A 57,671-nucleotide genomic window follows, 5' to 3' on the forward strand; every position below is an offset into this window, starting at 1 on the left:
TGAATTGACGCCCGCCGATAATCTCGGCGGGCGTTTTCGCTATTTGGCCGTATAGCCGCCATCGACCAGATGATACGATCCGGTGATGAAGCTGGCGTGATCCGACAGCAGGAACAACGTCAGCGCCGCTACTTCCTCGGGCTGGCCCAGACGGTTCAGCGCATGTTGGCTGCCCAGAAATGTCCTCGTGGCGTCGTCGGAATTCGCATCAAGCAGCGGCGTTTGGATGAAACCGGGCCCGACCGAGTTGACGCGGATATTGTCAACCGCGTGTTCCAGCGCGGCCGATTTGGTCAGCCCGACAACGCCATGTTTGGCCGCGACATAAGCCGATGAATTGGCAATTCCGACCGCGCCCATGACAGAAGCGATGTTCACAATCGCCCCGCCGCCGGCAGCTTTAATCGCGGGAATGGCGAACCGCATCCCCAAGAACACGCCGATCAGGTTGACATCGATCACCGACCGCCAGCTATCCACGGGATACGCGCCCACGGGGGCCGAGGCGCCACCGATGCCCGCGTTGTTGACGAAATGGTGCAGCGCACCGGTTTGGGCGACCGCAAATTCGACGGCGCGCTGCGCGTCATCCGCATTTGCGACGTTTCCTGCAAAGCCAAAGGCCTTACCGCCCGCGGCTACAATCTCGGCCGCGGCTTTATCTGCTGCGTCTTGCTTCAGGTCGGCGACAATCACCGTTCCGCCCGCAGATGCATAATCAGCCGCAATGGCCTTGCCGATACCCGACGCCGCGCCGGTAACGATGCCGGTTTTCCCGTTGAACGTGATTTCCATATCCATTCCCCTCATGTCGGGATCAAATCATGGCGGTATGCTATGGAATACGGATGTCGCTGTCTTTAGCGAAACGTGCACAGTAGCTGTGCAGGGCGGCAAATAAAAAAAGCGGCGGGAAAGTCCCGCCGCGTCAATATCTTAGTAGTCGCCGCGTTTCGGCCGATCAAAGCCGCCCGGGCGGGCGCTGCGCGGCGCGGGCTTGGCACCCTTTGCCCCGAAAGTCTTGCCTGCCGCCTTAAAGGGCGGCTTGGCGCCGGGTTTCCCGGCCGGTTTTGCACCCGTGCGCGCCTTATAGGGACGGACGGCATCGGGGTCGTAGCGCGGGGCATCGGCGCGGTCTTTACGACCAGCCTTGTCCGCTTCGCTCCAACGGGCCTTGATGCGGGTCTTGGGTGCAGCGCCTTCGACAGCTTCGGGGGCAGCAGCGCGCGGGGCGCTCGGCTTTTGGTCGCGCGGGGCATAATCTTCGCGCGGCGGGCGGGCCGATGTAAACTCGCTGCGGCGGGGCGCAGCAGGTTTGCGCGCGGGGCGCGGCGCGGGCGTGCCGCGACCTTCGGGAATATCGCCCTCGTGACGGGTCATGATCAGGCCGGGGGCCAATTCCATGGTGTCGCCAAAGCGCGGGGCAGCCGCGACGGCAATCTGCACGAAGCTGTCGTTTTCACGAATGCGGATCGCGCCGATGTCGTCACGCGTGATTGCGCCACCGTCGCAGATTTTGGGCAGCAGCCAGCGGGCTTCGGCACGATCGACATGGCCTGCCGACAGGCGGAACCATTGCGATGCACCAAATTCGCTGCGCGCGCGCGGCTCGGACGGGGCGCGCGGGGCAGCGACTTCCGACAGCTCCTCGGGGGTCGGGCGCGACGAACGCCACAGACGCACGAAAGCCGCCGCCAAATGATCGGCGCCAAAGCGGTCGAGCAGCGTGGCCGCGATACCGCTTTCCTCGCCAGCGGGGGCGTTCAGTATAGCATCGTCGAACATGCGCTGGTCATCGCGTGCGGCCACATCGTCGGCACCCGGGGCCTTGCCCCACTCGGCCTCGACATTCGCGGCGCGCAGGATGCGCTGTGCTTTCTTGTAGTCGGCGGGGGTGACGATCAGCGCCGAAACACCCTTGGACCCTGCCCGACCCGTCCGGCCCGAGCGGTGCAGCAGCGTTTCAGGGTTGGTCGGCAGATCGGCGTGGATCACCAGTTCCAGTCCGGGCAAGTCGATACCACGCGCAGCCACATCGGTCGCGATGCAGACTTGGGCGCGGCCGTCGCGCAGCGCCTGAAGCGCATGGCTACGTTCAGCCTGCGACAGCTCGCCCGACAAGGCGACGACCTTGAAACCGCGATTACCCATGCGGGCCAGCAGGTGGTTCACGTTCGCGCGGGTTTTACAGAAAATGATCGCACGTTGCGCTTCGTGGAAGCGCAGCAGGTTGAAAATGGCATTGTCGCGGTCGCGCACGGTGACCGACAGGGCTTGGTAGCTGATGTCGACGTGCTGACGCGCCTCGCCGCCTGCAACCAGACGCAGGGCATCTTTTTGGAAATCGCGCGCCAACGCCGCAATGCCCGAGGGCACGGTGGCGGAAAACAGCAGCGTGCGGCGGTCTTCGGGGGCGGCGTTCAGGATATATTCCAGATCTTCGCGGAAGCCGAGGTCGAGCATCTCGTCAGCTTCGTCCAGCACAGCCACGCGCAGACCCGTCAGATCCAACGAGCCACGGTCGATGTGGTCGCGCAGACGGCCGGGGGTGCCAACGACGATGTGGGCGCCCCGCTCCAACGCGCGACGCTCGGTCCGGTAGTCCATACCGCCGACGCAGGTGGCGATCACCGCACCCGCTTGGCCGTACAGCCATTCTAGTTCGCGCGCGACTTGCAGCGCCAACTCGCGCGTGGGGGCGATGGCCAGCGCCAAAGGCTGCGGCGCGTAGGACAGCTTGTCGCTGTCGCCCAGAATGTCGCGCGCCATACCAAGGCCGAAGGCCACGGTCTTGCCCGAACCGGTCTGCGCCGACACCAACAGGTCGCGGCCAGTGGTTTCGGGGGCAATTGCGGCGGTTTGCACGGCGGTCAGGCTTGCATAGCCTTTTTCGGCAAGCGCTGCTGCCAGCGGTGCCGGGATGTTCATGTCAGTCATTGTATCTGCTTATATTGAAGGGCTGCGCCAAATCGGGCCTCCCTCTCTGCGATACTATGCACATGCGGCGTATCTGCGGAAAACCGGGCCAGAAAGGGGCGCATACAAGGTTCGCGCGATAAGGCCAAGCGGTAATCCTGAAAAATTACGAGGCCCGCCGATTTTACGGGCCTCGCTGCAGCATTATTGCAGCGTGTCCAACTGCTCGAGGACGTAGTTCATGGCCGCGAAGGTCGTGGGATAGACATGGAACCGCGACATCGAGACGAACCTGTCGGCCTGCGCTGCGGGCACGAAATCGCGGTAGCCCGGCGCGATTTCGTCCAACTGCGCCATCAAACTCTCGCGCGTTTCGCCGCGGTCGGTGATGTGGGTCATGAAGATGTAGTCGGTGTCCAACCGCCCGACGATCTCGGGCGAGAAGTTGGCATCCTGCCGCCCTTCAGGCACCTCGTCCATAATCGCGCCGTGGGTAAAGCCCAGATCCTCAAGGACGGTCGACTGAGCGCCGTAGTTGCGGAACACGCGGATCTCGCCCGATTCCATGTTGGGCATGATGGCGATGTAGCTGGGCGCACGGCCATCGATGGTGAAACGGCCTTTCGTTTCGGCGATGCGCGCATCGTAAGCGGCCTTCAGTTCGTTGAAGCGGTCGCCCTCGCCCAGCCAATCGGCGAATTCGGCGTAGTTTTCCATTGGCGGGCGGCCATTCATCGGCTCGAACATGATGGTCGGGGCGATTTGGGCCAACTGGTCGCGGTATTCCAGCGTATCGCCGACGTTCGTGATGATCAGGTCGGGCTTCAGGGTCGCGATGCGCTCCATATCCAGATCGCCATGCACCGACGCCAGTTCGATCTGGTCGAACCCAAGGCCGTAAAGCTCGCGCGCCGAGCGGATGAAGTAGTTGCCGTCGTTATCGAGCCGCCCGCTAGAGCCGATCAGATTGGCCCCCAATTCGTGCGCCATGACGGTCGTCGTCCAGTCGTGCAGCGAGACGATGCGCTGCGGCGCGACCGGATAGGTCACCTCGTATCCGCTGTGGTCGGTGATTGTGCGCATCTCTTGCGCATAGGCGGGCATGGCGCAAAGCGCGGCAAGGCCAGCCAAAAGGGTGGATTTCATAAAGTTTACTCCTGTCTAGCGGAACGTCGTTGCCCCAGCCGTGCGGCAAGGATGAAAGAAAGCACCCCCACGACCGAGACCATGATCCCGGCCGAGACGATGATGGGCGAGAAAAGCGTACGGCCCAACGTGTCGGCCCACAGCAAGATCAGCCCACCCGCCAGCATTGCGGTGACCAGAACTTCGCCAGGCCGGTCGCCCACCAGGCCGCGCGCGATGTAGGACGACATCAGGCCCACAAATGCCACCGGCCCGCACGTCGCCACGACCGGCGCGGCAGCCGCGGCCGCCAGCACCACGAACAGCGCATAGGCAGGCCCCACGCGCAGGCCCAAGCTTTCAGCCGTTTGCGGGCCCAGCAGCAACGGCGCCAGCCAGCGGCTGACCAGCAGCACGCAAGGGATCATCGCGGCGCACCAGATGGCCATGAAACGCAAATCCCCCGCGTCGACCGAGGCCAGCGTCCCGCGCGACCACACCAGCAAGCGCGAGAACTGCATGGCCGAGCCTGAAACGAGGATGACCTCGACCACCGCGCCCAGCACGATGTTGACCGACAACCCCACCAGAATGATGCCGCCGCTTTGCAGCATCCGCCGCCCGAGGCCCAGCACCAGCAGCGCAACCCCCAGCGCCCCCACCAGCGCCACACCGCCAAGCGCCCCGACCGCGACGGCAGGCATCAGGAAGCTGGTAACCATCACCGCGACCGTCGCCCCGTCGGACAGCCCCAGAATACCCGGGTCAGCCAACCCGTTGCGCGAAACGACCTGCAGCAGATACCCAGACACCGCCAACATCGCCCCCGCCAGCACGGCCGCCAAAATGCGCGGCAGGCGGAACAGCGCGACGCTGCGCGCCTCGTCCGACCACTGATCTGCGGGGGTCGTCAGCGCAGCCCAGACATCGCCCAGCTGCGTCTGCATCGCGCCCATGTTCAGCGCGGCAAACATGCTGACCAACAGTGCGGCCACCAACAGCGGCAGCGCCACCAGAAAGCGCCGACTAAACGGCAGGCTAATGTTTGCGCCAAGGCGTAGAACGACGGTTTTGCTCATATCCGGCCTCCGCGCCGCGCCGCCGCCAGCACCAAGACCAGAAAGATCGTGCCCCCTGCCAGCCCCATAATCGTGCCCACATTCATCACACGCGGGGCCAGCGCGACCCGTGCCAGAATGTCGGCCGCTGTCAGCACTGCCGCCCCCCCAATCAGGTTGAGCCATAGCGCAAGGCGCCCCGTATCACCCACAAAGATCCGCACGATATGCGGCACGACCAGCCCGACGAAGCCGATCGGCCCCACCACGGTCACCGCGCTGACGGCCAGCACAATCGCGATCAGCAACGTCACGGCATAAACCGCGCGCACGTTTACCCCCATCACTGCGGCCTGATCATCGCCCAGCATCAGCACATCAACCGCCCGCGCGGCGAATGCCGCTGCTACAATGGCAACCACCCCCAACGGCGCCATTGGGATCAGCGCGACATAGTCGAAGTTGCCGATATTGCCGATCAGCCAACCAATCAGCGTGGTAAAGCGATCTGCGTCCAACGACACGACAAAGGTCGTCAGCGACGAAAACAGCGTCCCTATCATCGCGCCGGCCAACACCAGCGTCAGGCGACGGTCGCCCTGCCCGCGCAACAGATTGCTCAGGCCGAATGTCATCGCCAGCGCCGCAACGCCGCCCAGCAGCGCGGGCAAGAATTGCCACGCCCCGCCAAGCCAACCCAGATAAACCGACAGCACAACGAAATTTGTCGCCCCCGCGCTGATCCCCAGCGTCGAGGGGGACACCAGCCCGTTCTGCATGATTTTCTGCAGTAGATACCCCGACACAGCCAATGCGCCGCCCGCATAAAGCGCAACTACCAAACGGGTCAGGCGTTGTTTGATAACAACGACATGGCTGTAATTTTTGGGGTCATAGGCAAAAAACGCATCGGCAATCGTGCTGAAATCCATCGCGGCCGCGCCCAGCCACAGGTGCAGCGCGCACAGCGCAGCCAGAACTGCCGCCGCACCACAAAGGACCACCACCCGCATCATTCGGCCCATGTCAATCAAGCCGCATCGCGCTGCGTGGCACGTGGAAAACCGCGCCATGCGCGTGCACGGCTTGGGTGCGAACCCCAAAAACCTCGGCGACCAACCTCTCGTCCAGCACGGCGGCGGGCGCACCTTGCGCAACCAGCCGCCCCTGCGACAGCACCGCAACCTCGTCCGCATAGAGAGAGGCCTGTGTGAAATCGTGCAAAACCGCCACTACCGTCCGGCCCGCGCGCGCCAGTGCACGCGCTTTGTCCAAGATCCCGTATTGAAAGCGCAGGTCGAGGTATGTCGTCGGCTCGTCCAACAGCAAAACGCCGGTATCTTGCGCCAATGTCATCGCCATGCGGCAGCGCTGCAACTGCCCGCCCGACAGTGCGGCGGCGGGGCGGTCGGCCAGATCCTGCACGTCCATCGCCACCAGCGCAGCCTCGATCGCCGCATCGTCCTGCGCCGAGGCGCGCGAGAGGACGGTCTGATGCGCAAAGCGCCCCATTCCTACCAGCTCGCGCACACTCAGGTTGCCCGGAACCTGCCCCGATTGCGTCAGCAGCGCGACCTGCCGCGACAGCGCCTTGCGGGTGAACTGGGCCAGCGGCTGCCCATCCAGTACCACCTGCCCAGCTGCGGGTTTGATCAGCCCCGCCATCATCCGCAGGCTGGTGCTTTTGCCGCAGCCGTTCGGCCCGACGATGGCCAAAAACCGCCCCTGCGTGGCCGCCAGCGACAGATCAGACAGGATCTGATGCGATCCGATACGGTAGCCGACGTTCTGCAACGCCAGCGATGATGCGGAAATCATAGATCCGAAATCCGGTTTGCTGGTTTCATCTGTTGCGTTCACTACCACAGCTAAATCTTATAACAATAGTCAGGAATTGATTTTACCATATTTTTATTGCGAAGCGTGAAGTGATGATTGCAAATACGTCGCAAACACTACATTCAGCTAAAATGAGTATCCCAGACCGCCTTTCAGACAGAATTGCCGCCCTCGGCCCACTTTCACCCACGCTGGCGCGCGCGGTGGCCTATTTCGACCTGAACCGGGTCGCGGTGATCTCAGCCTCGGCGATCGATCTGGCCAACGCGATTGGCACATCTGATGCCACTGTCATTCGCGCCGCTCGTGTGTTGGGGTACGGGGGGCTGAGCGCGCTAAAGCGCGCGCTGGCCGCTGAAATGGCCGCCCGCAGCCCCGCACAAGACCTGCAGACAACACTAGACACACCGCGCGACAGCCTGTCCTGCGCCATGCGCGACGGGATTCTGGCGGGCCTTGGGTATATCGAGAGGTTGGCAGCCCCGCAGGCCGCTGCCGCCATGACGGCCATCGCCAGCCAGTTACATCACGCCAACCGTATCGCGCTGTTCGGCATGGGCCCAACCGCCGCGCTGGTTGACTATGCCGCCCAGCGCCTGACACGCGGCGGGCGTCGGGTCATCACGCTGACTGCCAGCGGCGCAGGCCTTGCCGATCAACTGCTGGCGATGCGGGCTGGTGACGGTGTGCTGGCCTTTTCGCACGGCGCGCCCTACCGCGAGGTTGATGTCGCCCTGTCGGAGGCCGCGCGGCTGGGCTGCCCCACCTTTTTGGCCACCGACAACGCGCAATCGCAGCTGATCCCCCGCGTGCAAGGTCACATCGTGATCGCCCGTCGCGGCAGCCACCGCGTGGCACTGAACACCGCAATTCTGGCCTTTATCGAGGCACTTGATATCGGTCTTGCAACTTTGGGACAGCAAGCCTCGATCGCGCAGTTGCAGCGGTTGGAGGGGTTGCGCCATGCGCTGGCGCGCGCTGACGGCCTTCCCCCGAGCAGAAAAGACAAGCCCTAGCGCCGCTTTTGCGCCGGCGCGGACTTTCTGCTATGGGGCTGCAAACGCGCCAGCCGCAGGATCACGCATGCAGAACACTCGCTTTACGGGCTGGCAGGCCCGCCCCTCACGCAGCATCGTCATCGACACGCCGACGCTGGACCGCAACCTCGCACACATGCAGGCGGCGGCAGGATCAGCCGCGGTCTGGCCGCACATCAAAACCCATAAATCGCCCGAAATTGCGCGCCGCCAGCGCGCCGCTGGCGCCACGGGCCTGACATGCGCCCTGCCCGAGGAAGCGCTGGCCATGCTACACGCAGGGCTTGGCCCCGTCACGCTGGCCCGCCCCGAGGTTGACCCCAACCAGCTGCGCGCGCTGATGCCCCACGCCCAGCGCGGCGCGGTGCGGTTCACTATCGATCACCCAGCGCATATCGCGGCCATCGCGGCTATCGCCAGCGGCCCCGTGGATCTGCTGGTGAAAATCGACGTCGGCCTGCACCGCATGGGCATCGCGCCTACGATAGCGGCGTTGCAGGCGTTGGTTGCCGCGATCCCATCGCCGCTGCGCTACGCCGGGATTCTGTCGCACGCGGGGCACAGCTACGGCGGGGCCAGCCTTGATGCCATCCGCCAGATCGGCGCGGCCGAGGTCGAGGTGATGCGCAACTTGGCCGCCGCCGTTCCCGCGCAAGGCGAGATGGTTGTTTCTATCGGCGCGACCCCGACCCTGCTGGCGGGGCAAGACCTGCACAGCATCACCGAAATTCGCCCAGGCAACTACGCGCTGCTGGATATGACAGCGGTCGGCCTTGGCGTGGCGACGCGCGACGATATTGCCATGGCGGTGGTCGCCACGGTCATCGGCGTCGGCGCGGGGCGCGTTGTGATTGATACGGGGTCGAAGGTGCTATCGTCCGACCGCGGGGCCCATGGCACATCCGCCGTCACCGGCTATGGCGAGGTTTGGCTGGATGGCGCGACGGCACCCCTAACGTTGCAGCGCCTTTCCGAAGAACACGGCGTTGCAGACAGCCACCCCGATGTGGCATGCGATATCGGGCAAAAAGCGCTGGTGCTGCCGAACCACGCCTGCCCCGTGATGAATTTGGGCGGCGCCTTTACGCTGCTCCCCGCGGGCCAGACGCATTTGGCCCGCCCCACCAGTCCCGAAATTGCGCGCCAGCGCATGATGAATGGCCGATGACATGACGCAATCCGATCTTCTTTTGAACCCCCGCGACGAGGTGGCGATGCGCAAGCGCCTGTTGCAGGTGTCGCTGGGGCGCCTGCCCGCCGACCGCATCTTGCGCGTCGGCCGCTTGTTCGAGGCGGGCACTGCCACGTGGATGGAGGACGCCGAGATTGTGATTTCCGGCCGTCGCATCGCCTTTGTCGGCCCGCGCGGCAGCTATACCGGCACTGCTGCCGAAGTGATCGAGCGGCCCGACCTAGCCGCCGTCCCCGGCTTTGGTGAAGTGCACAAGCATATCGAATCCAGCCACCTGACCCCCGAATACGAAGCTGCGCTGACCATTCCCCGGGGCTGCACCTGGACGTGCGAGGCCAGCCACGAATATTCGAACGTGAACGGGGCCAAGAACTTGGAGTTCTGGCTGACCGCGCGCGCTGCCGGATCGCCGCTGAAAATCTTTCCGCTGCCGGGGTCAGCTGTGCCCCCCACCGCGTGGGAATATGGCGGCGGCTATTTTGGCAAAGACGAACAGGCGGGCTTTATGGCGAACCCGATGGTCGCCGGTCTGGACGAGGTGATGGACTGGCCCGCCGTTTGCAATGCCGACAACCCCAGCCACGACCGTCTTTGGGGCATGATCGAGGCCACCATTGCCGCGCGTGGCGTGGTCGAGGGGCATGCGGCAGGCATCAAAGACATTGCCAATATCAACGCTTTTGCGGCAGCGGGCCTTGCGTCCGACCACGAAAGCTGGACGGCCGAGGAAGCGTGGGACAAAATCACCCGCGGCCTGTTTCTGGAAATCCGCGTCCATTCCATGCCCGAGATCGTCAACGGCTTGCTAGAGCGCGGGCTGACCGACTGGTCGCAGGTGGCCTTCGCCACCGACGACCGCTCGGCATCTGATACGTTGAAGTTAGGGGGCACCGACCACAACGTGCGCACCGCCATCCGCGCGGGGCTGTCGCCCGAAAAGGCAATCCAGTGCGTGACGATCAACCCCGCCCGCCACATGCGCCTGCAGGCGCATGTCGGCCTGATCGCTGCCGGTCGCTATGCCGATATCGTGCTGCTGTCCGATGTCGCCGACCTGCAAATCGCCGAGGTTTGGGCCGACGGCCTGCCCGCATCCAAGGGCACCGAATATATCGGCACGCTGCCCGCCATCGATTGGCCCGCATGGGCGCGCACTTCGGTGCATATCAACCGCGAAATCACCGCCGCCGATTTCGCGCTGCACCATGATGGCGATGTGGCGAATGTGGCGCTACTGCGCCCCTTCCACTGGGCGCCCGACTTTATCCGCGACCAGCTGCCCGTGGTGGATGGCGAAGTGCAGCGCGATACCGCGCGCAACATCACCAAATTCGCCATTATCGACCGCCACACGGGCGCTGCACGCGTGGCCAAGATGTTCTGGCTGGGCACCGGCCCTGCCACGCCCGACACAGCTGTCGGCTGCACGGTTGCGCATGACCAGCACAATTTGTGGATCGTCGGCTCGTCCGACGCGGCGATGGCCATGGTCGCCAACCGTATGCGTGAAACGCAAGGCGGCTGGGTGCTGGCCTCGGGTGGGGAAATCCGCGCCGAAGTCCATTATGAAATCGGCGGGCTGATGACCCACCGCCCCGCCGAGGCCCTGCACGCTGATATGGAGGCCTTTTACGTCGAAGCCAACAAGATCGACTGGATGTACGAGCCGACCTACAGCCCGCGCTGGTACCCCGGCTTCCCCGAGCGGTTGCAGTTCGCCACCCTTACCTGCGCGCCGTGGGCTTGGGCATTGGTCGCGCCATCGGATGAGATCCCGCAGGGATTTGTGAATGTCCAGACGGGCGAGACGCACAAAGTCGTCTGGTAAACGAAAACGCCGGGGTCATCTCCCGGCGTTTTTTATGCGGCGCGCTTGACGCCCAGAAGGCGCCCCACCACCACGGCGGGAACGCAGCAGGCCAGACTGAACAACGCCCCCATCTTTGCCGCATCCTGCATCGGCCCCGCCGGAAACGCGACCGAGGCCACGAATAGCGCCACCGTAAACCCGATGGCAGCAACAACGCCCACTACCGGCAAATCGGCCATGCGCATCCCGTCCGGCAATCCCAGACGCAGCACGCGCGCCGCGAACCAGCCAAACAGCGTGATCCCCAACGGCTTGCCCAGCAGCAGGCTGAACAGCACTGTCCATGTCAGGGCTGAAATCGCGCCGAATTCCACCCCCGCGTTCACCAGACCGAACAGGAGCAAGATGATCTGCACTGGAACCTTCAGCGCGTGTTCGATGGTATTGAGCAGGTCGGTGTTATAGCGCTCGACCTCGGCAAAGACGCCGAAATCCTGACCTGCGTGCGGGATCGTGACCACGATCGGCAGCAGGCCCAGCGCAGGATGCAGGCCAGCGCGGTAGAACGCGTACCAGCTGATCATGCCCGCAATCAAATACGGCCAGAACGTCAGGTGCTTGCGCACCCATGTGGTCGCAGCGCGCGCCGTGTCACGGTCCGTCCGGCGGGGCAGCCAGTTTGCCAGTAAATAGACCGCAACCGCCGCAAGCACCGAGAGCAACAGCCAGGCCGGCGCAATCTCGCCCGAGGGGTAGAAGATCGCCAAAATCGCTAGCCCGCCCGCATCGTCGGCAATCGCCAGCAGCAGCAAGAACCCGATCGCCGGGTGCCGTGCGCCAAATACAATACGACCGACCAAATACGAAAACGCGATATCGGTCGCCGTGGGTACCGCCCAACCACCCGCCACCGCAGGCAAAATGCCCAGTGCAGCCGACAGGCCCAAATAGACCGCAACCGGCCCTAGCATACCGCCCAGCGTCGCAATCAGCGGGGTCAGCGCCTTGCGCCCGCGCAGCGCCCCGTTTGGCATGACGACGGCTTCCCAGACCTCTTTCGCGGCCATGGCAAAGAACAGCGCCATCAGCACGTCGTTAATCAGGAAATGCAGCGTCAGCACGCGCACGGCCACGCCGCTGTGCATTTCCAACACACCGATGGGCGCGCCGACCCACAGCGGTGTTTCCACAAAATGATGGTAACCCAGCGGGGCCAGATTGGCCCATAGCAGCGCGATCACTGCGCCCCCGACCAGCAGCAGCGAATACTGGGCTATGAAATTCCAAATACGATACATCGCCGTTCTCTCATGGTTCGGCTGCCACCTAACACCCGCGCCCGCGCGATCGAAAGCAATAATCCACCACCTGCCGTGAAAGTCACACGCGGTTGTGAACTTGCACCGCGACCGGCGCGCCGCCATGATGCGCGCACCAATGAATGGGAAATTGGGCAGCCATCCGGCCGCCGTCAGAGGATTGAATGGAAGAACAATTATTCACCCGACATCGCTTCGAGATCCGCCGCAGGACCCTGAGCGTGTTGGAAAAGACGCGGTTGACGCCGAACATGATCCGCTTCGTGATGGGCGGCGCCGATCTGGAGGGTTTTGAAAGCCCTGCCCCCGACGATCACATCAAGCTGGTCTTCCCCGTCGCGGGCGAAGAAAAACCCGTGATGCGTGAATATACCCCGCGCGCCTATGACGCCGCCGCGCAAACGCTGGTGCTGGATTTTGCCGTCCATGATGCCGGCCCTGCCACGCAATGGGCGATTGATGCAAACGTCGGTGACACACTGACCATCGCCGGCCCGCGCGGATCGGCCGTTCTGTCGCCGGTGTTTGACTGGTATCTGCTGATCGGCGATGAAACTGCCTTGCCCGCCATGGGACGCTGGGTCGAAGAAATGGCTGCGGGCACGCAGGTCATTACCTTGGGGCTGGTAACCGATGCCGCCGAGGAACAGCAGTTCACCAGCAAAGCCGCCCTCGACGCCCGCTGGCTGCACCGCCCCGATGCGACCGATGCCGCGCCCGTGCTGGACGCCGTGGCCGCCATCGATCTACCCGCTGGGCGCGGCTTCATCTGGATGGCCGCCGAAGCCAAGGTTGCCCGTGCGCTGCGCGACCATTTCCAACACGACCGCCAGCACCCGCTGACCGATATGAAGGCCGCAGGATACTGGACGCAGGGCCAAGCCGACACCAGCGACAAGGCGATGTAAGGCATTTGCATCACGCCTTGTGATCCCCTAGTGAAAGTGCGGCAAGCCAGTCCAGCCAGCCGCATGTTCAATGTCAGGGCGGCCCCGCGCCGCCGCTAGGAAATCGCTATGTATATCGCAATGAACCGCTTCATCGTGCAGCTGGAAAACGCCGAAGGCTTCGAGGCCATGTGGCTGGGCCGCGAAAGCACGCTGGACCAACTGCCCGGCTTTATCGAATTCCACATGCTGAAGGGCCCCGAGGCCGACGACGGCACGCGGCTTTACGCCTCGCATACCGTTTGGGCCAGCGAGGAAGACTTAAAGAATTGGACACGCAGCGACCACTTCCGCGCCGCCCACGCCCGTCGCGGCGAAGGCGATGCCCCGCGCGTGCCTGTCGTCACCTCCAAATTCGAGGGCTTCAACGCCATCCAGCATATTAAAGCCAAGGCCTGATCCATGCAGGCGAAATGGCGGGATGCAAGCGGCGCGGCGATCAGCCACGCCGCAATTATGGCGCGCGCCGCGCGCGCTGATGCCGTTCTACTGGGCGAGCGTCACGACAGGCCCGACCACCATCTGTGGCAGGCTTATGTCGTTGCGGGACTGGCCGCGCATCGCCCTGTGGTCGTCGGGTTCGAGATGTTCCCTGCGCGGCTGAATGCCGTGTTGGCTGAATGGGTTAATGGCGAGCTAGACGAAGCCGCTTTTCTGGAAAAGGCGGAATGGGGCACAGTCTGGGGGTTCGACGCCGACCTTTACATGCCGATCTTCCGGCTGTGTCGGGCGCTGGGCCTGCCGATGGCCGGCCTGAACGTGCCGCGCGCCCTTGTGCGGGCTGTGGGTGAAAGCGGGTGGGACGGGATCGAGCCTGCCGACCGCGCAGGGCTGACACCGGCCGCCCCCTCGCCCATGGCGTATCGGCAGTTCATCTTTGACCTGACGGGCGGCGGGCGACCCGATCGCAAGGCCCAAAGCGCCGCCGACCCCGCATTCGACCGCTTCATCCGCGCGCAAGAGGTTTGGGATCGCGCCTTCGCCACGCATATCGTGCAGGCCAAGGCCGACCACCCCGATGCTTTGGTCGTCGGGATCATCGGCATGGGCCATTTGCAGTTCGGCGGTGGTGTCGGCTTTCAACTGGGCACACTGGGGCTACAGGACAGCCTAGCATTGCTGCCTGTGGCCGAGGGCGATGCGATGCCCGCCCCCGGTGCGGCAGACGGCGTCTGCCTGTTGCCGCGCCTACCCCCGCAGGGATAGCTCGCGCGTGATGTCCAACGCCTCGGGCGGGCGGTGCGCCACGCACAGCACCATCGCCCGGGGCAGTTCCTGCCGCAGCAGCGCTAGCATCTGGCCCTCGGCGGCGGGGTCGAGTGCGGATGTCGCCTCGTCCATCAGCAAGATGTCGGGACGCAGCAAAAGCGCGCGCGCGATGGCAATGCGCTGCTGTTCGCCCTGCGACAGCCCTGCAACCGAAGTTGCTCCATCCATTTCGCGCAGACCCAGACCCACCTTTTGCAAGGCAGCCTGCAGCGTGGATAACGGGAAGGTCGCGGGGTCGTGCGGATAGGTCAGCGTTGCGGCCAACCCCTCGGGGCTAAGATAGCCGCCCTGCGGCAGAAACAGCAGGTTTGCATACGGCAGGCGAATATCACCCACGCCATAGGGCCACAGGCCCGAAATTGCCGCCAGCAGCGTCGACTTTCCCTGCCCTGACGGGCCCGAAATCCAGACACGCTCGCCCATCGCCACGGTGAAATCGGGCACAGGCCGCAGCGCGACGCCCGTTGGCGTGTAAAGCTGCGCCGCCGCGACGTGCAGCTGATCGCCGCCGGTCTGATGCGCGATGGCCCGGGGCACGTCGCGCATAGGGCTGGGCACGGCAGTCGCGGCGAACAACCCGTCGAGGCGTTCGGTCACAGCGACCAATTCGGCCAGATCGCGATAGCGGAAGATGAACCAGCTAAGGGTCGTCGTCACGTTCATGAACGCGTTTGCCATCGCCATCAGCCCGCCCAGCGTCACGTTACCCGCGAAATAGGCCGGCAGCGCCAAGAAGGTCGGAATACGCAGCACCGTTTGCTGGTAGGGCCGTGTGAAGAGCCCCAAGATCAGCTGCTGGTTAATCACGCCCCGCCAGTTCTGCCGGATGGCATCGAACAAGTCGGACATGCGGCGCTGCTCGGCGGTCTCGCCGCGCGCACGGGCGACAGCATCGGCGTTTTCGCGCAGCTGCACCAACGCGTGGCGGAAGTCAGCCTCGCGGCGTTCTTGCACGAAGTAGCGCGATTTCAGGCGCTTGCCCAGCAGATGCGTCAGGGCCGTCGACAGGGCCACATAGATGAACGCCGCCCAAACCATATAGCGCGGGATCGATACATCAACCCCCAGCAGCGTGAAGCTGAGCGCGAAACTGGACAGGCCCCACAGCACCGCGACATAGGAAAACAGCGACACGACGGAGGATATGAACCCCAGCGTCAGCCCCAGAATCTTGTCGATAAATGTCCGGCAATCCTCGGCCACGCGCTGGTCGGGGTTTTCGACGGGGTGTTCGGTAAAGCCCGCGCGCAGGTGCCAATAGGCCTGCGTGCTGATCCAACCCGCAAGGGCGCGGTCGGTCAGGCGCTTGCGCCACTGCATCAGCAGCGTGTCTTGCAGCCATGTCGACGCCAGATGGGCGCTGGCAGACAGGGCCACAAGGCAAAAGAAGATGCCGATCTGCCGCGTCGCCTCGGGGGCGTTCATCTGCTCGAGCGCGTCGTAGAATTCGCGGCTCCAGGCGATCATGCGGACGCTGAACCAGACGCCCACGAATTGCAGCCCAAGGATGACGGCGTAAAGCACAAGGCCGCGCCAACCGGCGCGACCTTGGATGGCGATTTTCATCAATCGCCAAATACGTTGTAAAATCAATCTCATGTCAGAAGGTATAGTTGATCGCGAGGGTCATGTTGCGCCCTGCCCCTGTTTGCAGCTCCAGCGGGACGGTGTTGGCGGTCGCGGCAGTGGTGGTCAAGCCGTAGCTGGCCGCGCCGATGCCGTAATACTTTTCGTCAAACACGTTGTTGACGGCCATGTTCAGCACCGTACCGGGCGCCAGTTCCCAGCTGGCCCCCAAATCCAGCAGTTGGTAGCTGGGCGGGGTGAAGTTGGCATATGACGAGGGCGTCACCTCGCCCGCGAAGGTGGCATCGGCGCGCAGGGTCAGGCCGTAGGCGGGCAGCTCATAGGTTGCGCCCAAAACGGCGGTCAGCGGCGGCACGACGAAGCGCGTGGGCGCAGCACCAGCCGATGCGCGCTGTTCGCCCCGCATCCATGCCAGCGATCCTGTCAGCGCCAGCGCATTGGTGACTTCCCATGCGCCTTCGGCCTCGACACCCCACGTCGAAACTTGCGTGATGTTGCGGTAGGAAATGTCGTTGGTGCCGGGGATAAACCAGAAGCTTTCGATGAAATTATCGTAGTCGGCCTTAAACGCATTTACCGACCAGAAGCCGCGCCCGTACACGCCGCGCACACCGATTTCGATGCTTTTGACTTCCTCGGGCACCAGCCACGGGGCCGGCACAAGGTCGAACGACCCCTGGGTGGACGACGTGTAAAGCTGCTGGAACGTCGGCATCTTGAAGCCTTCGCCGTAATGCGCCCATACCGAGTATGTCTGATCGAAATGCCACGTCGCGCTGAGGGATTTGAGGAGTTCCTCGGCTGTGCGCACCTCGGTCGGGTTGTCGGGGTGGCTGACGACCGCGCTGTTCAGCGAGGGGTCCATCCGGTAGGTCGCGTAGCGCAGCCCGCCCGTTACCTCTAGCTGGCCGTCGAACAGGGTGATCTGGTCTTGCAGATACAGGTCGCGGCGCGTCGTGGTGCCATCGGTGAAGTTGAACCCGCTGGGGCGGCTGTCGACAGTCGTGCCCTGTGTCACGTTTTCAACGCGGCGGCGGCGGTCGTAGCTGGTATCGGCGCGGTCACCATCAAAGCCATAGGTCAGCACATGGCTGCTGCCGCCCACTACAAAGCGCGATGTCGCCTGAATATCCAGTTCGAGGAAATCCTCGGAATAATCCAGATAATCGGTGGTGTTGACGGTATCGCCTGCCGTGTTGCGGGTGACGGCCAGGGCCTCTTGTTTATAGCCGTTGGGCGTCCAGGACAGGCTGGTCTTCAGCGTATCGATGGCACCGCCAAAGGTCGCGTCATGCGTGATGCCATAATGCGTGCGGGTGATGTCGCGCGTGCGCGGGTTTTCGATCAGGTATCCTGTGGTCGATGGGCCCAGCGTGGTGCGCAGGTCGACCTCGGACAGGCGATCCATGCGGTCGTAGGTAAAGCTGAGGCGTTGGGCCGGGGTCAGATCCCAGTCCAGCTTGATCAGGGTGCGGTCGGTGGTGCGATCCAGCGGGTTGAATTCGCCGCAGGAAATGCCGCCATAGGCCACAGGGCGCGAACAGCCCCAGATCCCACCATCGGGGTCGGCGTTTGACAGCGTCATTTCATGGTCAACCGTGCGCGAGCGGGCAAACAGCATCGAAACAGTGTCGCTAAAGCGCTGCGCGAAGGCCAATGAGACATCCGTCGAATCCGTCACTTCGCTGTATCCGATGGTTGCCTCGCCGCCGCGCGTCGCGCCGGGGGCGATCAGATCATCGGGCGTGATGGTGCGCATCGCGACAACGCCGCCCAGCGCATCGGCCCCCCACAGAACCGACGCTGGCCCGCGCACGACATCGACCTGACGGGTAAAGTTGAAGTCCAGATAGTCGCGCGAGCCATCCATGATACGCTCGGCCACGCGGCTGCCGTCGACCTGCATCTGCACGCGGTTCCCCTCGACCCCGCGAATGCGCACGCCGGTCGCGCCCCCGAACGGGTCGGCAGTCGACACTTGGCGCGACGCAGTAACACCCGGCATGGTGCGGACCAGATCCTCGAGCGACTGGATGTTTTTTTCCTGAATCTCCGCGCCATCCACCACCGAGACATGCCCCGCCACATCGGTCAGCGCGCGGCCGATACGGTCTAGCATGATGGTGATGGGCTGCAGCACGCGGCTGGCAGTTTCGCTTGTGGCAGTTTCGCTGGTGGCAACCTGTTGGGCGGTGGCGGCAAGCGGCATCGACGCGGCGGCTGTGCTGGCAAGCAGCAGCGCGCGCATACCCTGGGATAGGCGCATGGCAAACTCCGATAAAAAGATGGGTTGGGGCTGGCGTCATGCGCTGGCGCGGATCGCGGGTGCATTTTGACCGCGCGAAATCGCGGTGGGGATGCAATTTCCTACGATTTAAGTCAAGATATACTGCATATAATTGCGCCGTTTTCGGCAGCGGCGCAACACGCGGCCTAGCCCCAAAAGGCGGTGACGCTGCATTCGCTGCGTGCCAACCCTTGGGTTTCACGCAGCCACAGACGCGCGGCATCAGCATCATCCGCCACGCACCCGACGTAGACGAAGCGATCGGCGGGCGGAATATCCAGCTGTTGCAGCGTGCGCAGCAATGCACCCTCGGCGCGGTCGATCCAGTGCATTTCGACCCCCGCTGGCACGTCGAACTGCTGCCTGTCACGCGGATCGGCCAGTGCGATGACGATATGGCCCTGTGCATCCGCCGGCAGCCGCGCGGCGTAGCGCGCAATGGCGGGCAGCGCGGTTTCGTCGCCCAGCAGTGCAACCCAGCGCGGCAGATCGCGCTTCATCAGCGTCGGGCCCATCAGGCCGATGCGATCCCCCTGCACGGCCCGTTCAGTCCACGCGGAAACGCGGCCACCGTCATGCCGGTAGACATCGAAATCCATCCAGCCCGCAGCAACGTCCAGATCGCGCACGGTGTAGACGGGGCGATGCAGCGCGGCGTCGCCCTCGGGCCAGTGGGTGCGCCCCGACGCATCGATGATCGGCCATTCGTGCACCGATCCGCCGACGGCGACATCGGGCGCAAGGGCGGAAATCACTAGCCGGAAGTGCAGCCCCGCATCCGCATAGCGGGCGACATCCTCGAATTGCAGGCGGACGCGACAAAAATTCGGGCTGATTTGGCGGATATGGGCGACAGTGGCGATGGTCAGGTTGGGCGGCATCGCGCCGGTGTCGACATGCGCCCAGTCCAGCTGCGGGACAGGATCAAGCCGGTCCATCCGGTTCATAACCATCTGTTGCAGCAGATATAACTGGCGGTGGCTGGGGGCGGCCAGGGTTAAGTCGACCCCACTTTCGGCCTGCGCCATGTCGATCCGACCGGCGGATAGGTGCAGCGATAGGCCGTTGCCCCGCGCCTCGGCTGGCACATCCAGCAGTTCGGCGAAGGCGGTAAAACTGTCGCGGATGGCCGCAGGCGCGGCGCTATGGATTTTGGCGGTGATGGTCTGCATCGGTAGCCTCTGTTTGGGGAACGAGGCTGGCACCCGGCGACGGTCGGGGCTGGCGGATATGCACCTACCAACCATAACCGCCGCGCAGGTGCAATCACGGCTTTAGGGCACCAAAAGATCCTTGGCGAATTTACCGCGTGTCATGATGGCAGGCAGCCGCGCCCCATCAGCGGCCAGCAGGTCGATCTGCTGCAACGGGTCGCCATCGACCACGATCATATCGGCGATATACCCTGCCTTGATCTGGCCGACCTCGTGATCGATGCCGCACAGGCGCGCGCCGATCATTGTGGCAGACTGGATAATCTCGGCCGGTGTCAGAACTTTGGCGAGGATCTCAAACTCGGTGCAGTGGTACTTGCGCAAGCTGCCCAGCAGGTCCGACCCGAAGGCCATCGGCAGGCCCGCGTCGCGCATGATCCGCAGGCTATCAAGGCCAGCGGTGCGGACGATGTCGATCTTGGCGAATTCCGCTGCGCCAAGGCCCAGCGCCTCGCCTTCCCACGCCAGCGCATCGTAAGCCACCAGCGTCGGCACGGCGATGCAGCCGCGCGCGGCGGCCAGCGCGGCGGTCTCGGCTGAAATCAGGTTGCAGTGTTCCAGCGAATGGACGCCCAATTCGACACAGCGGCGGATGGCCTTGTCGGTATAGACATGCGCCGAGACGTATAGGCCCGCGTTGTCGGCCTCCTCGACCATGGCGCGGATTTCGTCGGCGGAATACTGGATCGAATGGATCGGATCATTGGGCGAAGACACGCCCCCGTTCGCCATGACCTTGATGAAACGCGCGCCTTCTTTGATCATGGTGCGGCAAACGGCGCGCACATTATCAACGCCGTCCACAATAACCCCCATCGAGCCGAGGCGATCCGACATCATGCCGGGGCGGTCATCAGTGCGGGGGCGCAAATCGGCGTGGCCGCCGGTGGTCGTCAGGCCCTTACCGCAGATCACCAGACGGGGGCCGTCCAGCACCCCCTCCTCGACCGCGCGCACAAGGCCATGGTCGGCACCGCCCAGATCGCGCAGCGTGGTAAAGCCTCGCGCCAGCGCCTGCTGCATCACGCGGGCTGCCCGCAGCGCCGCCAGCGACGACGGGGCCGTCATGTTCGACCACAGATCAAGGCTTTCGGCGACGACGTGAACGTGGCAGTCGATCAGCCCTGGCATCAGCACGCGCCCGCCCAGATCAATCACGCGCGCGTCGGCGGGTGCATCAAGCGACGGCCCCACGGCCAAAATCCGGTCGCCTTCAACCAGCACATCTACGCCGGTCAGCAGCGTGCTGGCCGCCACGTCCATCACGCGGCCATTGGTGAACAAAACGGATGTCATTCCAGATCCTTAAACGTTGTGGCACGCCATCTGGCGGCCGGGGGCGCGTTCGGTCAGCGCAGGCTCGATCTGGCGGCACACATCGGTCGCCAGCGGGCAGCGGGTGTGGAACGCGCACCCAGCCGGCTTTTTCGTGGCCGAGGGGATGTCGTCGCTGCTGGCGCTGAACGTATGGCGCGCGCGCGGATCAAGCGAGGGGGCCGATCGCATCAGCAGCTGCGTATAGGGGTGGCCCGGATTTGCAAAGATCTGACCTTTGGGCGCGATTTCGACGATCTTGCCCAGATACATCACCGCGACGCGGTCCGAGATATGCTCGACTACGCCCAGATCGTGGCTGATGAACAGGAACGCCACCCCCAGATCGCGGCGCAGATCGGCCAGCAGGTTCAAGATTTGCGCCTGCACCGACACATCCAGCGCCGAAACCGGCTCGTCGCAGACGATAATATCGGGTTGCAGCGCCAGCGCGCGGGCGATGCCGATACGTTGGCGCTGCCCCCCCGAAAACTGGTGCGCAAAGTTATCAGCCTGATCAGGCCGCAGACCGACACGGGCCATCAGATCAGCGACGCGGGCCTCGCGCTCGGCCGGGTTGCCGACGCTGTGGATGTCCAGCGGCGCGCGGATGATGTCGCGCACCCGCTGGCGTGGGTTCAGCGACGAGAACGGGTCTTGAAAGACGATCTGCATCCGCTTGCGGTAATCGCGCAGCGTCTTACGGTTGAAATTGGCAATGGACTGGCCATCGAAGCTGACGCCGCCGCCTGTCGGGCGCACCAACCCCATCAGCGCAAGGCCGGTCGTCGACTTGCCGCACCCAGATTCCCCCACAAGGCTAAGGGTTTCGCCCCTGTTCAGGGTAAAAGACACCCCATCGACAGCCTTCACCGCGCCGACCTGCCGCTGCAGGACACCCGCGCGAATGGGGAAATGGACTTTCAGGTCGTCAACCTGCAACAGGGCCTCAGGCATCGGGTTGCTCCCAGCAGGCGGCGCGGTGACCGGCTTGTTTCATGACAAAGGGCGGGCGCTGCGTATGGCAGCGCGCGGTGGCAATCGGGCAGCGCGGGGCAAAGGCGCAGCCTGCGGGCAGGTTCCACAGGGCGGGAACGGTGCCGGGAATATCGGTCAGCCGCTCGCCCCCGCCCCCTTCGCGGGGGATCGCGCCCATCAGGCCGCGGGTATAGGGGTGCAGCGGGGCGTCGAACAGCTCGTAGACCGTTGCTTCCTCGACAGGGCTGCCCGCATACATGACGATGACCTTGTCGGCCACTTCAGATACCACGCCAAGGTCATGGGTGATCAGCACCAGCGCGGTGCCCATTCGCTTTTGTAAATCACTGATCAGTCCCAGAATTTGCGCCTGCACGGTCACATCCAGCGCGGTTGTCGGCTCGTCCGCGACCAGCACGGCGGGGTCGCAGGCCAGCGCCAGCGCGATCATAGCCCGCTGGCGCATCCCGCCAGACAATTCGTGCGGGTATTGTTTGGCGCGGCGCGGCGGATCTGGCATTTGCACTAGCTGCAAAACCTCGATCGCGCGGGCCCACGCGGCGGCCTTGCTACCCTTGCGGTGCTGACGTACGCTTTCGGCGATCTGCTCGCCAATCGTCAGCACCGGGTTCAGGGCGGTCAGCGGCTCTTGAAAGATCATGGCGATCTTTTCACCGCGTGCGTTTTCAACCGCGCGCTGGCCCATCTGCAGGAAATCCTCACCGCCCAGCGCGATGACCCCCTCGGTCACCCGCGCCCCTTGCGGCAACAGGCGCATCAAAGAATAGGCGGTCATCGATTTGCCACAGCCGGATTCGCCGACGATGCAAAGTGTCTCGCCGCGCGCGACGTTGAAGTTCATGTCGCGCACGACGGTGAACGGGCCGCTTTCGGCCTGAATTTCAATCTTCAGGCCTTCGACGTGCAGGGCTGCGGGTATGGCTGTGGCGTGCTGCATGGAATCTTTCCGGCTTGCTAAAGGGGCTTAGTCGGTCGCGCCGTCAAGGTTGCCGACCATCCAGCCATAATCCCCGCTGTGCACCAGATTGCGCGTCAGGTGCTGCATGATCATGATGCCGCGGGTGAACGGGGCGGTGACTTCGTCCAGCACCTCGAACGTATAGGGATGGATGATACGGAACAGCGGCGCGCCGCCGGCGATTTCCTCGCCATTGGCGGGCGACAGCGGCTCGATCCAGCCGCCGGTGGTCGCGCGGATACCCTGAATTTCGTTCACCACAACCTGCTTGGGGTTCGGGCGCACGTCACCCGCAATGGTCCCCAAATGGCGCAGCATGTTCATCACGCCGTCAACCGTGCGCGTCACATAGGGCGTCTGGTCAACGATACCGCCGCCCAGCTCGACCACGACCGAGGGAATACCGCGCTTTTCAATGGTCACAGCCTTGGTCGTGCCTGCAAAGACCGTGCCCTGCTTGTCTACGACGGGGCGATACAGAACCTTTGCGCCAAAGGCACGCGACAGATCCTCGGCGTTGTTAATGTAGACGTAATCGACCGTCGGGCGGTCGGTGCCCGAGTGCAGGTCGATGGACACGTCGATCACGTCAAAGAATTCGCGCGTCAGCGCGGCGGCCAGTTGCTGGCTGTACGTGCCGGTCAGGCTGCCCGGGAACTGCCGGTTCAGGTCGACCTGATCGATGGGCGAGAAGCGCGCATTCACGGCCAGCGCCGTCGGGTTGGCGACGGGCAGCAGCAGGATACGACCCTTCAGAGGCATATCGCGCAGCAGGCGGAACAGCTCGAGTATCACTTGGCTGCCGGTGTTTTCATTGCCGTGAATCGCGGCCGAGATGCCGATCGTGGGGCCGTCGACCTCGCCCACCAGTTCGGTCATCTGGATGACCGCATCGGTGCCGTCGGCATTGGTGGTGAATTTGGGTGTCAGACGGTTGATAGCCTTGACCATTGGTCTTTTCCTTATTTTCTTTATTTGCTGCCGGATTTGCCACGCGACAGCGCGCGCGGGTCGAGGATGTCACGCAGACCGTCCCCCAGCAGGTTGAACCCCAGCACGGTGATCATGATCGCCGCACCCGAAACGATAGACAGCCACGGCGCATCACGGATGAATCGCGTCCCGTAGGACAGCGTCCAGCCCCATGTCGGCGTCGGCGGCGGCAGGCCGAAACCCAGAAAGCTGAGCGCCGATTCCGAGATGATCGCCGTTCCCAGCCCTAGCGAGGCCAGCACGATGATCGGCCCCATGGCGTTTGGCAAAATCTCGCGGAAGATGATGCGCGTCGGCCCTGCCCCCAGCGCCTTGGCGGCTTGGACGTAGTTTTGTTCGCGCAAGACCAGCGTCGTGGCGCGCACGACACGGGCGTATTCCGTCCACGCGACGACGATGATGGCGAATGCCACGTTCATCAGCCCCGGCCCCAGCACCGCTACGATGGCCAGCGCCAGAACAATGGCCGGAAAGCCCAGGAACACGTCGGTAATACGCATCAAAAGGCTATCCACCCAGCCGCCAAAGTAGCCCGCGACCAAGCCCACAACCGTGCCAATGATGGCCGAGATCGTGACCGAGATGAACGCAATCGCCAATGAGACCCGCGCCCCGTAAACCATGCGCGACCACAGATCCCGCCCGAAATTGTCGGTGCCCAGCCAATGGGCAGCCGTGGGCAGTGAAAAGCGGTTGCGCATGTCCATTTGCTCGACCCCGTGGGTCGAAACCAGCGGCGCGAATATCGCACAGAGGCTAACGGCCAGCACGATCAGTAGACCGACGACCAGCGACATGTTGCGGAAGGCCTTGGGCAAGCGAAAAGAAGGTGTTTTCATCGGCTTATCCCAGTCGAATGCGCGGGTCGACCGCAGCGTATAGAAGGTCGACGACCAGATTGACCAAGGCGAAGATCAGCGCGAACGTCAGCACCAGCCCTTGGATCAGCGGCAGGTCGCGTTGCGAAATGGCGGTGATCGTCAACTGCCCCAGACCCGGCCAAGCAAAGATGGACTCCGTCAGAACCGCCCCGCCCAGCAGCGCACCAAAGCGCAGGCCGATGACTGAAAGCACCGGCAGCAAGGCGTTGCGCAGCGCGTGGCGGATGATGACGCGGCCAACACGCAGGCCTTTGGAATAGGCGGTGCGGACGAAGTCCTCGCGCAGCACCTCTAGCATGGAGGCCCGCACGAGGCGCGAGATGATCGCGGCCGAATTGGCGGCCAGCGCCAGCGCAGGCAGTGCGATATGGCGCAGCGAATCCGCCAGAACCGAGGGGTCCCCCCGCAGCAGCGCCATCAGCCCATCGACCATAGGCGCCCCGCGCCCGATGGCCGGCAACCAACCCAGCTGCACTGCAAAGGCGAGCATCAGCAGCAGACCCATCCAGTAAACGGGCATCGACACGCCGATCTGGGCGAACAACATCGCAAGGGTGTCGATGATCGACCCCTGCCAGATCGCCGCCATCACGCCCAGCGTGATCCCCAGCAAACTGGCCATGATCAGCGCGACCACCGCCAGTTCGACCGTCGCGCCCAGACGATCATAGATGATCGTGGCCACTGGCGCGCTTTGGAAAATCGAGGTGCCCATATCGCCATGCAGCAGGGCCCAAGTATAGTCCCACAGGCGGATATACCACGGGTTGTTCAGCCCCAGCCGGTCGCGCAGCAGCGCGATGGCGTCGGGCGTTGCATCCTGCCCCAGCAGGACAGCCGCAGGGTCACCGGGGATCAAAAGTAAAAGGCCGAAGGTGACAATGACGATCCCGATCGCCATGGGCACCAGCAGCAAGATGCGGCGGGCAATATAAGCTAGCATGGGACCGTCTTACGTGATGATGATCTGGTCGATGGCGCGGGGGTAATGGGTCAGGCTGTCGGGGCCGTCTGCGCCGACCAGCACTGTATCGGCGATGCGATAGCCCGCGAATTCCGGTATGGTGATCGAGGGTTCGCTGGAACAGATCATGCCGGTTTCCAGCACGGTCGGATCCCCCTCTTCGACCCATGGCGGTTCGTGGAACATCACGCCCATCCCGTGGCCCGAACGGTGCAGCAGGTGCTGCCCTTTGCCCAAGTCGCGGATGTGTTGCAGCGCGGCGTGGTCGGCGGCGGCGCAGGTGTTACCCGCCCGCAGGCCGGATGTGGCAATGGCTTGCGCGTCGAAGGCCCAGGAATAATGTTCGGCCTGCGCTGCGGTCGGCTCGCCGATAAAGAACGTCCGCTCGCTTTCGGCGGCGCGCCCGCCCACACGGCAGCCCAGCGACAAGATGATGCTTTCGCCGCGCGCGACAGGGTTATGGGTCGGCATCGCGTGCGGAAAGGCCGAGCGCGTGCCTGAATACACCAACCCCGAGGCCAGCCCCGTGACCAGCATGACATCTTCATGTTCTGCATGCATCATGGCGATTGCCGTGCGCGAGACATGGGATTCGATCTCGATTTCGCTGGGCAGCGCGCGACCTGCGCGCAACGCGTCACGGATCAGCTCGACACCCGCCTCGACCATCGCGTCAGACAGACGCGCAGCCTCGCGGTGCAGGACGATTTCTTCGGGGTATTTGATCATGCGGGCGCGCACGACCAGATCGGTTGCGACGACCTGCGCGGGTGCGAAAGCGGCGGCCACTTGCGCCGCACGCCCGACCGACATGCCAAGGCTGTGGGCCACCATGCCACCCTGCATCGGCAGCGCGCGCGACAGCACATCCAGCGGGCGGTCAACGCCCGGAAATTCAAAATAAACAACCGGTTCTGCCGCGATCTTCTGATGCGCGGCGTGCGTCACCTCTAGCTGCGGCAACAGCAGCAGCGCGCGGTCGGCGGTCAGCGCGAAGATGACGGGACGCTCGGTCGGGTAGTGCGAAAAGCCGGTCGTGTAGATCACGTCATCGGCGGAATCGAGCAACAGCAGGTCGATGCCTGCAACCGCCATGCGACGGCGCAGGTCGGCGTGGACGCGGTCGTAGAACGCGATATCAAGGGTCTGGCGAAAGGTCATGCAAGCCTCGCTGGCGGATGGGTTCCGGCGGTGACCCGCCGGAACGACGTAGGTGAAGGGCCCTATTCGGGGATGCCCAGCAGCCCACGCAGCGTGCCGCGCGGCGACACTTCGGGCGTGACGGGCAAGTCCTTGGCGTAGAACATCTGGTAGCCTTGGTCGGATACGATGTAATACGGCAGCTCCTCGGCCAAGATCGTCGCGGCGGCTTGGTAGGCCTCGGTCCGGCCCGCTTGGTCCAGCGTTTCGCGGCCAGCTTGCAGCAGCGCATCAACCTCGGGGTTGGAATAGCCGCCCCAGTTGGTCGGGCCGCCGGTAGTCAGCTGGGCATACAGCAGACGGTCGGGGTCGACGATGTTCAGCCAGCCCAGCAGCGCGATGTCGTGCTGCCCTTGCTGGACATAGTTGGTCGAGAACGAAGGCCAGTCGCTGATTTGCGCGGTCACCTTCACGCCAGCCTGTTCAAACATGGCCTGCAGGAATTCGACCGTCTGGACGCGGTTCGGGTCTTCCGAGTGGGTCGAGAGCGTGATCTCGAGCGGGGCGCCGTCTTTATCGAGGTAGCCGTCGCCATTCGTGTCCGACCAACCCAGTTCGTTGAATAGCGCGATGGCGCCCTCCATGTCGAACGTCGGCTGCTGGATCGTATCACTATAGGCCCACGACGACGGCAGAATGATCGAGCTGGCGATCTCGTCCGCGCCCTCGTAGATCGCATCTACGATGGTCGCTTGGTCGATCAGCATGGCAAAAGCTTGGCGCATACGGGGGTCGGACAGCGCGGGTTTTGTGGTGTTGAAGTTCAGGTAAGTCACACCCAGACTCGCCATGATGGCGTTGCCGAAACGATCGTCAGCGGCCAAACGGCGGATGTCCTGCGGCGAGAGCGGCGATTGGATCACATCCAGATCGCCCGCCTCGAACGCTTGGGCGCGGGCCGAGTTATCGCCGATCACCTTCAACGTCACATCGGTGACAGCCGGTGCACCCGCCCAGTAGTTTTCGTTGGCGGTCAGCGTGATCTCGCTGCCGCGCGACCAGTTGACCAGCTTCATCGGGCCGGCGCCGACGGGGTTCAGGGCCAGATCTTGCCCCGCCTCGACCAGCGCCTTGGGCACGATGCCGGTGTCAAGATAACTCAGCAGCGGCGCATAGGGGGCCGACAGCGTGAATTTGACCGTGACCGGATCGACAGCCTCGATCGCCGCGATCGGCGCATAAAGCGCGCGGCTGGGCGAGCCGAAGTCGGGGTTCGTCAGCGTTTCGAACGTGAAGACCACGTCATCAGCCGTCAGCGGGCTGCCATCCGAAAAGGTCAGGCCGTCGCGCAGGGTGAAGATGATCGTGGTCGGATCGGGGCTTTCCCAGCTGGCGGCGAGGTCGGGGACAGGTTCCAGCCCCGGCGTCAGGTGGACAAGGCCCGCATAGATCAGGTCCGACACACGCGAGGCGGTGGTGTCGCGCGTGAGGCGCGAATCCAGCGTGCCCGCATCGACATCGGTGCCGATGACAAGTGTTTCGGCAGCGGCAAACTGCGGCACGGCCAAGGCCAAAGCCGCCAGCGCGCTGCTGGTCAGAAGTAGTTTCTTCATTCCCTGTTTCCTTTGTTTTTCATTTTGTTATGACATCGTCCGCGCTTTGACTGTCGGCCAGCACGCGCGCGGAAACCTTGGCTTGTCGCAGCTTTGCCAGATGGGGCAGCAACACCCCTTCCAGCGCGGCCTGATCGGCACTGTGACGGAATTCGAAACAGTCCACGCCGGGTTCGACCATTTCGGACAGGTGTTCGGCCCCCGAGGCGTAGACGACCGATGTGCACCCGGCCAAAACCTCGTTCAGATCGGCGGCGCCCATCCATGTGGCGCGCACCTCGGCCACATGCGGGGCGAATTCGCGCACCGTGGGCCGCATGACCGAAACGTATTCCTGAAAATAGCTGACGGCCGCAATGCGCGCGCGGGGGTCCTGCCCCGCCAGTTGCTGCCGCGTCCGGCGCGAGGCGATGAAGGCGATGCCGACCACGCGCGCGGGGTCGACGCTGGCGCCGTCCGCCTCAAGCAGGCTGCGCACTTCTGCCACGCGATGGGTAAAGGTCACGACCAGATCGGCACCAAGGCAGCTATCGCGCGCAGCAAGGTCGTCCGTCAACTGCGACATCAGGACCCAGCTGATACTGTCGGTCGGCGCAAGGACCGAGGCGATCTCGCGCACATAATCGCGCGTTTGCGGGCCGAACATGCCGACGAACACCACCTTCAGCCCGGCATCCGAGCGCTGCAATTGTGCGCGCGCGTTAACCATGCCGACCAAGGCGGTGGGGCTGACATCCAGCGCATGCGCGCGGCGCAGCAGTGCATCGATCATCCCTGCCAGACCGGCTATGGGGTCGTCCGCCTCGGGCGCGGCGCGGCGGGCGACAAACGCCCCAAGGCCGGCCCGCATCTCGATCAAGCCTTCGTCGCGCAGCTGCTGATAGACCTGCGCGACGGTCATCGGCGCAACGCCCAGATCAGCCGCTAACTGGCGAACCGAGGGCAGCTTCTCGCCCTCGGGCAGGTTCCAGAACGACAGCGCGTAGCTGAGCAATCCGTGCAGCTGCATCCCGACGGGCACAGGCAAGGACTTGTCGATCATCAGCGGGTTAATTGGAAACATGCGATTCACCGTTCTAATATACTAGAACGCTATCTCAGCGTTCCGCTTAGGCAAGCCAGAACGACAAAATCTGCGATAATCTTTGGGATGTGCAAAATTATGCACATTAAATAATCATTTCGAGCAAAATCGCACATATCTGCCATCAAATAGCTTGGCTTGAGGCGATTCGGCCGTCAACACATCAGTCAGTACACGGGTGAATACGGAAAGGGTGTTCTAATGGATTATGTCGCACTTGGACGGTCGGGGCTAAAGGTCTCGCGCATCGGGCTGGGTTGCATGACCTTTGGCGACCCTGCATGGGCGCCGTGGGTGCTGGGCCTTGATCAGGCAAAACCCATTATCGACAAAGCCCTAGATCTCGGCATCAACTTCTTTGACAGCGCCGATTTCTATTCAAAAGGCGAAGGCGAGCGTGTTCTGGGCGAGGCCCTGCGCCACGTGCCGCGCCACAAGCTGGTGATCGGCACCAAGTTGTTCTACGCCATGAGCGACGACCCCAACGACCGTGGCCTATCGCGCAAACACATCTTTGATTCGGTCGATGCCAGCCTGCGCCGCCTGGGCACCGATTACATCGACCTGTACCAGCTGCATCGCTTCGACCCCGATGTTCCGCTAGAGGAGACACTGGACGCGCTGAACGATTTGGTCCGCGCGGGTAAGGTGCGCTACTTGGGCGCGTCGTCGATGTATGCGTGGCAATTCATGAAGGCCCTCGGCCTGCAGCAACAGAACGGCTGGGCCAAGTTCATCAGTATGCAGCCGCATTACAACCTGCTCTACCGCGAGGAAGAGCGTGAAATGCTGCCGCTGTGCCTAAGCGAAGGTGTCGGCGTCACCCCCTGGAGCCCCCTTGCCCGCGGCCGCTTGGCCGATAGCCGCAGAGATACCGCCCGCGCGGCGACCGACAAGACCGCCGACGCGCTGTACAACGCCACCCGCGCGCTAGACGAAGCGACGATTGCCGCGCTGCACCGCGTCGCCGCCCGCCACGGCCGCCCCAGCGCCCAGATTGCCTATGCTTGGGTCGCCAGCCGCCCCGCCATCACCGCGCCTATCGTGGGTATTTCCAAGCTGCACCAGTTTGACGATGCCATCTCCGCGCTGGACGTACAGCTGACCCCCGAGGACGTGCGCGAGTTGGAAGCCGATTATCGCCCCAAACCCATCGCCGGTCACGTGTAAGGACACATCATGGACCTAGGACAAGATCTGGCCGAGATCACCGCAGGGATCGACCACCTTTATCGCACAACGCCGCGCAGCGACGGGTTTCTCGACCGCGAGGGGCTGATCCCCGTGGCGGTCGCACCCGTGACCGCGCGCCAATTCGGCGCCTACGACGACGCCCGCGCCGCGCTGGACGCCCTGTCCGCCCGCATCCCATCGGGGGCAGAAACTGCGGTGCGTGCCGCCTATCTGGCCGAAATGGTGGATTCGCTGCACGCGTTGATTGACACATTCACCGGCGTTCCCATCACATTCGCCGAACGGTTGCAGCGGCAAATGCGCGTCGACACCACCGTCGTCCCGCAGGCTATTCTGGACGGCTACCGCCAGACCATCCGCGATGCGCTGGACGAGATGGGCTATCGCGGCGGCGATCTGCCCGACGATCTGGCGCAGTGGGAGGCTGACAACGCCGTGCCGCGCGACAAGGTTCTGGCCGTCATGGCCGAGCTGCAAATCGCCGCCCGCGCCCGCGTGATGAAGATCATGGACCCCGCGTTAACCGCAGGGATGGCCGATGAATGGATGGACCCGCAAGATGTGTCGGGCGCGCCATTTTCGGCCTATTGCGACTATCCGACACGGCGAATGCTGATCAACCTTGACTTCCCGTACACCCGTTTCGGGTTGAAGCATCTCGCCACGCACGAGGCCTTCCCCGGCCACACCGTGCACCTGAAGCACCGCGAAATGATGGTTGCGGCAGGTAAAATGCCGTTGGACGGCGCGCAGGTAGTGACTAGCTCGGCCTCCTCGGCGCTGTTCGAGGGGATTGCCGACAACGGAATCTTCTTCCTAGATTGGGTCGAGGGGCCCTCTGACGTTTTGGGCGTCGCGCTGCAGCGCTTGCGCAGCGCGACCCGCTGCAACGCCGCGTGGATGATGCACGCCGAGGGGAAATCGCTGGACGAGATCGTGCCGGTCATTGCCGCACAAGCCTTTCAGACGCCCGAGACCGCGCGCGGCCGGCTGGCGTTCCTGACGCACGATCTGCGGATGCCGTTCGTCTACGCCTATTGGTCGGGCGACCAAGCCGTGCATGCGGCGTGGACATCGCTGCAGCCGGAACAACGCGGCGCATTTTGGCGCGATATTTACGGCACCATGCACACGCCGCGCACGCTGGCATCTGTCTACGGCTAAAAATTTAGCGGGGCGGTTGTTAGGCTGCCCCGCCAAAACACCCTCAGGCTTTGGGCTGCGGTATGGCCTTTGGCGGATCGTTCAGAGCCTCTACCCGATCAACCAGCGCGACAATGTCGCGCCGCCCTAGTTGCTGCGCGATCCGCGCAATGCGCCGCTGCAGAAACGGCCGCATCGGTGCCAGATACAGCGCACGCACCAGATCGGCCAAAGCCTCGGCGCGCATGCCTGCCTCGGCCGCGCAATTGGCACGCCAGACATAGAAATCAGCCGAAGATTCCAGAACAGGCGCGAATTTCTCCAGCGCCTCGGCCAGATCAATGTAGGACGCGCTTTTGTTCAGCGCCTCGCAGGTGGCGAAATGCGCTGCAAAAGCGGGCGTGCTTTGGACGTGCTTTTCCTTGGCGCGGTGCATCTTCGCCCGCATGTGCGCCAGATCAAAATCCGCGACATCGACGAACGCCAGACCGCATTTGAAGTCAGAAGCGATGCGCGGGAAGTCAGCCGCAATTGCCCGCTCGAACGCTTGCGGCAGCAAGCCCGTGCGGCGACTATCCAGCAAGCTATCGGCTAGGCCGCGCACATAGCGGCGCAGCAAGCGCACAGGCCGATAGGCGGCGTAAAAGCGCCCCTCGTCCATAGTGCCATCAGCACATTGGCGCGAAACGCTGGACAGCAGCCCGACCTGCCGCAGGAATTGCGCAGTCATATGGCCTGACCACCGCATCTTCAAACCCACCGCGCCCGCAGCGACCAAACGCTCGGCATGGGCGCGATCCTCGGGCAGCTTGGGATCATAGAACACATAGGCTTTGTGCGCAAAATGGCACGTTTCAGCCGCATCCGAGGGCAAAAACGACCAGTTTTGCGCCGTCCCGCCGGGGTATCGCGTATCCCAAGGCGCGAGCGCCACATCAAGCGTTGATTGCGGCGAGAATGCGACGACCGTGCACCCGGGCGCAAATTGCGCAAACAGGCACGCGCCATATCCCCCCATCGAGGTGCCCGACAAGATCACGCGATCAAACTGATCGAAGAACCCTTCGGCCTGCAGCTTTGCAAAGGACTTGTGCAGAGAGCGCGACCGGAACCAATTATCGTCAAACGCCAGCACGCCCATGAACGACCAGCCGTTCGATTTGGCAAAACCATAGCCCCAGCCCGGCCGGTCTTTGTTGCGGCTGCGCACCTCGGCCAGATTGTCGAAACCAATGTACAGCGTGTCGAAGCTGCGCTGGGTGTATTTTACCGCGTAACGGTCACGCCCTTTATAAAGCTGGATGAAGGGCTCATCCACCGTCAGCGTGCTATCCTCGACAAATTCCTCGTCGTTTTCGGACTGGTCTGTGTCTTCGGCGGCGGGGGCGGCCAGATGCATCAGCGCCAAAGCCCCGCGCGACAAGAACGAAAACTGATCCGCCACAATTTCAGCAACAGCCTGCGGCGCCAGTAATTGCATGCCCCGCTTGCGGGCACGGTCGGGCGAAAAACTGGTGTCGTTCAGCCCGTGATGGGTCACGAGGCTGAGGTTGTCGTCGACGACCGCGTGCTCGAACCGTTGCTCCATCCCGAAATGGCCGAATTCATAGACGGATTTCTTGGGGTGCCGCAGCGCCAGACCCGCCGCCAAAAAGGTGACAGGCCAGTCATAAGCACCCTGCCCGTTTCCCGCAGCGGCTACATAAAGCGCGCGGGCGTTGGTGATGACAAAGGGTTTATCGCTGCCTGCAAAATCGCCTGCAGCGCGGCGCATATTGGCGACGAACCGCTGCGAGATCGCATCATCATCATCCAGACGGAACTGCAGCACATTCGAGAACTGCAATCCCAACGATTTGAAGACCTTGCGCTGCGCATCGCCCGCGCTTGTTGTATCAAAAAACCGCAACTCAACCTGAGGCACGCGCGCGCAGAGTGCCCGCAGCCGGTCTTGGTATATCTGCGGCATCCGCGTCGACGCTAAGACGATAAAGACGAAATTCTGGTCGGTTTGCGCCTGCAGCGACGCAAGGGTCAACAACTCGAAGCTGCGCAGGCGCGCTTCGATGCGCGCGGGATCGAACAGTTTTTGCGCCTGTTCATCAACAAGGCGCGCAATATCCTGTTCGGCCGCACCGCGAAACGATATCCAGTCCCCCCGCCCGAGCAAAGAAAATCGACAGATTCCAACGATATCCATGCACTTACCACATCATCCGAGCGAGCCCACCCCAACGATAGAGGCATATATACTGCGACACAACACGGCTTTAGCGCCCACAGCCTTAACCGCGCCACGACGGGCCGTAACGATGGTGTAGGCTTAGCTCTGTTGAACACATCTGGTAACGGAATCACCATGTGAATCCAAGGTGATAGCTGGGTGGCCCTGAATAGACCGGCACCTCCGCCCTACAAGACCCGGAACTGGCGCAGCTATAAGCAAGCGCTGAAGTCCCGTGGCTCTCTGACGATCTGGTTCGATCCTTCCATGAACAGCGAGGCCGCTCCGACAGGCAAACGTGGTCGACAGCGCGACCACGGCGACTCTGTGATCCAGACCTGCCTGACATTGAAGGTGCTGTTCGGGATGGCGCTGCGCTGAACTGGACTTGTCTCACTTCCGTTCCGGTTTTCTACGAGCAATGCTCGCCATAAAGGAGACCAGATATGGCACCCAAGCACAGTGAAAGATTTCAAGCGCGATGCGGTTCGGATCGCGACGCATAGCGGCCTGACACGACGACAGGTGGCGTCGGACCTTGGTGTCGGGTTTTCGACCTTGGGCAAGTGGATGCGGGATTATTCGACCGATCCGACAGCGGCCGAGGACGCGGAACTACGCCGCGAGAATGAGCGCTTGCGCAAAGAGAACCGTATCCTGCGGGAGGAGAGGGAAGTACTAAAAAAGGCCGCGATCCTCTTCGCGAGCCAAAAGCAGTGAGATTTCAGTTCATTGCGGAGTATCGCGGAGATCTTTCACGCGCCCGCCTTTGCTGTCTGATGCAAGTTTCGGACCGTGGTTTACGAGCGTGGCGTCACAGGCCGCCCTCGCTGCGTCAGCGGCGCGACATGGTCCTTCTGGCCCATATTCGCGAACAGCACCGGCTCAGTCTGGGTAGCTATGGCCGCCCGCGCATGACGCAGGAATTGACCGAATTGGGCATCAGGGTGGGGCAACGCAGGGTTGCCCGGATCATGCGCGACAATGGCATCCAGGTCTTGCGAAGCCGCAAATTCAAGCGCACGACCGACAGCGACCACAGTTTCAACATCGCCCCGAACCGTCTGAACCAGGATTTCACGGCGCGGGCCCCGAACCAGAAATGGGCGGGAGATATCACCTATATTTGGACCTGCGAAGGATGGGCCTATCTCTCTGTGATCATTGATCTATATTCGAGGCGCGTAATCGGTTGGGCAATCAGCAACCGTATGAAGCAGGACTTGGCCTTGCGGGCTTTGGACATGGCAATCGCGTTACGCCGACCGCCACCGGGCTGCATTCACCGCACCGATCGCGGCGCGCAATATTGTGCGCACGCGTATCAGAAGCGCCTTCGCCGTCACGAGTTGCTGCCTTCCATGAGTGGCAAAGGAAATTGTTACGATAATTCCGCAGTCGAGAGTTTCTTCAAGTCGCTCAAGGCCGAACTCATCTGGCGAAACACGTGGCAAACACGCCGGGACGTCGAGGTCGCGGTGTTCGAATACATCAACGGATTCTACAATCCGCGCAGGCGGCATTCTTCGTTGAATGGAAAATCACCCGTGGCCTTCGAAAAGATCGCCGCATAACATCAGCAACACACCGGAACGAAAACGGTGCAAGTCCACAACTGGGTTCGTCGAAAGCCTCCTGCGACTGATCGGCCTCGACGGGGCGGAGCCGGACCTCATCACGCTGTCACGACCGCAGAAGACCCTGCGGGTGAACATTCCCTATCGTCGTTTCGACGGCCCCCTGCACCTGCTGGTCGACAACACTGGGATCAAGATTGGGGGGGGAAAGACGAGTGGAATGCGCGCAAGCACGGCGGCTCGAAAAGACGCGTCTGGCGCAAGCGCCACATCGGAATAGACGAGAAAACCCTGGAAATTCGTGCGGCCGAGTGCACCATCCGCAACCTGGGCGATGCACCCGTGCGGCCTGAACTGCTCAACCAGATCTCGCCCGTCCAGGAGATCCCAGCGTGACCGCCGATGGTGCCTTCGACACCCGCAAATGCGATGACGCCATCGCCGCTCGAGCTGCCGCAGCGATCAACCCGCCCCGCAAGAACGCCGAGCCCTGGAAGCCCGATACCCCCTGGCTATCGCCGGCAATGAGATCCTGCGCATATCGAAGCGTCTTGGTCGAACCATCTGGCTGCGATGGAGCGGCTATCACAGCCGAAGCCGTGTAGAAGCCAAATGCACCGCGTGAAACGGCTGGGCCAGCGCCACTCCGCCCGAGGCTTCGATCGTCAGGTCGCCGAGTTCCAAGCCCGAGTTGCCGTCCTGAACGGCTTCACCGCGCCCGGAATCCCCGTAAAGCAACTCAAGGCGTAAGTCCGTTCGGCGAAAGGTAAGCCTCGGACTGCAGCTGTTTTGTGCAACAGAGCCGCCGGTCGCCCCCAATCCCGTATCTGACGCGATCTGCGCTGCACCGCTGCCTATAGCACGATGGGACCTTGCGCTTGCCTGATGTGGAGCGCCACAAGCCGGGGCGGGCGAAGTTCAAACGCTATCCCCTATGGTTATTCCGCATCGATACCGTCGAGGTGGAACCTACTGAAGGTAAAATATATTTATTCGTTGGCATCGACCAGACGAGCGAGTTCGCCTCGACCTAACTCGCCAGCAGGGCCGAACAGAGGGCAGCCTGGAAATTCCTCCAGCACATGCTGGAAGCCGTGCCTTACCACGTTCACACCATTCTCACCGACAACGGTATTCAGTTCGCAGAGCAACCACGGAACAGGAACATCATCTACTCCCGACCGATGTGTTTCGATACGATCTGTGAGACAAACGGGATTGAACACAGGCTAACCAGGCCCAACGCCCCATGGATCAAAGGTCAAGTCGAACGGGTGAACTGCACGATCAAGGAGGCCACCGTCAAGCGCGTGCATTACGAAAGCCATGACCAGCTCCGCACTTCATAGCGGCCTCACACCTTGCGAATACATCTATAAGATCTGGAAGTCAGAGCAAGACAGATACATCCTAAACCCGATTCACAAAATGCCGAGACTGAACACCTAGCGAGCCTTCGAGACCGTAATGCAGCTATGAGCGTGCGACGGCACCGGCCAGCAGCGGGCAGCGGGCAAACACACAACATCACCCCTTGCCCTAGCGGCAACATGGGGCGCGCGCGTTTTGGGTTGATTGGATCGCTCTGCTTTGAAATGATAAAACCCTCCGCAAGCGAAGGGTTCACACTATGCATTCAAGCTTTAATGGCGGAGAGACAGGGATTCGAACCCTGGGTCGGCTTGCACCGACAACGGTTTTCGAGACCGCCGCATTCGACCACTCTGCCACCTCTCCGCTCTGACGCCGGATTTACAGGGCCAACCCGCAGGCCGCAAGGGGAAATTTCGCAAACTACCCTTGCAACTGTGCCTGCAAGGGCGTGACGTAGCTTCCCCTGCCGAGCCTAGTCGCTTTCGTCGAAATAGGCGACGCGCCCGCCTGTCTTGTTCGATGTCATCACGCCCAAACTTTTCAATTTGCGGTGCAGGGCCGACCGTTCCATACCGACAAAACTGGCAGTCCGGCTGATATTGCCGCCAAAGCGGTTGATTTGCGTCAGCAGATACTCGCGTTCGAACAGCTCTCGGGCCTCTCGCAGGGGCAGCGTGGCGAGCCCACCCGACAGCACGATGCGACCATCACCTACCTCGCCCTCGTCACTGCCGGGAATTTCGCGCGGTGCAATGTCGCCACTGCTCTCACCCAAAATCAACACACGCTCCATCACGTTGCGAAGCTGGCGGATGTTGCCGGGCCAAGTCATCGTCTGCAACTCGGCAGCGGCTTCCTCGCTGAGGGCGCGCAGCGGCAGGCCCTGCGTTTTACTGAGCCCCGCAATGAAATGGGTGGCCAGCACCGGAATATCCTCGCGGCGTTCCTCCAGCGACGGGATCGAGATCGGCACTACGTTCAGACGATGGTAAAGTTCCTGCCGGAAGCGTCCGGCCTCGATTTCGCGCAGCAAGTCCTTGGTCGTGCTAGAGATTACACGCAGATCAACCTGCACCTTGTCATGCCCGCCCACGCGCGTGAACGATTGGTCGACCAGAACACGCAAGATTTTCGCCTGCGTGCCGGACGGCATATCGGCGATTTCGTCAAAATAGATCACGCCGCCGCTGGCTTCCTCCAGCAGGCCGTTCTCGATGCCGCGCTCGGGCGTCTCGCGCCCGAACAGCACCTCCTCCATCCGATCAGGCGCAATCGCGACCGAGGCCACCGAAACGAAGGGCGCATGCGCGCGCGCGGAATTGGCGTGAATGTAACGCGCCGCCGCCTCTTTCCCCGCACCCGCGCCGCCTGTCAGCATTACGCGACCGTTGGAACGGGTCACCTTGTCCAGCTGCGCGCGCATGGTGCGAAATGCCGATGAATCGCCGATCAGTTCGATCGCCTGCGTATCGCCGCGCTTCAGGGCCGTATTCTCGCGCCGCAGCCGCGACGCTTCCATCGCGCGGCGGATGACGACCAGCAAGTGGTCTATATTAAAGGGCTTTTCGATGAAATCATACGCGCCTTGCTTGATGGCGGCGACGGCGATTTCGATGTTTCCATGCCCAGAAATAATCACGATCGGAATGTCGGGATGCTCGCGTTTGACGGCCTTCATAATGTCCAGCCCGTCCATCCGGCTGTCTTTCAGCCAGATATCGAGGATCATCAGCGCAGGCCTCTCGCGCGCGATTTCAGCCATGCACTGGTCGGCGTTTGCGGCGACGCGCGTGGTGAAGCCTTCGTCCTGCAAGATGTCCGAGATTGTCTCGCGAATGTCCCGCTCGTCGTCGGTGATCAGGATGTCGCCCATACTATGCTTCCATTCCAATTAGCGGTTGCGCGGCGGGTTCTGCCGCCAATGGCAGCCTGAAAACCGCCATAGCGCCGACATGCGCATCTTCATCAAAGCGCTGCGCATCGACAAGATCCAGCGTGCCGCCGTGTTCCTCGATGATTTTTTTCACGATCGCCAGCCCTAAACCCGTGCCCTTGTCACGCGTGGTGACATAAGGCTCGAACAGCCGGACGCGGTCGTCGGGCAGGCCGATGCCGTTATCCGAAATGGAAATTTCCATCATGTCGTCAATGACCTCTACTTGTACCTTAATGCGCGGCACAAATGCGGCATCGGGGTATTTCTCGCGGCGGCCTTGTAGGGCTTCGCCAGCGTTCTTCAGCAGGTTTGTCAGTGCCTGCGAAATCATCGTTCCATCCAGCGACGCCATCAACCGGCCAGATGGCGCCTGCACATCGAATGCCACATCGGGCTGACCCACAACTTGCAGCGCCACCGCATCGTTCAGAATCGGCAGCATATTCTGCACGCGTTTTTCAGGCTGCGGCATGCGGGCAAAGCGCGAGAATTCATCCACGATCCGGCGCAGATCGTCCGTCTGCCGGATGATAACATCGGTCATCTGCGCCAACGCCGCCGAGTCCTCGCCCAGCCGGTTGCCGAATTTGCGCTTGATCCTCTCGGCCGACAGCTGAATGGGTGTCAGGGGGTTTTTAATCTCGTGTGCTATGCGGCGGGCGACATCGCCCCAAGCAGCCTGCCGCTGCGCGGAGACCAGTTCGGTTACGTCGTCGAACACCACCACATAACCAACCAGCGCGCCATCGGGCGACTGGCGCGGGGCCATTTGCACCAGCAGCGTCTTTTGCTTGCCGCCGCGCGTCAGATTGATCTGGTCGGACACCACGCGCCCCTCTTGGCGGACGGAATCGAACAGGGGCGCGAATTCGGGCACCACAGATGCAAGGCCGCAGCCTTCGGGCAGGTTCGTCTCGCGCAGCATGACGTGCGCCGAGGGGTTCGAGAAGTCGATCCCGCCGGTATCGCTGAGGCCGATCACCCCCGATGTGACCGCGGTCAGCACCGAGTCAAACAGCCGACGCCGTTCCTCGGTCTTCAGACTCGTGGCAACAAGTTCTTCATGCTGAAGTTTAATTTCAGACGTCATCGCGTTGAAATACTTACCCAACTGCGAAATCTCGTCTTCGCCTTCGTCCTCGACAACGCGCACATCAAAGTCGCCAGCGCCCACCTTTTGCGAGGCCACCAGCAACCGCCCGATCGGGGCCGACAGGCGGTCGGCAAACCAGAACGCCAGCCAAACCGACGCCAACATCAGGATCATCGCGAAGCCCAGATACAGCAGGCCGAATTCGAACAGCACACGACCACGATCCCGTTCAAGCTGCTCATACAGCGCGACAGTGGCTTGGGTTTGGTCCAGCAACGACAGGATTTCACCGTCGACCAACCGTGTCACGTAAAGGTAGCGGTCGGTGAAGGATGGCAGCGGCAGCAGCGCCCGAAACTCGTTATTGCGCGGGTCTTCGATAATCTGCAGCCCGCTGGCGTTCGCCGCGGCAAAATCGGCGGCGCTCGGTTCCTCGTAGCCGAAATCGTAGGATCGCGGGGCCCGCGCGCGGATATCGCCCGCGCTATCGATGACAAATGCTTCGCTCAAGCCGCGCTCGATCTGGCTTTGGAACCGCCCTAGCGCCTGCCGGATGTCACCGTCGTTCATAAAAAAAATAGACTGGCGCTGGCTATCCAGATAGCTCGCAACCGTCTGCGCATCCCGCGACAGTTCGTTTCGGTGTTCATCAGCATAGGCCTGCGCCGCTTGTTGCGAGGCGCTGAGCACCGTGCGCACACGGTCCGAAAACCAGCCTTCCAACCCGATGTTGATCGTCAAAACCGCAAAAACCGCAACGATCACCGTCGGCAACAGCGCCATCAATGTGAAGGCGCCCGTCAGACGCGAGTGCAACCGAGAGCCCGCCGAGCGCGCGCGCCGCGCGGCCAGCATGCGGACAATGCGTTGCAACACCAGCCCCGCGATGACCATGACATAGACCAGATCGGCCAGAATGATCGCCCGCAGGCTGGGCGCACTGCCGCCCCTATCCAGCGGCCCCATGACCCACCACGTCAGACCAACCAGAATTGGCCCGACAACAACGATGGAAAGTGTCGCGATATTTTGAACACGTTTACGGCGTCGCCACCGACTAAATCGCGCCAAACTATCCGCCGCCAGCGATTGCCCCACGTGAACAGCCCATTATTTCGCCATCAGATTGGGCAAACTGTTGCCAGTTCGCCCAATCTGTTGCGAAGTTACATCAGCTTACGGCGTCGTGTCACGCGAATATCGAGGTCCGTGATCTTCTTGCGCAGGGTATTGCGGTTGATCCCCAGCAAATCGGCGCATTTCGCCTGATTGCCGCCGGTCGCATCCAAAGCTATCTCGATCAGCGGGGTTTCGACCTCGCGCAGGATGCGGTTGTAAAGGCCGGGGGGGGGCAGAACGCCACCGTGCAGGTCGAAATAGCGGCGCAGATGCTTTGCGACCGATGTCATCAGCTTGTCGTTGTCGGACGCGCCTCGCATCGGCTCCATCGTGGGTTGATGGCCCAGAACGGCCTCGACTTCCGCGCGCGAGATTTCTTCCTCGGACGATGTGACGACAAGGCGGCGGATGACGTTTTCCAGCTGTCGCACGTTGCCGGGCCAACTGTAGCTCCTCACCAATTCCAGCGCGGGGGCGGAAAAGCGGCGGAGGGTAAAGCCGTCACGTTCGGCCCGCGTCAGGAAGTGTTCGGCCAGCAGCGGGATGTCGTCGACACGCTCGCGTAGCGCGGGCACGTTGATGGTGACGCCGCCCAGACGGTAGAAAAGATCCTCGCGGAACTGACCGGCTTCGATCTGGCCCATCAAGTCGACCTGCGAAGTTGCCATGATACGCGGGGCGTTATCGTCCATGCTGTCCAGCATACGGACCACCCGCCCCTGCGCGTCGGCGTCTAGATCGCTCACCTCGTCCAGCAGGATCGAGCCGCCACGCGCGCGGGTCAACACAGCCGACGGGCCATCCATCCCCTGCAGGTCGCTGCCCGAGATCACAAGGAACGGCAGCGAACGCCGGTCGGAAAAGTCGTGCAAAGCCTTGGCAATCAATGATTTTCCGGTGCCGCTTTCACCCGTGATCATCACCGGCAGCGATGTGTTCATCACCCGTGCAACCAGCCGATACAGCGCCTGCATCGACGGGGTGCGCCCCACTAGCGGCAGGTCGGCGGCGGGCCGCTCGGGGATTTCGACCGGCTTGGCGGGGTTGATGCGGCGCTTCACCTCCAGCGCGCGGGCGGCGCGGCGCATCAGGTCTGGCAGGTCAAAAGGCTTGGGAAGGTAGTCGAAGGCATCCGCTTCGGCCGCCTGAATTGCGGTCATGATGGTGTTTTGCGCCGAAATCACGATGACCGGCAGACCCGGGCGGGCCTTTGCGATTTTCGGTAGCTGATCCAGCCCGTTGCCATCGGGCATGATGACATCGGAAATCACCAGATCGCCTTTGCCTTCCTCGACCCAGCGCATCAGCGTGACCAGTGAAGAAGTGGCGTGCACTTTGCAACCGGCGCGCGTCAGCGCCTGCGTCAAAACGGTGCGGATCGTGCGGTCGTCGTCGGCAACAAGGACGGTTCCGTCCATCACTCTTCTCCTGCTAATTCGGCTTCTTCTTTGGGGACCAGCGGCAAGGATACACGGAATACCGTGCGACCCGGGACGGATTCGACCGAGATCCATCCGCCGACGGCGGTAACCAGCTTCGACACCAGCGCAAGGCCCAGCCCAGTGCCGTTTTCTCGCCCAGAAACGAAGGGCTCGAAGATGTCGTCGGCAATATCGGGCGGCAGGCCGGGGCCGTCGTCGATGATCTCTACCTGCAGCGGCAGGCGGTCGGAATTCCCATCGGCGCGGCGCACGCGCAGCGAAGGCTCATAGAACGTATGGATCCGAATGGCCCCGCCCGGCTGTCCAGCCTCGGACGCGTTTTTAAGCAGGTTCAAGAACACTTGCAGCATCTGGTCGGGATCAACATAGGTGCGCGGCAACGAGGGATCGTATTCCTCGACAAACATCATATGCGCGCCAAAGCCGACCGAGGCCGACTGACGCGCGCGATCCAGAATATCGTGGATATTTACAGACTTACGCGCCGGAGGGCGAAGGTTGCCGAACTGTTCGACCTGCTCGAGCAATTTCACGATGCGGCGGCTTTCCTCGACGATCAGGTCGGTCAGCTCGACATCCGCCCCCTCGAGGCCCATCGACAGCAGCTGCGCAGCCCCCGTGATGCCCGCGAGCGGGTTCTTTATTTCGTGGGCCAGCATTTCGGCCATTCCAATCGCCGATTTTGCGGCCTTCACAGAGGAATTCTTCTGCGTCATGCGGTACGAAATCTCGCGCGGGCTGATCAGCATCAGCATCTTGCCGAGCGCGCCTTGCAGCGGGGCAAAGTACAAGTTGCACTGCACAGGCGGGCGCTCGCCCGAGCCGACATCCACATCGTTCACGAACAGCGAGGATTCATGTGTGCGCGCGCGGCCGAAGGCCTCCTCCAGCGGGGCGTCGACCATGACCTTGTCCCACACCGGCGCACCGCGCAGGCTGCGCGCCGATAGGTTCAGGAAGGCCTCGGCGGCGGGATTCAACTCCTCGATCTTGTCGTCGACCGTCAGCAGCAGGGCCGCCACCGGAAGCGACGACCAAAGCGCACTGTCCTTATCGGGTATTCCATTCGTCATGCTGCTTGCCTTTGCATCGGGTCAAGGGCGGCGGGAAGGCGGTCGATCACCTCGGCGGCGGTCACGGCGGTCATAACCGCGCGGCGCATCGCATCGGGGGTTTCGGCGCGGTCCATGAACCAGCCCAAATGTTTACGCGCGACCCGCAGGCCCAGCGTTTCGCCATAAAAGGCCAAAATGGCCTCGTAATGGCCCAAGACCAGATCGGCCAAAGCCGCGCCGGTCGGTATTTCGGGAGTGGGCGTGCCGCACAAGTCGGCCAGCACCTCGGCCAGTAACCACGGACGCCCCTGCGCGCCGCGGCCGATCATCACGCCATCGGCACCAGACAGCGCCAGCGCGCGCCGCGCATCGGCAGCCGAGGTGATGTCGCCATTGGCAATCACAGGTATCGACACCGATTCCTTCACCGCGCGGATCGCAGCCCAATCGGCCTGCCCCGTGTAAAACTGGCAACGCGTGCGGCCATGCACGGTGACAAGGCGAACCCCTGCCCCTTCGGCGCGCTGCGCAAGGCTGGGCGCGTTCAACTGCCCCTCGTCCCAGCCCAACCGCATCTTCAGCGTCACCGGCACTTCGACAGCGCCGACGACAGCTTCGATCAAGCGCAAGGCGTGATCCAGATCGCGCATCAACGCCGACCCTGAAAGACCGCTGGTCACCTTTTTGGCAGGGCAACCCATATTAATATCAATAATTTGCGCGCCGCTACCTTCGATCATGCGAGCAGCCTCGGCCATCCACTGCGCTTCGCGACCAGCCAGTTGCACCGCGGTGTTCGCCTGCCCCAGCCCTAGCTCGGCCTTTTCGCGCGCGCCTGGGCGGTTCGTCAGCATTTCTTGGCTTGCGATCATTTCGGACACGACCCACCCTGCACCAAAGCGGCTGACCATCTGTCGATAAGGCAGATCGGTGATGCCGGCCAAAGGGGCCAGCGCCACCGGCATCAGAACCTGCTGGTCAATGCGGATTGGTTGAAAGTGCGCCACTTGTTTGATCGATTGCCACATAATTAATCGTGATACCTCATATAGATGACAGGCTGACGCTAACCTCAAGCTGTCGAGGCGGATTATCCGCATCACTAAGATTTCAAACATATCATTTGCATGAAATTTAAGCAACATGCGCGATTTTCAGCCCCCATTTGCACACGTAGGCACTTTGCGCTACAACGCGGCAGCAGTTGACGGCGACCAATGACGGCGAGGCAGACATGCAGATTGCGGTTGTGATTGTGGCGGCCGGTCGTGGGACGCGCGCTGGTGGCGGAACGCCCAAACAGTGGCGCATGCTCGAGGCGCAACCCGTTCTGGCCCATACCCTCGCACTATTCCAAAGCGACCCGCGCATCGCGCAGATTGCGCTGGTCATTCACCCCGAGGACAGCGACTACCTGACCGCCGTAAACCAGCACAAGCTGGTGCTGGCCGTGGGCGGCGCGACGCGGCGCGACAGTGTGCTAGCGGGGCTTCACGCCTTATCGGGCACGCGGCCGACGCATGTGTTGATCCATGACGCCGCCCGCCCGCTGACGCCACAACCGGTGATCGACGGCGTGATCGCGGCGCTTGACCACCACGCTGGCGCCGCCCCTGCACTGCCGCTGATCGATGCGCTGTGGCGTGGCGAAAATGGGCTGGTTACAGGTACGCCCGCGCGCGACGGGCTGCTGCGCGCCCAAACGCCGCAAGGCTTCGCCTATGATGCAATCCTTGCCGCGCATCTTGCAGCAGTCGGTGATGCGGCGGACGATGTGGCGATAGCCCTCGCCCACGGGCTTGACGTTGCCATTACGGCGGGCGACGAGCGCAACCTGAAACTGACAACGCCGGACGACTTTACACGTGCGGCCCGCATTCTGAGAGAGACGATGGATATCCGCACTGGAAACGGCTTTGACGTTCACGCCTTCGGCCCCGGCCAGTCGGTTTGGCTGTGCGGGGTCGAGGTGCCGCATAGCCACGGCCTTGTGGGTCATTCCGACGCCGATGTCGGCATGCACGCAGTCACCGACGCGATTTATGGCGCGCTGGCGGCAGGCGACATCGGGCAGCATTTCCCGCCCAGCGATCCGCAGTGGAAAGGCGCAGCTAGCCATATTTTCCTAGAACACGCCTGCGCCTTGGCGCATACGCGCGGCTTTAGCATAACGCATATTGACTGCACGCTGATCTGCGAATTCCCCAAAGTCGGCCCCCACGCCAGCGCCATGCGCGCCGCGATGGCGGCGATTATGGGGCTGGATGAAGACCGCGTCAGCGTTAAAGCCACCACATCTGAACGACTGGGCTTTACCGGTCGGGGCGAAGGTATCGCCGCAATCGCAACCGCCACATTGGTGAAAGCATGACACGTTTTATTTCGACCGTTTTCTATATCGGCCTGCTGAAACCCGCGCCTGGCACGTGGGGTTCTGCGCTGGCTGTGATTCTTGCATGGCTGCTATGGCAGATGGGCGGGCTGTGGCTAGTGCTGGCCGCGACTGTGGTGGTGTTTTTCATCGGTCTGTGGGCGTCGCAGCGCGAAATCGCATCAACCGGCATCAAAGACCCCGGCTACATTGTCATCGACGAAGTCGTCGGCCAGTGGATTGCCCTCTGGCCCGTTTTTGTTGGCGGGCACATGATGGCGCGCGTGATTGATGGCAACATTCTGAGAATGTGGCCGGGTTTTGTGGCGGCCTTCGTGCTGTTCCGCTTGTTCGACATCTGGAAGCCGGGCCCGATCGGCTGGGCCGACCGCCGCGGCGATGCGCTGGGACTGATGCTGGATGATGTTATTGCTGGCGTCTTCGCTGCGCTTTGCGCGATCGTTCTGGCGGGCGTGTCGCACGGGCTGATGGGCCGGTGACGCTGGCGGCCGACCTGCTGGCCCGCGCCCGCGATGCGGGCGTGATGGTGGCCACCGCCGAAAGCTGCACCGGCGGCATGGTGGCGGCGGCCATCACCGATGTTGCCGGATCGTCCGCTATCTTCGACCGCGGCTTTGTCACCTACACCAATGCCGCCAAAATCGCCATGCTGGGCGTTTCGCCTGAAACGCTGGCTACCCATGGCGCGGTGTCCGAGGACGTCGCCGCGCAGATGGCGACGGGCGCCCTCGCCCATTCGCAGGCCATCTTCGCCGTGTCCACCACCGGCATCGCCGGGCCCGGCGGATCAGAACATAAACCCGAAGGCCGTGTCTGTTTTGGCATCGCCGGCCCGCGCGGGTGCCACACCGAAACTGTCGAATTCGGCGCCATCGGCCGCGACGCCGTGCGCCGCGCAGCCACCCAGCACGCGCTGTCGCTGATGCTGGATGCCATCACCGCGTCACGCTAAATTAGGTGCGATTGCAGCCGTAAGGGGAAATTCGGCCTTTCCCCCATGCCCGATCCGTGCAATAGGCGACTGCCAACAACAATCCCAGCCCGAGGAGAACGCGCATGGAGATTCGTGAGGCACTCACCTTTGATGATGTATTGTTGGTTCCCGGTGCGTCGAGCGTTTTGCCGTCGACCGCCGATACCCGCACCATGGTGACCCGAAACATCTCGATGAATATCCCGCTGCTGTCCAGCGCGATGGATACTGTCACCGAAAGCCGCATGGCCATTGCAATGGCGCAAGCGGGCGGCATCGGTGTGATCCACCGCAACCTGACGACCGATCAGCAAGCCAACGAAGTGCGCAAGGTCAAGCGCTTTGTCTCGGGCACGGTTTACAACCCGATCACCCTGCGCCCCGACCAGACGCTGGCCGACGCCAAGGCGCTGATGGCGCGCTATGCGGTCACGGGTTTCCCGGTGGTTGACGCCAATGGCCTGATCGTCGGCATCGTGACCAACCGCGACATGCGCTTTGCCAGCGACGACAAAACCCCTGTCAGCGTGATGATGACTGCGACCGACTTGGCTGTTCTGCGCGAGCCTGCCGATTTGGAAGAAGCCCGCAGCCTGATGCGCGCCCGCCGGATCGAGAAGCTGCTGATCAGCGATGATGCGGGCAAGCTGACGGGCCTGTTGACGCTGAAAGACAGCGAACAAGCCGTGCTGAACCCCATCGCCTGCAAAGACGACCTTGGCCGCCTGCGCGTCGCGGCTGCGTCGACCGTTGGGGACGAAGGGTTCGAACGCTCGATGGCGCTGATAGAAGCGGGCGTCGACATCGTGGTGATCGACACCGCGCATGGCCATTCGGAAGGCGTTGGCAAAGCGGTTGACCGCCTGCGCCGCGAATCGAACGGTGTGCAGATCATGGCGGGTAACGTGGCCACCGCCGACGGCACCCGCGCGCTGATTGACGCGGGCGCTGATGCGGTGAAGGTCGGCATCGGCCCGGGGTCGATCTGCACCACGCGTATGGTTGCTGGCGTGGGCGTGCCCCAGCTGACCGCCGTGATGGATGCGGCCAGTGCGGCAGGCGATGTGCCGGTCATTGCCGACGGCGGGATCAAATTCTCGGGCGATTTTGCCAAGGCGATCGCGGCAGGCGCATCTTGCGCGATGGTTGGCAGCATGATCGCAGGCACGGATGAATCGCCGGGCGAGGTCATTTTGTACCAAGGCCGTTCGTTCAAATCCTATCGCGGGATGGGCAGCCTTGGCGCCATGGCGCGCGGGTCGGCCGACCGGTATTTCCAAAAGGATGCCGCCAGCGACAAGCTGGTGCCCGAAGGGATCGAAGGTCAGGTGCCCTACAAAGGCCCCGCCCACACCGTCGTGCACCAGATGGTGGGCGGTCTGCGCGCGGCCATGGGCTATACCGGCTGCGCGACCGTCGCCGAGATGCGCAAGAACTGCAACTTCGTAAAGATCACTTCGGCCGGTCTGCGTGAAAGCCACGTCCATGACGTGCAGATCACGCGCGAAAGTCCGAATTACCGGATCGGCTGATGACACCTTCCGCACGGATCAGTGCCGCAATCGCGGTGCTCGATATGATTTTGGCAGGCGAGCCTGCCGAGCGCGCCCTGATTACTTGGGCGCGCGGAAACCGCTATGCGGGGTCCGGTGATCGGTCGGCCGTGCGGGATCTGGTCTATGATGCGCTGCGCAAGCGCGGCAGTTACGCTTATCTTGGCGGCGCCCTTAACGGGCGCGGGCTAATGATCGGCGCGCTGCGGGCGGCGGGGCAAGACCCCGCCACCTTATTTACCGGCGCAACCTATGCGCCGCCTACCCTGAGTGCCGACGAACTGGCGGCCCCGACCACCCTGCCCGACAGCGGCCCCGCCCGCTGGAATATGCCCGAGGACATGATAGCGGCTTTCACGCAGTCGTTGGGCGCGGACGCCCCCGCTGCGATGGACGTGCTGTCGCAGCGCGCCGACGTACACCTACGCGTCAACACGAAACGCGCGACGCGCGAAGCTGTGCAGACCTCTCTGGCAGCCGAGGGGATCGAAACAGCCCTGCATCCGCAGGTCGAAACAGCCCTGATCGCCACGAAAAACGCTCGCCGCATACAAACCGCGCAGGCTTACACCCAAGGGTTGGTCGAGTTGCAGGATGCCGCATCACAAGCAGCGATTTTACGGTTGCCCCTGCAAGACGGCATGCGCGTGCTGGACTATTGCGCCGGTGGCGGCGGCAAGGCGCTGGCGATGGCGGCCCGCGCCAAGCTGCAGGTGTTTGCGCATGACGCTGCCCCCCAGCGCATGAACGACATCCCTGCTCGCGCCGCGCGTGCAGGCGTCAAGATCGAACGGCTGTCCGGTGCCGAGATCGCTAAGGCAGCGCCATATGATCTGGTCTTGGTCGATGCCCCCTGTTCGGGCAGCGGGACGTGGCGGCGCACCCCCGATGCGAAGTGGCGTTTCGGCATCAGTCAGGTCGAAAATTTGGTCACGCTGCAGGGTCAAATCCTGTTTAAAGCCGCACAATTGGTCGCACGTGGCGGGATATTGGCTTATGCGACATGTTCGGTGCTACGCGACGAGAACGAGGCGCAAGTGGCCCGTTTTCTGGAAGATGTACCGCAATTTCGACAAATCGACACCCTCGGGCTGCGGCCGCAGGCGGAATGGGACGGGTTCTTCCTGGCGGTTCTAGTGCGATCGGAAACTACCTGATGCGCTAACGCGCCATCTACAAACTTGTTGACTTACTATGCTTTCAACGCAAATCACTTGCCTCGCAACATTTGATTTGCAGGGAAGCATAGTATGAAAAAGACAATTCTTTCGATGTTCGCCGCGGCCGCAATGGCCGCATCAGCCACCGCCGCAGCGGCCTGCCCTGACTGGACCGGCCAGCCCCATTTTGGACAAATCCAACTGACCGCCGGCTTCACGCCCGACCCCTACGTGCGCAATATCACAGCCGGTGGCACGGTCGACCTGGCAAGCTGCGGGTTGAATGCGTCGGGATATGTGACCACGCGCCCCGACTTCGATCTGTACTGGGACGGAAATGCGACGTCGCTGACGATCGCTGTAGAATCGAACGCCGACGGCGTTTTGCTGATCTCGGCGCCCGATGGCACCTGGCACTACAATGACGACTACCGCGGCACCAATCCTGCTGTGACGTTCAACAACCCGCAGCCTGGCCTTTACGATATCTGGATCGGCACTTATGACGGCTCGCGCCGCAATCCGGGCCGCCTGATCATCACTGAACTGGGCTATTAAACCTTACCCGCGTTTTAAGGGTATTTACCCTTTGTTATCCTTGTTAGGTCATAGACCAATAACAGTAGGATCAATGGGTGGAGGCAAGATGGGTGCTGGCGAAAGGAATTTGACGGCAACCGCAGACCCTGCCGAAGCGGTATTTATCCTAACGCGACGCAGCGGGCGGCTGATTGCGGCCTCGCCCGCTGCGATGGGTTGGTTGCATCTGCCCAAAGGAAGCCTGTCGCATCTGTCGATCGTTGACGCGCTGATTCTACGCCTGCCCGACACCCACGATGAGCTGCGCCGCATTCTGGACCGCGCCGCCACCTTGCGCGGCGGCGAGAGCATTTGGCACCGCAGCCTCCGCGTTACGCGGCTGCCGTTCGGTCGGTTGGAATGGTCTGTGCTGCCCCAACCGGCGCATACCACCGCGCCGTCGCAACCGTCCGCCAGCATTGACCGCTGGCAAGTTGCGCAAGGCCTGCCGGTGCCACTGCTGCTGATCGATTTGTCCGGCCAAATCCAAGCCGCGAACAGCGCCGCGACGACGCTGCTGGGGCAAGACATTCCCAGTGGCACAGCCACATCCGACGTGTTCGAGGGCCTAGGCCGCCCCATGCTGGACTGGCTGCGCGAGGTGCACGAGGGGCGCGCCCTGTCTTATGTCGAATTTCTGAAAAGCGTACGCGAGGATCGCTTTTTCCAAGTCCGCCTCAGCGATGATCGTAGCATACTGCCCGAAGGTGTGCTGGCGATACTTGAGGACGTGACCGAGCTGAAGCTGCTGGAGGAGCAGTTCTTACAAAGCCAAAAAATGCAGGCAGTCGGCCAATTGGCGGGCGGCATTGCGCATGATTTCAATAACTTGCTGACAGCAATTTCGGGGCACTGTGACCTGCTGTTATTGCGGCATGACCGCCACGACACCAGCTACGCCGACCTGATGCAGATCCACCACAATGCCAACCGCGCCGCAGCGTTGGTGCGGCAGTTGCTGGCGTTCTCGCGCAAGCAATCCCTGACGATTGAAAGCGTCGCCCCGGATCAAACCGTCAGCGAGGTCGCCTTCCTGCTACGCACGCTGCTGGGCGAGCGTGCGCAGCTGGCGCTGCAACACGACGATGCTGTATCGAAAATCCGTGTCGATCGCCGCCAGTTGGAACAGGCACTGGTCAATTTGGCCGTCAATGCCCGCGATGCCGCGCCATCGGGCGGGCAAATCACGATCACGACGCGAAACATGACCCTAAGTGCCCCGTTACTGCGCGACCGCGCGCGGGTTCCGATTGGCGATTATGTGGCGATCACAGTGGAAGATAACGGCACCGGCATCCCGGCGAACATCCTCGACAAGATTTTTGAGCCCTTCTTCACAACGAAGCGCGTCGGCGAGGGCACGGGGCTTGGGTTATCGATGGTCTATGGCTTTGTGAAACAAAGCGGCGGCTATATTTTCGTTGATTCTGGGCCTGATGCGCGCCCTGCAGGCGGCACCTGCTTCACCTTAATGTTCCCCGCCGAAGCCGCGCCCGAGGATGACGCGCTGCCACCAAATCCCACAAGCCTGCTAGGCGCGGCGATGCGCCCTACAGGCAACCACACCGTTCTGGTGGTCGAGGACGAAGCCCCCGTGCGCGCCTTTGCCAGCCGCGCGCTGCGCCTCAGCGGGTTGGAGGTGCTGGAAGCAGATAGCGCCGAAGCCGCGCTAAATCTGCTGCAAGACCCTGATATGCATATAGATTTGATTATTTCCGATGTCATCATGCCTGGCCTGAACGGCCCCGCTTGGGTGCAGCAGGCACTGGAACATCGCCCTGGCACCCGCGTGATCCTGATCTCGGGGTATGCCGAGGAATCATTTGACGAACATCGCGCAGCGATCCCGAACTGCACCTTCCTGCCCAAGCCCTTTTCGCTGGCGGGCTTGGTCGAGGCGGTCAATTTGAAGCTGGCGGATTAGGCCGAAAGCCCTGCGCGCACGGCAGCCTCGCTTTGTGCGGCAAGGGTCTTGCGATCTGATTGTGCTGTGACCGGCAGCGCGGGCTGAAACAATACGCGGACGCGGCCCTGCCGCTTTTGCGCCAAAACGGCCAGAAAATGCGCCGCAAACCCCATCGACCCGAACCACCCGTATAACAGAGGATCAGCCCCGACAGGCGCCGCATAGCGGACGCTGACCGGTTGCACGGCTATCGGTAAGCTCTGTTCGGCCGCGCAGATCGCGGCGAAAAGCGTTGTGCGGAACGGCAGAACGCGCTGGCCGTCGGTCGAGGTTCCCTCGGGGAAAAATAGCAGGCGTTGGCCGGCAGCAAAACGGTCGCGCATCATGGCGACCTGTTCCGCGGCCTCGCGCGAGTCGCGCGTGATAAAAACGGTTCCGGTCGCCTTTGCCAAAGGGCCTATCAGCGGCCAAGTTGCGACCTCGGCTTTGGATACGAATGTCACCGGCGCAGCGGCGCCCAGAACAAAAATATCCAGCCAGCTACTGTGATTCGCCACGACCGCGCCAGCCTGCGCGCTGTCGGCCCCCACGCGGTCCAGCCCGATCCCCATACAAAACAGCGCCCAGCGACAGCCCTGCTGCTTGATCCATAGCGTGACGGTGCGACGCTCGCCCACCAAAGGCCGCTCGACCAGCCGGACGAGGAGGAGGAGGAGCAGCAGCAAGCCAATTCCAATTAGCAGCGGCACCGCACGCCGAGCAGCGCGAAAATACCCCCAGCCATCCGGCACGGGAATGTGCGGCTGACGCTCGGGTTGCCATGTCATCGCGGGCGGCGGCGATTTGGCGTTGTTTTGCCCCATTTTTTTGTCCTTTAGCAGGAAGCACACGCAAGAATATGGGTGTATCGCCTGAATCAGGCTGATTTTGCAGTACCTTATTAATCATTTCCCGCAATGCTTTTGGCAAGGCACCGTTTGGTGCGACAGATCAAACCAGCTTGGAAAAGGTCCGACATGACCAATAGCGCCGCACATGATGCCGACATCGAAAATCGCCTGTCATTCATCGATCTGGACAGCGCGGCCCAAGCGCGGCTACGCGCGCTGGCGCAGCCGATTGGCGACGCGATGGGCCCCGCCCTGACCGATTTCTATCAAAAGGTGGCGCAAACGCCTAGCCTGCGCCACCATTTCGCCAGTCAGGACAGGCTGAACAGCGCAAAATCCCGGCAGGAATCGCATTGGAAACGGATTGCGCAGGCTGATTTCGGGCCAGATTACGTATCGGCTGTGCGGCGGATTGGCGCGGTTCACGCCGACATCGGGCTAGAGCCGCGCTGGTACATCGGCGGCTACGGCCTTGTTCTGGACCGTATCGTGCGCGATCTGGTCGCCGCGCGCCGCACGTGGACACGCAAAGATCGGGCTGCGCTGGGTGCGGATTTGTCAGCCGTCATTTGCGCGGCGCTGATCGACATTGACCTGTCTATTACGTGCTATCTCGACAAATTGGATGAAGCGCGCGAGCGATCGGAAACCGCGCAGAGGACGGCAGCTCAGTCGATTGCGGACGCGCTGGGCAAACTGGCCGAGGGCGACTTGAGCGCGCGGGTCGACCCCGACCTGTCCGAGCGGACACGTTTCAACGAGACGATGGAACGCCTCGGCGGCGTCATCGCGGCTGTGGGGCGCGCGACCGAGGCGATCAACGTCGGCTCAACCGAAATCGCAGCCGCTTCCGACGATCTGGCGCGGCGCACCGAACAGCAGGCCGCCAGCCTTGAAGAAACCGCCGCGTCGATTGATCAACTGACGACGGCCGTGCAGGATTCCGCTATGCGCGCCTCGGCAGCCGAAGATATGGCGAACCGCGCGCGGGCTGTAGCCCAAAAAGGCAGCGCGATCATGGACGAGACGCGCTCGGCGATGCAGCAGGTCTCGGCCTCGGCGGGAGAAATGGGACAGATCATCGGGGTGATCAACGAAATCGCCTTTCAAACCAACTTGCTGGCCCTGAACGCCGGCGTCGAGGCCGCCCGCGCCGGCGAGGCTGGCCGCGGTTTCGCGGTAGTCGCCGCCGAGGTACGCGCCCTCGCCCAACGCTCGGCCGAGGCCGTTCGCACGATCCAGTCGCTGATTGATCGCAGCAGCGAACAGACCGAGCGCGGATCACAGCTGGTCGGCGCAACGCACGCGGCCTTGGCCGAGATTGTCGTGATGTTCAACGACATCAACGCGACGGTGTTCGAAATGGCGGCCTCGGCACAAAAGCAAGCGCTGAGCATATCCGAAGTGAACACCGCAGTGCGTTACCTTGACATGATGACCCAACAAAACGCTGCCATGGTCGAGGAGACCAATGCCACAACCAATTCCCTCAATAGCGAGGCAAAAGACTTGGCGGGCTTGATCGCCAGATTTAGCGGTCTGGACGATGGTATCGCCCAGCCAAGTTATGCGAGAGCAGGCTAGCGGCCTAACCCTCGGGCGGCCACGTGATGATTTCGACCTGCCGGCAACCGGTTGGGGCCGGCAGATCGGGATAAGCGGGAATGACCCACTCCCCCGCCGCGTCCTGCTCGGGTATAGCCCAAGACTTGGTTTCGTTGGGGATAGGCGCACCGCGCCGATCTGCAAGGGGTGTAGCTGCAATATACGCATTGAATGCAAGCGTGTTTGCTGCGGTTATGTGCTGATGAGATCCAATCCAGAACATCACGCGATCCTCGGGCCAAGGGTTTTAAAGGGGTGGTTTTCGGGCAATAGGGAAGCAATACCGTTGCGGTGAGCGAGAAAACCCTCGATCATCTGTTTGTGCGTCTGGCTGGGATCTGCGGACAACATGAGCACCTCGAATACATAGCCCACCCAGCTATGCATAGCCGAGGCGCCGCGCCCCAAGACCCAGTTGACGGCCGCGCCTGTGTTTGCAGGCCGCAGTGCGACGATGGATTTGGGCAACGGCAACACGACGGGAAAGAACGCGTCTGACCCGTTTTGCGCCGAAAGCGCACCATACCCCCAAGACGCCGTGTGAATGCGCGCGATGTTTGTCAGGGTGCCGTCGCTGACAAGCGTTGCGTTTCCACTGGGTGTCGCAGCCTCGGCGCCGCTCATGTACTGGGCGACGTAGAACTGGTAGGGCGCGACAAAGTTGTCGGGCGCGGCCAATCCGCGATTGGTGCTATTGTTGGTGAAATGAACGGCCGGGTAACCGCTTTCATCGGTATATGCGGGTTGGGCCGACGCCGTACCCTGCGCAAAATGGCGTTGGCCGATCTGGTCGGGCAGCGACACCACCCTGCCCGAGGCAACCGTCACATCGCGTTTCGGGTCTAACCACACTTGCGCCAACCCCGCAGGCAGGTCGCTGGGCAGCCACATTTGGATGATGTTGCTGGCCCCGCAGCGGATCGCAGCGCCTTCAAACTTTTGCGTCATGACCCAGCTGTTGCCCGTCGCGCCAGCGATCGCCTTGCCATCAGCCGACCACTGCCCACCTATCGTGCACGAATATACCGACCCAGCGTAACCACCGCCGGCCGTGACGCTGATCTGCGGCTGCGAAACACCCGATGCCGCCAGCGCCGCGACACCGCACAAGCCCAATCCGAAACCGAACATCACGCGCCCCCCACAGGTTTTGGCCGTGCAGCATGCCTTTTCTGGCACAAAAACAGGTCGATCAGGTGGCGCATGGGCTGTTCCCTTTCGCTGGGGCGAGACTGAATTTCCCCCTGATACCCGCATCCGCGTGAACATCCCGCTAGCCCACCGCGCGTTGCGCGATCACTTTCGCGCGCCCGTGCCGCCAATGCTCGTCAGGTCAAGCCGTTTCAACATTGCAGCTGCCCGCATTCACCCTGATGATGCGTCAACTTTTGACGGAGCCTGATATGAAGCACCTTTGGATCGATACCGACATGGGGTTCGACGACCTAGCGGCGATAGGGTTTTGCCTTGCCGAAGGGGCGCAGGTCGCAGCCCTCTCGATTGTGGCGGGGAATGTCGAACTGCCGCAAGGGGTCGAAAACGCCTGTGCAAGTGCCGATGTTTACGGCTGGACGATGCCGATCCACGCGGGCGCGAGTGCGCCGATTGCGGGGCCGCTGCACACTGCATCCTACGTCCTCGGCGATGATGGCATGCCGACGGCGGGCCGGCGCCTGCCCACGCCGCAGCCCCACACCGTCGGTCCGGACGCGATTGCCGCACTAGCCGACTGGATTCTTGCGGGCGGGCGCGATGTTCTGGCCCTTGGCCCGCTGACGAACATCGCCCATCTTGTGCAACGCTTTCCCGATGCGGCGCGTCTGGCCAAAGTCGTGTGGATGGGCGGCGCCTTTGCGCGCGGCAACCACACCGCCGTTTCCGAATTCAATGCCGCCGTCGACCCCGAGGCGATCAACATCGTCCTTCGCGGCGGGGTCGATCTGGTCATGGTCGGGCTGGAATGCTGCCGCGATGTGATGGTGACGCTGGACGACCTGCCCCCCTTACGCGCCATTGCGGGCGAACCCGCGCAGCTGCTGGCGGATGTGTACGAAGGTTACATCCGCATCGCCGCCAATGGCACGCGCCCCATGGCTCTTTATGACCCCGTCGCGGCGGCGGTTATTATCGACGAGGCTTTGGCAGAACTGCAGCCCGTCCATATGTTGGCCGAAGAAGACGGCACCCTGACCCGCGGCATGACCGTAATCGAATGGCGCACGCACAAAGCCGCGCCGAACATGCGCGTCGCGCTCAACCCGAACGCAACCGAAATACGCCGCCGCTTCCACGCGGCTTTGGCGGCCATGGCACAAGGGGCGGCCTGATGCACGAGCCACAAGACTTGAACGACGCCAATTTGCGCGACCGCGCCGTCGCCGCAGCCCTGGGAAACGCGCCATTTGATCTGCTGCTGGTCGGCGGGCAGCTGGTCAACGTCGCCACGTCCGAAATTTACCCCGCCGATGTCGGCATCGTGGGCGGGCTCATCGCCTCGGTTCACCAGGCGGGATCGCGCGCAGATGCGGCCGAGGTGATTGATCTTTCAGGACAATTCATCGCGCCCGGCCTGATCGATACGCATATGCATATCGAAAGCTCTATGGTGACGCCACGCAGATATGCGCAAACCGTGGTGCCCCAAGGCACGACGACCGTCGTCTGGGATCCGCACGAGGTCGGCAATGTCGCGGGCCTCGCGGGGGTCGACTGGGCGATCGCCGCCGCGCGCGGTTTGGACTTGCGTGTGCTGACACTGGCCCCGTCCTGCGTACCCTCGGCCCCTGGGATCGAGCGGGCGGGCGCCACCTTCGACCCGCCCCAGATGGCGCAGATGCTGGCCAACCCCGACATCTACGGCGTCGCCGAGGTGATGGATATGCGCGGCGTGCTGACGCGCGCGCCCAAGAT

47 protein-coding genes, 1 tRNA gene and 3 pseudogenes (2 of these 51 only partly in view) are annotated in these 57,671 nt (G+C 62.7%); 23 read left to right on the plus strand and 28 right to left on the minus strand.

Going from position 1 to position 57,671, the window contains the following annotated elements:
• Positions 1–3, plus strand: the final stretch of a protein-coding gene (locus tag BVG79_RS06250) for an OpgD/OpgG family glucan biosynthesis protein (RefSeq protein ID WP_236951440.1). 1,503 nt of this gene lie to the left of the window's left edge; the window shows 3 of its 1,506 coding nt (coding positions 1,504–1,506); its start codon lies beyond the left edge, outside the window; it ends in the stop codon at positions 1–3.
• 36 nt (positions 4–39) lie between these two features.
• On the opposite strand, the gene BVG79_RS06255 is transcribed toward BVG79_RS06250, so the two are convergent.
• From BVG79_RS06255 to BVG79_RS06280, 6 genes are all read right to left on the minus strand, one after another.
• A complete protein-coding gene (locus BVG79_RS06255) occupies positions 40–795 on the minus strand; it encodes an SDR family NAD(P)-dependent oxidoreductase (RefSeq protein ID WP_085787288.1) in 756 nt (251 codons plus the stop codon).
• 141 nt (positions 796–936) lie between these two features.
• Positions 937–2,937 carry a DEAD/DEAH box helicase gene (locus BVG79_RS06260; protein WP_085786127.1) on the minus strand — a complete coding sequence of 667 codons (2,001 nt, stop codon included), beginning with the start codon at positions 2,935–2,937 and terminating at the stop codon, positions 937–939.
• A gap of 183 nt (positions 2,938–3,120) precedes the next feature.
• The gene (locus tag BVG79_RS06265) at positions 3,121–4,062 is read right to left on the minus strand and encodes an ABC transporter substrate-binding protein (protein ID WP_085786128.1); all 942 of its coding nucleotides are present in this window, start codon (positions 4,060–4,062) and stop codon (positions 3,121–3,123) included.
• Between the two features lie 5 nt (positions 4,063–4,067).
• Positions 4,068–5,120 carry a FecCD family ABC transporter permease gene (locus BVG79_RS06270; RefSeq protein ID WP_085786129.1) on the minus strand — a complete coding sequence of 351 codons (1,053 nt, stop codon included), beginning with the start codon at positions 5,118–5,120 and terminating at the stop codon, positions 4,068–4,070.
• Positions 5,117–6,115 carry a FecCD family ABC transporter permease gene (locus BVG79_RS06275; RefSeq protein ID WP_198167823.1) on the minus strand — a complete coding sequence of 333 codons (999 nt, stop codon included), beginning with the start codon at positions 6,113–6,115 and terminating at the stop codon, positions 5,117–5,119. The genes BVG79_RS06270 and BVG79_RS06275 overlap by 4 nt, the downstream gene beginning before the upstream one ends.
• Positions 6,116–6,125: 10 nt before the next feature.
• Complete coding sequence (locus BVG79_RS06280) at positions 6,126–6,917, minus strand: ABC transporter ATP-binding protein (protein WP_085786131.1); 792 nt, start codon at positions 6,915–6,917, stop codon at positions 6,126–6,128.
• 152 nt (positions 6,918–7,069) lie between these two features.
• On the opposite strand from BVG79_RS06280, the gene BVG79_RS06285 reads away from it, so the two are divergent.
• The 3 genes from BVG79_RS06285 (at position 7,070) to BVG79_RS06295 (ending at position 10,995) form a co-directional block, all read left to right on the plus strand.
• Complete coding sequence (locus BVG79_RS06285) at positions 7,070–7,954, plus strand: MurR/RpiR family transcriptional regulator (RefSeq protein WP_198167824.1); 885 nt, start codon at positions 7,070–7,072, stop codon at positions 7,952–7,954.
• 67 nt (positions 7,955–8,021) lie between these two features.
• The gene (locus BVG79_RS06290) at positions 8,022–9,143 is read left to right on the plus strand and encodes an alanine racemase (protein ID WP_085786133.1); all 1,122 of its coding nucleotides are present in this window, start codon (positions 8,022–8,024) and stop codon (positions 9,141–9,143) included.
• Position 9,144: 1 nt separating this feature from the next.
• The gene (locus BVG79_RS06295) at positions 9,145–10,995 is read left to right on the plus strand and encodes an adenine deaminase (RefSeq protein ID WP_085787289.1); all 1,851 of its coding nucleotides are present in this window, start codon (positions 9,145–9,147) and stop codon (positions 10,993–10,995) included.
• 32 nt (positions 10,996–11,027) lie between these two features.
• Here BVG79_RS06295 and BVG79_RS06300 read toward each other — a convergent pair whose 3' ends face one another.
• A complete protein-coding gene (locus tag BVG79_RS06300; RefSeq protein WP_085786134.1) occupies positions 11,028–12,275 on the minus strand; it encodes a Na+/H+ antiporter NhaA in 1,248 nt (415 codons plus the stop codon).
• A 185-nt stretch (positions 12,276–12,460) separates the two neighbouring features.
• Here BVG79_RS06300 and BVG79_RS06305 point away from each other — a divergent pair, with 185 nt between their 5' ends.
• The 3 genes from BVG79_RS06305 (at position 12,461) to BVG79_RS06315 (ending at position 14,449) form a co-directional block, all read left to right on the plus strand.
• The gene (locus tag BVG79_RS06305; RefSeq protein WP_085786135.1) at positions 12,461–13,204 is read left to right on the plus strand and encodes a siderophore-interacting protein; all 744 of its coding nucleotides are present in this window, start codon (positions 12,461–12,463) and stop codon (positions 13,202–13,204) included.
• 108 nt (positions 13,205–13,312) lie between these two features.
• Entirely contained in the window at positions 13,313–13,642 is a 330-nt protein-coding gene (locus BVG79_RS06310) for an antibiotic biosynthesis monooxygenase family protein (RefSeq protein WP_085786136.1), read from the plus strand.
• A gap of 3 nt (positions 13,643–13,645) precedes the next feature.
• A complete protein-coding gene (locus BVG79_RS06315; RefSeq protein ID WP_085786137.1) occupies positions 13,646–14,449 on the plus strand; it encodes a ChaN family lipoprotein in 804 nt (267 codons plus the stop codon).
• Here BVG79_RS06315 and BVG79_RS06320 read toward each other — a convergent pair.
• From BVG79_RS06320 to BVG79_RS06375, 12 genes are all read right to left on the minus strand, one after another.
• Complete coding sequence (locus tag BVG79_RS06320; protein ID WP_236951319.1) at positions 14,432–16,078, minus strand: ABC transporter ATP-binding protein/permease; 1,647 nt, start codon at positions 16,076–16,078, stop codon at positions 14,432–14,434. The genes BVG79_RS06315 and BVG79_RS06320 overlap by 18 nt on opposite strands.
• Before the next feature lie 34 nt (positions 16,079–16,112).
• A complete protein-coding gene (locus BVG79_RS06325) occupies positions 16,113–18,365 on the minus strand; it encodes a TonB-dependent receptor domain-containing protein (RefSeq protein WP_085786139.1) in 2,253 nt (750 codons plus the stop codon).
• Between the two features lie 167 nt (positions 18,366–18,532).
• Entirely contained in the window at positions 18,533–19,558 is a 1,026-nt protein-coding gene (locus BVG79_RS06330; RefSeq protein ID WP_085786140.1) for a siderophore-interacting protein, read from the minus strand.
• 102 nt (positions 19,559–19,660) lie between these two features.
• The gene (locus BVG79_RS06335) at positions 19,661–20,896 is read right to left on the minus strand and encodes a metal-dependent hydrolase family protein (protein ID WP_085786141.1); all 1,236 of its coding nucleotides are present in this window, start codon (positions 20,894–20,896) and stop codon (positions 19,661–19,663) included.
• Positions 20,897–20,905: 9 nt separating this feature from the next.
• Positions 20,906–21,871, minus strand: coding sequence for an ABC transporter ATP-binding protein (locus tag BVG79_RS06340; protein WP_085786142.1), 966 nt, complete (start codon positions 21,869–21,871; stop codon positions 20,906–20,908).
• Complete coding sequence (locus tag BVG79_RS06345; protein ID WP_085786143.1) at positions 21,864–22,850, minus strand: ABC transporter ATP-binding protein; 987 nt, start codon at positions 22,848–22,850, stop codon at positions 21,864–21,866. The genes BVG79_RS06340 and BVG79_RS06345 overlap by 8 nt, the downstream gene beginning before the upstream one ends.
• A 27-nt stretch (positions 22,851–22,877) precedes the next feature.
• On the minus strand, positions 22,878–23,822 hold the full coding sequence (locus tag BVG79_RS06350) for a succinylglutamate desuccinylase/aspartoacylase family protein (RefSeq protein WP_085786144.1): 945 nt from the start codon (positions 23,820–23,822) through the stop codon (positions 22,878–22,880).
• Positions 23,823–23,842: 20 nt separating this feature from the next.
• The gene (locus BVG79_RS06355) at positions 23,843–24,703 is read right to left on the minus strand and encodes an ABC transporter permease (protein WP_085786145.1); all 861 of its coding nucleotides are present in this window, start codon (positions 24,701–24,703) and stop codon (positions 23,843–23,845) included.
• Positions 24,704–24,707: 4 nt separating this feature from the next.
• A complete protein-coding gene (locus tag BVG79_RS06360; RefSeq protein ID WP_085786146.1) occupies positions 24,708–25,688 on the minus strand; it encodes an ABC transporter permease in 981 nt (326 codons plus the stop codon).
• 9 nt (positions 25,689–25,697) lie between these two features.
• Positions 25,698–26,870, minus strand: a complete 1,173-nt coding sequence (locus BVG79_RS06365) for a M24 family metallopeptidase (RefSeq protein WP_085786147.1) — start codon at positions 26,868–26,870, stop codon at positions 25,698–25,700.
• 62 nt (positions 26,871–26,932) lie between these two features.
• Positions 26,933–28,462, minus strand: a complete 1,530-nt coding sequence (locus BVG79_RS06370; RefSeq protein ID WP_085786148.1) for an ABC transporter substrate-binding protein — start codon at positions 28,460–28,462, stop codon at positions 26,933–26,935.
• A gap of 19 nt (positions 28,463–28,481) precedes the next feature.
• A complete protein-coding gene (locus BVG79_RS06375) occupies positions 28,482–29,525 on the minus strand; it encodes a GntR family transcriptional regulator (RefSeq protein ID WP_085786149.1) in 1,044 nt (347 codons plus the stop codon).
• 222 nt (positions 29,526–29,747) lie between these two features.
• On the opposite strand from BVG79_RS06375, the gene BVG79_RS06380 reads away from it, so the two are divergent.
• Positions 29,748–30,716 (plus strand): aldo/keto reductase, encoded by a 969-nt coding sequence (locus tag BVG79_RS06380; RefSeq protein ID WP_085786150.1) that lies wholly within the window; start codon positions 29,748–29,750, stop codon positions 30,714–30,716.
• Between the two features lie 9 nt (positions 30,717–30,725).
• Positions 30,726–31,904 carry a hypothetical protein gene (locus tag BVG79_RS06385; RefSeq protein WP_085786151.1) on the plus strand — a complete coding sequence of 393 codons (1,179 nt, stop codon included), beginning with the start codon at positions 30,726–30,728 and terminating at the stop codon, positions 31,902–31,904.
• Positions 31,905–31,947: 43 nt separating this feature from the next.
• Here BVG79_RS06385 and BVG79_RS06390 read toward each other — a convergent pair whose 3' ends face one another.
• Positions 31,948–34,083 (minus strand): glycosyltransferase, encoded by a 2,136-nt coding sequence (locus BVG79_RS06390; RefSeq protein ID WP_085786152.1) that lies wholly within the window; start codon positions 34,081–34,083, stop codon positions 31,948–31,950.
• Between the two features lie 189 nt (positions 34,084–34,272).
• Between BVG79_RS06390 and BVG79_RS13525 the strand changes: the two are divergent.
• The 4 genes and pseudogenes from BVG79_RS13525 to BVG79_RS13935 form a co-directional block, all read left to right on the plus strand.
• Positions 34,273–34,485, plus strand: a pseudogene (locus BVG79_RS13525) (transposase); the annotation flags it as partial.
• Positions 34,486–34,569: 84 nt separating this feature from the next.
• Positions 34,570–35,681, plus strand: a protein-coding gene (locus BVG79_RS06400; protein WP_217622877.1) for an IS3 family transposase whose coding sequence is annotated in 2 segments (ribosomal slippage) — positions 34,570–34,786 and positions 34,786–35,681 — 1,113 coding nt in all. Because the reading frame shifts where the segments join, the coding sequence is not laid out codon by codon here.
• 31 nt (positions 35,682–35,712) lie between these two features.
• Positions 35,713–36,434: pseudogene (locus tag BVG79_RS06405) on the plus strand (IS5 family transposase); the annotation flags it as partial.
• A 62-nt stretch (positions 36,435–36,496) separates the two neighbouring features.
• Positions 36,497–37,133 (plus strand): annotated as a pseudogene (locus tag BVG79_RS13935) (DDE-type integrase/transposase/recombinase); the annotation flags it as partial.
• A gap of 198 nt (positions 37,134–37,331) precedes the next feature.
• On the opposite strand, the gene BVG79_RS06415 reads toward BVG79_RS13935, so the two are convergent.
• From BVG79_RS06415 to dusB, 6 genes are all read right to left on the minus strand, one after another.
• Positions 37,332–37,421, minus strand: a tRNA-Ser gene (locus BVG79_RS06415).
• Positions 37,422–37,530: 109 nt separating this feature from the next.
• Entirely contained in the window at positions 37,531–38,931 is a 1,401-nt protein-coding gene (gene ntrX / locus BVG79_RS06420; RefSeq protein WP_085786154.1) for a nitrogen assimilation response regulator NtrX, read from the minus strand.
• A gap of 1 nt (position 38,932) precedes the next feature.
• Positions 38,933–41,185: a sensor histidine kinase NtrY-like gene (locus BVG79_RS06425; RefSeq protein WP_085786155.1), complete on the minus strand. Its 2,253-nt coding sequence runs from the start codon at positions 41,183–41,185 to the stop codon at positions 38,933–38,935.
• 68 nt (positions 41,186–41,253) lie between these two features.
• Positions 41,254–42,624 carry a response regulator gene (locus BVG79_RS06430; RefSeq protein ID WP_085786156.1) on the minus strand — a complete coding sequence of 457 codons (1,371 nt, stop codon included), beginning with the start codon at positions 42,622–42,624 and terminating at the stop codon, positions 41,254–41,256.
• Positions 42,624–43,721, minus strand: coding sequence for a two-component system sensor histidine kinase NtrB (locus tag BVG79_RS06435; RefSeq protein WP_085786157.1), 1,098 nt, complete (start codon positions 43,719–43,721; stop codon positions 42,624–42,626). Before BVG79_RS06435 ends, BVG79_RS06430 begins: the two co-directional genes overlap by 1 nt.
• The gene (gene dusB, locus BVG79_RS06440; protein WP_157115722.1) at positions 43,718–44,668 is read right to left on the minus strand and encodes a tRNA dihydrouridine synthase DusB; all 951 of its coding nucleotides are present in this window, start codon (positions 44,666–44,668) and stop codon (positions 43,718–43,720) included. Before dusB ends, BVG79_RS06435 begins: the two co-directional genes overlap by 4 nt.
• A gap of 269 nt (positions 44,669–44,937) precedes the next feature.
• Between dusB and BVG79_RS06445 the strand changes: the two genes are divergently transcribed.
• The 7 genes from BVG79_RS06445 (at position 44,938) to BVG79_RS06475 (ending at position 52,284) form a co-directional block, all read left to right on the plus strand.
• Complete coding sequence (locus tag BVG79_RS06445) at positions 44,938–46,074, plus strand: bifunctional 2-C-methyl-D-erythritol 4-phosphate cytidylyltransferase/2-C-methyl-D-erythritol 2,4-cyclodiphosphate synthase (protein ID WP_085787290.1); 1,137 nt, start codon at positions 44,938–44,940, stop codon at positions 46,072–46,074.
• Positions 46,071–46,574: a phosphatidylglycerophosphatase A family protein gene (locus BVG79_RS06450; protein ID WP_085786159.1), complete on the plus strand. Its 504-nt coding sequence runs from the start codon at positions 46,071–46,073 to the stop codon at positions 46,572–46,574. Before BVG79_RS06445 ends, BVG79_RS06450 begins: the two co-directional genes overlap by 4 nt.
• Complete coding sequence (locus BVG79_RS06455; RefSeq protein WP_085786160.1) at positions 46,571–47,047, plus strand: CinA family protein; 477 nt, start codon at positions 46,571–46,573, stop codon at positions 47,045–47,047. The genes BVG79_RS06450 and BVG79_RS06455 overlap by 4 nt, the downstream gene beginning before the upstream one ends.
• Before the next feature lie 104 nt (positions 47,048–47,151).
• Positions 47,152–48,600 carry an IMP dehydrogenase gene (gene guaB, locus BVG79_RS06460; protein ID WP_085786161.1) on the plus strand — a complete coding sequence of 483 codons (1,449 nt, stop codon included), beginning with the start codon at positions 47,152–47,154 and terminating at the stop codon, positions 48,598–48,600.
• Complete coding sequence (locus BVG79_RS06465) at positions 48,600–49,778, plus strand: RsmB/NOP family class I SAM-dependent RNA methyltransferase (protein WP_085786162.1); 1,179 nt, start codon at positions 48,600–48,602, stop codon at positions 49,776–49,778. The genes guaB and BVG79_RS06465 overlap by 1 nt, the downstream gene beginning before the upstream one ends.
• Before the next feature lie 93 nt (positions 49,779–49,871).
• On the plus strand, positions 49,872–50,339 hold the full coding sequence (locus BVG79_RS06470; protein ID WP_085786163.1) for a peptidase S1: 468 nt from the start codon (positions 49,872–49,874) through the stop codon (positions 50,337–50,339).
• Positions 50,340–50,427: 88 nt separating this feature from the next.
• A complete protein-coding gene (locus tag BVG79_RS06475; protein WP_157115643.1) occupies positions 50,428–52,284 on the plus strand; it encodes an ATP-binding protein in 1,857 nt (618 codons plus the stop codon).
• On the opposite strand, the gene olsA is transcribed toward BVG79_RS06475, so the two are convergent.
• Complete coding sequence (gene olsA / locus BVG79_RS06480; protein WP_157115644.1) at positions 52,281–53,129, minus strand: lyso-ornithine lipid O-acyltransferase; 849 nt, start codon at positions 53,127–53,129, stop codon at positions 52,281–52,283. The two genes, BVG79_RS06475 and olsA, sit on opposite strands and share 4 nt — an antisense overlap.
• 153 nt (positions 53,130–53,282) lie before the next feature.
• On the opposite strand from olsA, the gene BVG79_RS06485 reads away from it, so the two are divergent.
• Complete coding sequence (locus BVG79_RS06485; RefSeq protein WP_085786164.1) at positions 53,283–54,740, plus strand: globin-coupled sensor protein; 1,458 nt, start codon at positions 53,283–53,285, stop codon at positions 54,738–54,740.
• A gap of 243 nt (positions 54,741–54,983) precedes the next feature.
• Here BVG79_RS06485 and BVG79_RS06495 read toward each other — a convergent pair whose 3' ends face one another.
• The gene (locus BVG79_RS06495; protein WP_085786166.1) at positions 54,984–55,892 is read right to left on the minus strand and encodes a hypothetical protein; all 909 of its coding nucleotides are present in this window, start codon (positions 55,890–55,892) and stop codon (positions 54,984–54,986) included.
• 272 nt (positions 55,893–56,164) lie between these two features.
• Between BVG79_RS06495 and BVG79_RS06500 the strand changes: the two genes are divergently transcribed.
• Positions 56,165–57,088 carry a nucleoside hydrolase gene (locus BVG79_RS06500; RefSeq protein ID WP_236951320.1) on the plus strand — a complete coding sequence of 308 codons (924 nt, stop codon included), beginning with the start codon at positions 56,165–56,167 and terminating at the stop codon, positions 57,086–57,088.
• Positions 57,088–57,671 carry the beginning of an adenine deaminase gene (locus BVG79_RS06505; RefSeq protein ID WP_236951321.1) on the plus strand. Its footprint extends 1,180 nt past the window's final position, so 584 of the gene's 1,764 nt are visible here — the first part of the coding sequence; its start codon is at positions 57,088–57,090; the stop codon falls past the right edge of the window. The genes BVG79_RS06500 and BVG79_RS06505 overlap by 1 nt, the downstream gene beginning before the upstream one ends.

The sequence above is a fragment of the Ketogulonicigenium robustum genome (assembly GCF_002117445.1).
Classification (GTDB): Bacteria; Pseudomonadota; Alphaproteobacteria; order Rhodobacterales; family Rhodobacteraceae; genus Ketogulonicigenium; species Ketogulonicigenium robustum.

What these genes read in the sequence shown, in the direction of transcription:
- BVG79_RS06390 (WP_085786152.1), bottom strand. Translation starts at nt 34,083, where the DNA reads ATGGATATCGTTGGAATCTGTCGATTTTCTTTGCTCGGGCGGGGGGAC.
- BVG79_RS06310 (WP_085786136.1), top strand. Translation starts at nt 13,313, where the DNA reads ATGTATATCGCAATGAACCGCTTCATCGTGCAGCTGGAAAACGCCGAA.
- BVG79_RS06290 (WP_085786133.1), top strand. Translation starts at nt 8,022, where the DNA reads ATGCAGAACACTCGCTTTACGGGCTGGCAGGCCCGCCCCTCACGCAGC.
- BVG79_RS06430 (WP_085786156.1), bottom strand. Translation starts at nt 42,624, where the DNA reads ATGGACGGAACCGTCCTTGTTGCCGACGACGACCGCACGATCCGCACC.
- BVG79_RS06370 (WP_085786148.1), bottom strand. Translation starts at nt 28,462, where the DNA reads ATGAAGAAACTACTTCTGACCAGCAGCGCGCTGGCGGCTTTGGCCTTG.
- dusB (WP_157115722.1), bottom strand. Translation starts at nt 44,668, where the DNA reads ATGCCGGTGGCGCTGGCCCCTTTGGCCGGCATCACCGATCTGCCTTAT.
- BVG79_RS06275 (WP_198167823.1), bottom strand. Translation starts at nt 6,115, where the DNA reads ATGATGCGGGTGGTGGTCCTTTGTGGTGCGGCGGCAGTTCTGGCTGCG.
- BVG79_RS06435 (WP_085786157.1), bottom strand. Translation starts at nt 43,721, where the DNA reads ATGACGAATGGAATACCCGATAAGGACAGTGCGCTTTGGTCGTCGCTT.
- BVG79_RS06280 (WP_085786131.1), bottom strand. Translation starts at nt 6,917, where the DNA reads ATGATTTCCGCATCATCGCTGGCGTTGCAGAACGTCGGCTACCGTATC.
- BVG79_RS06335 (WP_085786141.1), bottom strand. Translation starts at nt 20,896, where the DNA reads ATGACATCCGTTTTGTTCACCAATGGCCGCGTGATGGACGTGGCGGCC.
- BVG79_RS06340 (WP_085786142.1), bottom strand. Translation starts at nt 21,871, where the DNA reads ATGCCTGAGGCCCTGTTGCAGGTTGACGACCTGAAAGTCCATTTCCCC.
- BVG79_RS06450 (WP_085786159.1), top strand. Translation starts at nt 46,071, where the DNA reads ATGACACGTTTTATTTCGACCGTTTTCTATATCGGCCTGCTGAAACCC.
- BVG79_RS06375 (WP_085786149.1), bottom strand. Translation starts at nt 29,525, where the DNA reads ATGTTTCCAATTAACCCGCTGATGATCGACAAGTCCTTGCCTGTGCCC.
- BVG79_RS06330 (WP_085786140.1), bottom strand. Translation starts at nt 19,558, where the DNA reads ATGCAGACCATCACCGCCAAAATCCATAGCGCCGCGCCTGCGGCCATC.
- BVG79_RS06325 (WP_085786139.1), bottom strand. Translation starts at nt 18,365, where the DNA reads ATGCGCCTATCCCAGGGTATGCGCGCGCTGCTGCTTGCCAGCACAGCC.
- BVG79_RS06315 (WP_085786137.1), top strand. Translation starts at nt 13,646, where the DNA reads ATGCAGGCGAAATGGCGGGATGCAAGCGGCGCGGCGATCAGCCACGCC.
- BVG79_RS06300 (WP_085786134.1), bottom strand. Translation starts at nt 12,275, where the DNA reads ATGTATCGTATTTGGAATTTCATAGCCCAGTATTCGCTGCTGCTGGTC.
- BVG79_RS06270 (WP_085786129.1), bottom strand. Translation starts at nt 5,120, where the DNA reads ATGAGCAAAACCGTCGTTCTACGCCTTGGCGCAAACATTAGCCTGCCG.
- BVG79_RS06465 (WP_085786162.1), top strand. Translation starts at nt 48,600, where the DNA reads ATGACACCTTCCGCACGGATCAGTGCCGCAATCGCGGTGCTCGATATG.
- BVG79_RS06470 (WP_085786163.1), top strand. Translation starts at nt 49,872, where the DNA reads ATGAAAAAGACAATTCTTTCGATGTTCGCCGCGGCCGCAATGGCCGCA.
- BVG79_RS06500 (WP_236951320.1), top strand. Translation starts at nt 56,165, where the DNA reads ATGAAGCACCTTTGGATCGATACCGACATGGGGTTCGACGACCTAGCG.
- BVG79_RS06495 (WP_085786166.1), bottom strand. Translation starts at nt 55,892, where the DNA reads ATGTTCGGTTTCGGATTGGGCTTGTGCGGTGTCGCGGCGCTGGCGGCA.
- BVG79_RS06360 (WP_085786146.1), bottom strand. Translation starts at nt 25,688, where the DNA reads ATGCTAGCTTATATTGCCCGCCGCATCTTGCTGCTGGTGCCCATGGCG.
- olsA (WP_157115644.1), bottom strand. Translation starts at nt 53,129, where the DNA reads ATGGGGCAAAACAACGCCAAATCGCCGCCGCCCGCGATGACATGGCAA.
- BVG79_RS06445 (WP_085787290.1), top strand. Translation starts at nt 44,938, where the DNA reads ATGCAGATTGCGGTTGTGATTGTGGCGGCCGGTCGTGGGACGCGCGCT.
- BVG79_RS06255 (WP_085787288.1), bottom strand. Translation starts at nt 795, where the DNA reads ATGGAAATCACGTTCAACGGGAAAACCGGCATCGTTACCGGCGCGGCG.
- BVG79_RS06355 (WP_085786145.1), bottom strand. Translation starts at nt 24,703, where the DNA reads ATGAAAACACCTTCTTTTCGCTTGCCCAAGGCCTTCCGCAACATGTCG.
- BVG79_RS06365 (WP_085786147.1), bottom strand. Translation starts at nt 26,870, where the DNA reads ATGACCTTTCGCCAGACCCTTGATATCGCGTTCTACGACCGCGTCCAC.
- ntrX (WP_085786154.1), bottom strand. Translation starts at nt 38,931, where the DNA reads ATGGGCGACATCCTGATCACCGACGACGAGCGGGACATTCGCGAGACA.
- BVG79_RS06380 (WP_085786150.1), top strand. Translation starts at nt 29,748, where the DNA reads ATGGATTATGTCGCACTTGGACGGTCGGGGCTAAAGGTCTCGCGCATC.
- BVG79_RS06305 (WP_085786135.1), top strand. Translation starts at nt 12,461, where the DNA reads ATGGAAGAACAATTATTCACCCGACATCGCTTCGAGATCCGCCGCAGG.
- BVG79_RS06350 (WP_085786144.1), bottom strand. Translation starts at nt 23,822, where the DNA reads ATGGTCAAGGCTATCAACCGTCTGACACCCAAATTCACCACCAATGCC.
- guaB (WP_085786161.1), top strand. Translation starts at nt 47,152, where the DNA reads ATGGAGATTCGTGAGGCACTCACCTTTGATGATGTATTGTTGGTTCCC.
- BVG79_RS06345 (WP_085786143.1), bottom strand. Translation starts at nt 22,850, where the DNA reads ATGCAGCACGCCACAGCCATACCCGCAGCCCTGCACGTCGAAGGCCTG.
- BVG79_RS06260 (WP_085786127.1), bottom strand. Translation starts at nt 2,937, where the DNA reads ATGACTGACATGAACATCCCGGCACCGCTGGCAGCAGCGCTTGCCGAA.
- BVG79_RS06265 (WP_085786128.1), bottom strand. Translation starts at nt 4,062, where the DNA reads ATGAAATCCACCCTTTTGGCTGGCCTTGCCGCGCTTTGCGCCATGCCC.
- BVG79_RS06320 (WP_236951319.1), bottom strand. Translation starts at nt 16,078, where the DNA reads ATGAAAATCGCCATCCAAGGTCGCGCCGGTTGGCGCGGCCTTGTGCTT.
- BVG79_RS06385 (WP_085786151.1), top strand. Translation starts at nt 30,726, where the DNA reads ATGGACCTAGGACAAGATCTGGCCGAGATCACCGCAGGGATCGACCAC.
- BVG79_RS06295 (WP_085787289.1), top strand. Translation starts at nt 9,145, where the DNA reads ATGACGCAATCCGATCTTCTTTTGAACCCCCGCGACGAGGTGGCGATG.
- BVG79_RS06475 (WP_157115643.1), top strand. Translation starts at nt 50,428, where the DNA reads ATGGGTGCTGGCGAAAGGAATTTGACGGCAACCGCAGACCCTGCCGAA.
- BVG79_RS06285 (WP_198167824.1), top strand. Translation starts at nt 7,070, where the DNA reads ATGAGTATCCCAGACCGCCTTTCAGACAGAATTGCCGCCCTCGGCCCA.
- BVG79_RS06485 (WP_085786164.1), top strand. Translation starts at nt 53,283, where the DNA reads ATGACCAATAGCGCCGCACATGATGCCGACATCGAAAATCGCCTGTCA.